At 63.2% G+C, this 55719-nt stretch carries 58 protein-coding genes and 1 tRNA gene (2 of these 59 running past the window's edge); 30 read left to right on the top strand and 29 right to left on the bottom strand.

The window, feature by feature from the left end; genetic code table 11:
- The 7 genes in view from pcaF to ACR0MM_RS07975 are tightly spaced (at most 23 nt apart) and all read left to right on the top strand, a layout consistent with a single transcriptional unit that may run on beyond the window.
- Positions 1 to 352, top strand: partial view of a 3-oxoadipyl-CoA thiolase gene (pcaF, locus tag ACR0MM_RS08005; RefSeq protein WP_170369837.1) — the 3' portion only. 851 nt of this gene lie to the left of the window's left edge; 352 of the gene's 1203 nt are visible here — the last part of the coding sequence; its start codon lies off the left edge, out of view; the stop codon is at positions 350 to 352.
- Between the two features lie 15 nt (positions 353 to 367).
- Positions 368 to 1360, top strand: coding sequence for a 1,2-phenylacetyl-CoA epoxidase subunit PaaA (gene paaA / locus ACR0MM_RS08000; RefSeq protein WP_170340298.1), 993 nt, complete (start codon positions 368 to 370; stop codon positions 1358 to 1360).
- A 23-nt stretch (positions 1361 to 1383) separates the two neighbouring features.
- Positions 1384 to 1668 (top strand): 1,2-phenylacetyl-CoA epoxidase subunit PaaB, encoded by a 285-nt coding sequence (gene paaB, locus ACR0MM_RS07995; RefSeq protein WP_005978248.1) that lies wholly within the window; start codon positions 1384 to 1386, stop codon positions 1666 to 1668.
- Positions 1668 to 2429: a 1,2-phenylacetyl-CoA epoxidase subunit PaaC gene (paaC, locus tag ACR0MM_RS07990; protein ID WP_480695480.1), complete on the top strand. Its 762-nt coding sequence runs from the start codon at positions 1668 to 1670 to the stop codon at positions 2427 to 2429. Before paaB ends, paaC begins: the two co-directional genes overlap by 1 nt.
- A gap of 6 nt (positions 2430 to 2435) precedes the next feature.
- A complete protein-coding gene (gene paaD / locus ACR0MM_RS07985) occupies positions 2436 to 2897 on the top strand; it encodes a 1,2-phenylacetyl-CoA epoxidase subunit PaaD (protein ID WP_170365215.1) in 462 nt (153 codons plus the stop codon).
- A 10-nt stretch (positions 2898 to 2907) separates the two neighbouring features.
- The gene (locus ACR0MM_RS07980) at positions 2908 to 3981 is read left to right on the top strand and encodes a 2Fe-2S iron-sulfur cluster-binding protein (protein WP_480695478.1); all 1074 of its coding nucleotides are present in this window, start codon (positions 2908 to 2910) and stop codon (positions 3979 to 3981) included.
- A gap of 13 nt (positions 3982 to 3994) precedes the next feature.
- The gene (locus tag ACR0MM_RS07975) at positions 3995 to 4753 is read left to right on the top strand and encodes a Phenylacetic acid catabolic protein (protein ID WP_480695476.1); all 759 of its coding nucleotides are present in this window, start codon (positions 3995 to 3997) and stop codon (positions 4751 to 4753) included.
- Here the strand turns inward: ACR0MM_RS07975 and ACR0MM_RS07970 are convergent, their stop codons facing one another.
- The 5 genes from ACR0MM_RS07970 to paaG all read right to left on the bottom strand — a co-directional run bounded on the left by ACR0MM_RS07970 (position 4754) and on the right by paaG (position 8183).
- Positions 4754 to 4969 (bottom strand): hypothetical protein, encoded by a 216-nt coding sequence (locus tag ACR0MM_RS07970; protein WP_480695474.1) that lies wholly within the window; start codon positions 4967 to 4969, stop codon positions 4754 to 4756. It abuts the gene before it with no gap.
- A gap of 71 nt (positions 4970 to 5040) precedes the next feature.
- A complete protein-coding gene (locus ACR0MM_RS07965) occupies positions 5041 to 5637 on the bottom strand; it encodes a TetR/AcrR family transcriptional regulator (RefSeq protein WP_170436209.1) in 597 nt (198 codons plus the stop codon).
- A gap of 3 nt (positions 5638 to 5640) precedes the next feature.
- The gene (paaK, locus tag ACR0MM_RS07960) at positions 5641 to 6951 is read right to left on the bottom strand and encodes a phenylacetate--CoA ligase PaaK (RefSeq protein WP_480695472.1); all 1311 of its coding nucleotides are present in this window, start codon (positions 6949 to 6951) and stop codon (positions 5641 to 5643) included.
- A gap of 15 nt (positions 6952 to 6966) precedes the next feature.
- The gene (gene paaI / locus ACR0MM_RS07955) at positions 6967 to 7395 is read right to left on the bottom strand and encodes a hydroxyphenylacetyl-CoA thioesterase PaaI (RefSeq protein WP_170442829.1); all 429 of its coding nucleotides are present in this window, start codon (positions 7393 to 7395) and stop codon (positions 6967 to 6969) included.
- A gap of 2 nt (positions 7396 to 7397) precedes the next feature.
- Positions 7398 to 8183, bottom strand: a complete 786-nt coding sequence (gene paaG / locus ACR0MM_RS07950; RefSeq protein ID WP_480695470.1) for a 2-(1,2-epoxy-1,2-dihydrophenyl)acetyl-CoA isomerase PaaG — start codon at positions 8181 to 8183, stop codon at positions 7398 to 7400.
- Between the two features lie 166 nt (positions 8184 to 8349).
- On the opposite strand from paaG, the gene ACR0MM_RS07945 reads away from it, so the two are divergent.
- The 12 genes from ACR0MM_RS07945 (at position 8350) to ACR0MM_RS07890 (ending at position 21773) form a co-directional block, all read left to right on the top strand.
- Positions 8350 to 9369 (top strand): TRAP transporter substrate-binding protein, encoded by a 1020-nt coding sequence (locus ACR0MM_RS07945; RefSeq protein WP_170357008.1) that lies wholly within the window; start codon positions 8350 to 8352, stop codon positions 9367 to 9369.
- A gap of 56 nt (positions 9370 to 9425) precedes the next feature.
- Positions 9426 to 9932 (top strand): TRAP transporter small permease, encoded by a 507-nt coding sequence (locus ACR0MM_RS07940; protein WP_480695468.1) that lies wholly within the window; start codon positions 9426 to 9428, stop codon positions 9930 to 9932.
- The gene (locus tag ACR0MM_RS07935; protein ID WP_170365198.1) at positions 9929 to 11281 is read left to right on the top strand and encodes a TRAP transporter large permease; all 1353 of its coding nucleotides are present in this window, start codon (positions 9929 to 9931) and stop codon (positions 11279 to 11281) included. Before ACR0MM_RS07940 ends, ACR0MM_RS07935 begins: the two co-directional genes overlap by 4 nt.
- A gap of 43 nt (positions 11282 to 11324) precedes the next feature.
- Positions 11325 to 13355 carry a phenylacetic acid degradation bifunctional protein PaaZ gene (gene paaZ, locus ACR0MM_RS07930; RefSeq protein ID WP_480695466.1) on the top strand — a complete coding sequence of 677 codons (2031 nt, stop codon included), beginning with the start codon at positions 11325 to 11327 and terminating at the stop codon, positions 13353 to 13355.
- A gap of 51 nt (positions 13356 to 13406) precedes the next feature.
- Positions 13407 to 14207: a PaaX family transcriptional regulator C-terminal domain-containing protein gene (locus tag ACR0MM_RS07925; protein WP_480695464.1), complete on the top strand. Its 801-nt coding sequence runs from the start codon at positions 13407 to 13409 to the stop codon at positions 14205 to 14207.
- 72 nt (positions 14208 to 14279) lie between these two features.
- On the top strand, positions 14280 to 15761 hold the full coding sequence (locus ACR0MM_RS07920) for a flavin-containing monooxygenase (protein ID WP_480695462.1): 1482 nt from the start codon (positions 14280 to 14282) through the stop codon (positions 15759 to 15761).
- Positions 15758 to 16732: an alpha/beta fold hydrolase gene (locus ACR0MM_RS07915; RefSeq protein WP_170365190.1), complete on the top strand. Its 975-nt coding sequence runs from the start codon at positions 15758 to 15760 to the stop codon at positions 16730 to 16732. The genes ACR0MM_RS07920 and ACR0MM_RS07915 overlap by 4 nt, the downstream gene beginning before the upstream one ends.
- A 71-nt stretch (positions 16733 to 16803) precedes the next feature.
- Positions 16804 to 16880 (top strand) — tRNA-Met (locus ACR0MM_RS07910).
- A 230-nt stretch (positions 16881 to 17110) separates the two neighbouring features.
- A complete protein-coding gene (locus ACR0MM_RS07905) occupies positions 17111 to 18490 on the top strand; it encodes an amidohydrolase family protein (protein WP_170365066.1) in 1380 nt (459 codons plus the stop codon).
- 7 nt (positions 18491 to 18497) lie between these two features.
- The gene (locus tag ACR0MM_RS07900) at positions 18498 to 19301 is read left to right on the top strand and encodes a DUF3299 domain-containing protein (RefSeq protein ID WP_480636742.1); all 804 of its coding nucleotides are present in this window, start codon (positions 18498 to 18500) and stop codon (positions 19299 to 19301) included.
- A complete protein-coding gene (locus ACR0MM_RS07895) occupies positions 19298 to 20479 on the top strand; it encodes a carbohydrate porin (protein ID WP_480695460.1) in 1182 nt (393 codons plus the stop codon). Before ACR0MM_RS07900 ends, ACR0MM_RS07895 begins: the two co-directional genes overlap by 4 nt.
- A 52-nt stretch (positions 20480 to 20531) precedes the next feature.
- Positions 20532 to 21773: a membrane dipeptidase gene (locus tag ACR0MM_RS07890; protein ID WP_480695458.1), complete on the top strand. Its 1242-nt coding sequence runs from the start codon at positions 20532 to 20534 to the stop codon at positions 21771 to 21773.
- Here ACR0MM_RS07890 and ACR0MM_RS07885 read toward each other — a convergent pair.
- From ACR0MM_RS07885 to ACR0MM_RS07835, 11 genes are all read right to left on the bottom strand, one after another.
- On the bottom strand, positions 21770 to 22882 hold the full coding sequence (locus ACR0MM_RS07885; RefSeq protein ID WP_480695456.1) for an alpha-hydroxy acid oxidase: 1113 nt from the start codon (positions 22880 to 22882) through the stop codon (positions 21770 to 21772). The two genes, ACR0MM_RS07890 and ACR0MM_RS07885, sit on opposite strands and share 4 nt — an antisense overlap.
- A complete protein-coding gene (comE, locus tag ACR0MM_RS07880; protein WP_170339641.1) occupies positions 22882 to 23436 on the bottom strand; it encodes a sulfopyruvate decarboxylase subunit beta in 555 nt (184 codons plus the stop codon). The genes ACR0MM_RS07885 and comE overlap by 1 nt, the downstream gene beginning before the upstream one ends.
- Positions 23433 to 23939, bottom strand: coding sequence for a sulfopyruvate decarboxylase subunit alpha (gene comD / locus ACR0MM_RS07875; protein WP_475142825.1), 507 nt, complete (start codon positions 23937 to 23939; stop codon positions 23433 to 23435). Before comD ends, comE begins: the two co-directional genes overlap by 4 nt.
- A gap of 49 nt (positions 23940 to 23988) precedes the next feature.
- On the bottom strand, positions 23989 to 24399 hold the full coding sequence (locus ACR0MM_RS07870; protein WP_170340249.1) for a universal stress protein: 411 nt from the start codon (positions 24397 to 24399) through the stop codon (positions 23989 to 23991).
- Positions 24400 to 24421: 22 nt separating this feature from the next.
- Positions 24422 to 25402 (bottom strand): zinc-dependent alcohol dehydrogenase, encoded by a 981-nt coding sequence (locus ACR0MM_RS07865; RefSeq protein WP_480695454.1) that lies wholly within the window; start codon positions 25400 to 25402, stop codon positions 24422 to 24424.
- Positions 25399 to 26160, bottom strand: coding sequence for an SDR family NAD(P)-dependent oxidoreductase (locus ACR0MM_RS07860; RefSeq protein ID WP_480695452.1), 762 nt, complete (start codon positions 26158 to 26160; stop codon positions 25399 to 25401). Before ACR0MM_RS07860 ends, ACR0MM_RS07865 begins: the two co-directional genes overlap by 4 nt.
- Complete coding sequence (hisD, locus tag ACR0MM_RS07855; protein WP_260064749.1) at positions 26153 to 27460, bottom strand: histidinol dehydrogenase; 1308 nt, start codon at positions 27458 to 27460, stop codon at positions 26153 to 26155. Before hisD ends, ACR0MM_RS07860 begins: the two co-directional genes overlap by 8 nt.
- Before the next feature lie 12 nt (positions 27461 to 27472).
- Complete coding sequence (locus ACR0MM_RS07850; protein ID WP_170340241.1) at positions 27473 to 28801, bottom strand: TRAP transporter large permease; 1329 nt, start codon at positions 28799 to 28801, stop codon at positions 27473 to 27475.
- 11 nt (positions 28802 to 28812) lie between these two features.
- On the bottom strand, positions 28813 to 29325 hold the full coding sequence (locus tag ACR0MM_RS07845) for a TRAP transporter small permease (protein WP_480695449.1): 513 nt from the start codon (positions 29323 to 29325) through the stop codon (positions 28813 to 28815).
- 98 nt (positions 29326 to 29423) lie between these two features.
- Entirely contained in the window at positions 29424 to 30569 is a 1146-nt protein-coding gene (locus tag ACR0MM_RS07840) for a TRAP transporter substrate-binding protein (RefSeq protein WP_480695447.1), read from the bottom strand.
- A gap of 24 nt (positions 30570 to 30593) precedes the next feature.
- Positions 30594 to 30776, bottom strand: coding sequence for a hypothetical protein (locus ACR0MM_RS07835; protein WP_170451146.1), 183 nt, complete (start codon positions 30774 to 30776; stop codon positions 30594 to 30596).
- Positions 30777 to 30911: 135 nt separating this feature from the next.
- On the opposite strand from ACR0MM_RS07835, the gene ACR0MM_RS07830 reads away from it, so the two are divergent.
- A complete protein-coding gene (locus ACR0MM_RS07830) occupies positions 30912 to 31937 on the top strand; it encodes a LacI family DNA-binding transcriptional regulator (protein ID WP_480695445.1) in 1026 nt (341 codons plus the stop codon).
- 14 nt (positions 31938 to 31951) lie between these two features.
- Here ACR0MM_RS07830 and ACR0MM_RS07825 read toward each other — a convergent pair whose 3' ends face one another.
- Together ACR0MM_RS07825 and ACR0MM_RS07820 are read right to left on the bottom strand one after the other, a co-directional pair.
- Positions 31952 to 32923, bottom strand: a complete 972-nt coding sequence (locus tag ACR0MM_RS07825; RefSeq protein ID WP_480695443.1) for a LysR family transcriptional regulator — start codon at positions 32921 to 32923, stop codon at positions 31952 to 31954.
- A 90-nt stretch (positions 32924 to 33013) separates the two neighbouring features.
- Positions 33014 to 35449, bottom strand: a complete 2436-nt coding sequence (locus ACR0MM_RS07820; protein ID WP_480695441.1) for a GcvT family protein — start codon at positions 35447 to 35449, stop codon at positions 33014 to 33016.
- Between the two features lie 185 nt (positions 35450 to 35634).
- Between ACR0MM_RS07820 and ACR0MM_RS07815 the strand changes: the two genes are divergently transcribed.
- Positions 35635 to 37152 (top strand): trimethylamine methyltransferase family protein, encoded by a 1518-nt coding sequence (locus tag ACR0MM_RS07815; RefSeq protein WP_480695439.1) that lies wholly within the window; start codon positions 35635 to 35637, stop codon positions 37150 to 37152.
- A gap of 83 nt (positions 37153 to 37235) precedes the next feature.
- On the top strand, positions 37236 to 38204 hold the full coding sequence (locus ACR0MM_RS07810; RefSeq protein WP_480695438.1) for an agmatinase: 969 nt from the start codon (positions 37236 to 37238) through the stop codon (positions 38202 to 38204).
- Here the strand turns inward: ACR0MM_RS07810 and ACR0MM_RS07805 are convergent.
- From ACR0MM_RS07805 to ACR0MM_RS07770, 8 genes are all read right to left on the bottom strand, one after another.
- A complete protein-coding gene (locus ACR0MM_RS07805) occupies positions 38201 to 39181 on the bottom strand; it encodes an arginase family protein (protein ID WP_170365095.1) in 981 nt (326 codons plus the stop codon). The two genes, ACR0MM_RS07810 and ACR0MM_RS07805, sit on opposite strands and share 4 nt — an antisense overlap.
- Before the next feature lie 62 nt (positions 39182 to 39243).
- Positions 39244 to 40833, bottom strand: a complete 1590-nt coding sequence (locus ACR0MM_RS07800; RefSeq protein WP_480695435.1) for an ABC transporter permease — start codon at positions 40831 to 40833, stop codon at positions 39244 to 39246.
- A complete protein-coding gene (locus ACR0MM_RS07795) occupies positions 40826 to 41863 on the bottom strand; it encodes a quaternary amine ABC transporter ATP-binding protein (protein WP_170339611.1) in 1038 nt (345 codons plus the stop codon). Before ACR0MM_RS07795 ends, ACR0MM_RS07800 begins: the two co-directional genes overlap by 8 nt.
- 84 nt (positions 41864 to 41947) lie before the next feature.
- Positions 41948 to 42898 (bottom strand): ABC transporter substrate-binding protein, encoded by a 951-nt coding sequence (locus ACR0MM_RS07790; RefSeq protein WP_170356986.1) that lies wholly within the window; start codon positions 42896 to 42898, stop codon positions 41948 to 41950.
- A 346-nt stretch (positions 42899 to 43244) separates the two neighbouring features.
- A complete protein-coding gene (locus tag ACR0MM_RS07785; RefSeq protein WP_480695433.1) occupies positions 43245 to 44018 on the bottom strand; it encodes a heme ABC transporter ATP-binding protein in 774 nt (257 codons plus the stop codon).
- 3 nt (positions 44019 to 44021) lie between these two features.
- The gene (locus ACR0MM_RS07780) at positions 44022 to 45095 is read right to left on the bottom strand and encodes a FecCD family ABC transporter permease (RefSeq protein WP_480695431.1); all 1074 of its coding nucleotides are present in this window, start codon (positions 45093 to 45095) and stop codon (positions 44022 to 44024) included.
- Positions 45092 to 45940 carry a heme/hemin ABC transporter substrate-binding protein gene (locus tag ACR0MM_RS07775; protein ID WP_480695429.1) on the bottom strand — a complete coding sequence of 283 codons (849 nt, stop codon included), beginning with the start codon at positions 45938 to 45940 and terminating at the stop codon, positions 45092 to 45094. The genes ACR0MM_RS07780 and ACR0MM_RS07775 overlap by 4 nt, the downstream gene beginning before the upstream one ends.
- Positions 45940 to 46992: a hemin-degrading factor gene (locus ACR0MM_RS07770; protein ID WP_480695427.1), complete on the bottom strand. Its 1053-nt coding sequence runs from the start codon at positions 46990 to 46992 to the stop codon at positions 45940 to 45942. The genes ACR0MM_RS07775 and ACR0MM_RS07770 overlap by 1 nt, the downstream gene beginning before the upstream one ends.
- Positions 46993 to 47299: 307 nt before the next feature.
- Between ACR0MM_RS07770 and ACR0MM_RS07765 the strand changes: the two genes are divergently transcribed.
- Genes ACR0MM_RS07765 through ACR0MM_RS07740 form a run of 6 tightly spaced genes read left to right on the top strand, consistent with a single transcriptional unit; the run spans position 47300 to position 51894 of the window.
- A complete protein-coding gene (locus ACR0MM_RS07765) occupies positions 47300 to 49264 on the top strand; it encodes a TonB-dependent receptor domain-containing protein (protein WP_480695426.1) in 1965 nt (654 codons plus the stop codon).
- Between the two features lie 23 nt (positions 49265 to 49287).
- Positions 49288 to 49734: a hypothetical protein gene (locus tag ACR0MM_RS07760; protein WP_480695424.1), complete on the top strand. Its 447-nt coding sequence runs from the start codon at positions 49288 to 49290 to the stop codon at positions 49732 to 49734.
- 4 nt (positions 49735 to 49738) lie between these two features.
- The gene (locus tag ACR0MM_RS07755) at positions 49739 to 50404 is read left to right on the top strand and encodes a MotA/TolQ/ExbB proton channel family protein (protein WP_480695422.1); all 666 of its coding nucleotides are present in this window, start codon (positions 49739 to 49741) and stop codon (positions 50402 to 50404) included.
- Positions 50394 to 50765, top strand: coding sequence for a biopolymer transporter ExbD (locus ACR0MM_RS07750; RefSeq protein WP_480695420.1), 372 nt, complete (start codon positions 50394 to 50396; stop codon positions 50763 to 50765). Before ACR0MM_RS07755 ends, ACR0MM_RS07750 begins: the two co-directional genes overlap by 11 nt.
- A complete protein-coding gene (locus ACR0MM_RS07745; RefSeq protein WP_170390774.1) occupies positions 50762 to 51157 on the top strand; it encodes an ExbD/TolR family protein in 396 nt (131 codons plus the stop codon). Before ACR0MM_RS07750 ends, ACR0MM_RS07745 begins: the two co-directional genes overlap by 4 nt.
- A complete protein-coding gene (locus tag ACR0MM_RS07740) occupies positions 51154 to 51894 on the top strand; it encodes an energy transducer TonB (protein WP_480695418.1) in 741 nt (246 codons plus the stop codon). Before ACR0MM_RS07745 ends, ACR0MM_RS07740 begins: the two co-directional genes overlap by 4 nt.
- A gap of 23 nt (positions 51895 to 51917) precedes the next feature.
- On the opposite strand, the gene ACR0MM_RS07735 is transcribed toward ACR0MM_RS07740, so the two are convergent.
- Positions 51918 to 52847, bottom strand: coding sequence for a LysR family transcriptional regulator (locus ACR0MM_RS07735; protein WP_480695416.1), 930 nt, complete (start codon positions 52845 to 52847; stop codon positions 51918 to 51920).
- Between the two features lie 111 nt (positions 52848 to 52958).
- Between ACR0MM_RS07735 and ACR0MM_RS07730 the strand changes: the two genes are divergently transcribed.
- Positions 52959 to 53402 carry a cupin domain-containing protein gene (locus ACR0MM_RS07730; RefSeq protein ID WP_480695414.1) on the top strand — a complete coding sequence of 148 codons (444 nt, stop codon included), beginning with the start codon at positions 52959 to 52961 and terminating at the stop codon, positions 53400 to 53402.
- A gap of 5 nt (positions 53403 to 53407) precedes the next feature.
- Positions 53408 to 54217, top strand: a complete 810-nt coding sequence (locus ACR0MM_RS07725) for a glutathione S-transferase family protein (RefSeq protein ID WP_480695412.1) — start codon at positions 53408 to 53410, stop codon at positions 54215 to 54217.
- 170 nt (positions 54218 to 54387) lie between these two features.
- On the opposite strand, the gene xylA is transcribed toward ACR0MM_RS07725, so the two are convergent.
- Positions 54388 to 55695: a xylose isomerase gene (gene xylA, locus ACR0MM_RS07720; RefSeq protein ID WP_480695410.1), complete on the bottom strand. Its 1308-nt coding sequence runs from the start codon at positions 55693 to 55695 to the stop codon at positions 54388 to 54390.
- 9 nt (positions 55696 to 55704) lie between these two features.
- Positions 55705 to 55719 carry the 3' end of an ATP-binding cassette domain-containing protein gene (locus ACR0MM_RS07715; RefSeq protein ID WP_093965003.1) on the bottom strand. Its footprint extends 717 nt past the window's final position, so 15 of the gene's 732 nt are visible here — the last part of the coding sequence; its start codon lies beyond the right edge, outside the window; its stop codon occupies positions 55705 to 55707.

The following is a 55719-nucleotide window of genomic DNA, read 5'->3' as shown; positions in this document are numbered from 1 at the left end:
GGCGGTCGCGGGGGTCGAGCCTCGGGTCATGGGAATCGGTCCGGTCCCGGCCACCCGCAAAGTGCTGGCCCGCACGGGGCTGAGCATCGAGCAGATGGATGTGATAGAATTGAACGAGGCCTTCGCCGCCCAGGGTCTGGCCACCCTGCGTGAACTTGGCGTGGCCGATGACGCCCCCCATGTGAATCCAAATGGCGGCGCTATCGCCATCGGCCATCCGCTGGGCATGTCCGGCGCACGGCTGGTCATGACGGCGGCCTATCAGCTGCGCCGCACCGGCGGGCGCTATGCCTTGTGCACCATGTGCGTGGGCGTGGGCCAGGGCGCCGCACTTATTCTCGAACGCGTGTAAGGGAGGAGACCCGACATGTACGCTCAGATGATCAAGACGGCAGGAACAGGCGTCAAATCCCGCGAGGAAATGACCGAGCAGGAACGCGCCTTTCAGGACAAGATCGACGCCGACATCAAGATCGAGCCCAAGGACTGGATGCCCGACGACTATCGCGCGACGCTGATTCGCCAGATCGGCCAGCACGCCCATTCCGAGATCGTCGGCCAGCTGCCCGAAGGCAACTGGATCACCCGCGCGCCCACGCTGGAACGCAAGGCGATCCTGCTGGCCAAGGTGCAGGACGAGGCCGGGCATGGCCTCTATCTGTACTGCGCCGCCGAAACCCTGGGCGTCAGCCGCGACGAACTGACCGAGATGCTGCTGGACGGGCGGATGAAATACAGCTCGATCTTCAACTATCCAACGCTGAACTGGGCCGATATCGGCGCGGTGGGCTGGCTGGTCGACGGGGCGGCGATCATGAACCAGGTGCCGCTGCAGCGCACCTCGTTCGGGCCGTATTCGCGCGCGATGATCCGCATCTGCAAAGAAGAAAGCTTTCACCAGCGCCAGGGCTATGACGCGATCCGCAAGATGGCCGAGGGCACGCCCGAACAGCGCAAGATGGCGCAGGACGCCCTGAACCGGTTCTGGTACCCGTCGCTGATGATGTTCGGCCCGTCCGACAAGGACTCGGTGCATTCGGCCCAGTCGATGGCGTGGAAGATCAAGATCAACACCAATGACGAGTTGCGCCAGAAATTCGTGGATCAGACCGTGCCGCAGGCCGAGTATCTGGGCCTGACCATCCCCGACCCCGACCTGAAGTGGAACGAAGAGCGCGGGCATTACGATTTCACTCAGCCCGACTGGTCGGAATTCTTTGACGTGATCAAGGGCAACGGCCCCTGCAACACCGACCGCCTGGCCGCCCGCAACAAGGCCTGGGACGACGGCAAATGGGTGCGTGACGGTCTGCTGGAACATGCCCGCAAGAAACGCGCCCGCAAGGTCGCAGCCGAATAACCCACCCGATAGGAGGACACCTGATGAAAAACGAATGGCCCCTGTGGGAAATCTTCATCCGCGGCCAGCACGGCATGAGCCACCGCCATGTCGGCTCGCTGCACGCGCCCGACGCCGAAATGGCGATCAAGAATGCCCGCGACGTCTATACCCGCCGCAACGAGGGTGTCTCGATCTGGGTGGTCGAGGCCAACAACATCACCGCCAGTTCGCCCAGCGACAAGGGCCCGTTGTACGAGCCCAGCGAAAGCAAGGTCTATCGTCATCCGACCTTTTTCGACATCCCCGAAGAAGTGGGGGCGATGTGATGACCCGCGACGAGGCATTCCTGCAATTCCTGCTGCGGATGGGGGACAACACGCTGATCCTGGGCCATCGCGTCAGCGAATGGTGCGGCCATGCGCCGGTGCTGGAGGAGGACATCGCGCTGGCCAACACCGCGCTGGACCTGATCGGCCAGACGCAGATGTGGCTGGGCCTAGCCGGAGAGGTCCAGGGCGAAGGCAAGTCTGCCGATGATCTGGCCTTTCTGCGCGACGCTTGGGATTTCCGCAACGTGCTGCTGGTCGAGGTGCCCAACGGCGATTTTGGCCACACCCTGATGCGCCAGTTTCTGTTTGATGCGTGGCACTCGATCATGCTGGGTCGGCTGATGAAATCGTCTGACGACGGGGTCGCGGCGATTGCCGCGAAGGCCAGCAAAGAGGTCGCCTATCACCTTGAACGGTCCAGCGACACGGTTGTCGGGCTGGGCGACGGCACCGAGGAAAGCCACAGGCGCATGCAGGAGGCGCTGGATTACCTCTGGCCCTATGTGGGCGAGATGTTCGCCAGCGACGACGTCGATGCGGAAACGGCAGCGTCCGGCATCGCCCCCGATCCCGCCGGTCTGCGCGACGAGTACGACGCGTTGGTTCAGCGCGTGCTGACCGAGGCCACCCTGACCATTCCCGACAGCCGCTTTGCCCACAAGGGCGGCCGCGACGGGCGCATGCATACCGAACATCTGGGCCACCTGTTGACCCAGATGCAATGGCTGCAGCGGGCCTATCCGGGCGCAACCTGGTAAAGCTCGATGAACCGCGCCACCGTAGAGCAGGTCTGGGAATGGCTCGACGCCGTGCCCGACCCCGAGATCCCCGTGATCTCGGTCGTCGATCTGGGCATCGTGCGCGATGTGACATGGGAAGGCGACACGCTGAAGGTTGCCGTGACGCCCACCTACTCGGGCTGCCCGGCGACCTCGGTCATCGCGATGGACATCGAAACCGCCCTGCGCGACCACGGCATCGACAAAATCAAGCTGGAGACCCGCATCTCTCCGGCCTGGACGACCGATTGGCTCAGCGACAAGGGCCGTGCGAAGCTGAAGGACTATGGCATCGCGCCGCCCCAGCCCGCGGGCGGACCCGACCGCTGCCCGCATTGCGACAGCACGGCAGTGGAAAAGGTCAGCCAGTTCGGCTCGACCCCGTGCAAGGCGCATTGGCGCTGCACCGACTGCCTGGAACCCTTCGACTATTTCAAGTGCATCTGAGGAGGACCGGATGGCACGTTTTCACGATCTGGAAGTCACCGACATCCACAAGACCATCCGCGACGCGGTCGTGGTCACGCTGAAGCCGGTGAACGGCGCGGCCGAGGAATTCGACTTTGTCCAGGGCCAGTACTTGACCTTCCGCCACGAATTTGACGGGGAAGAGCTGCGCCGCTCCTACTCGATCTGCGCAGGCAAGGATGACGGCGTTCTGCAGGTGGGCATCAAACGGGTCGAGGGCGGCGCCTTTTCGACCTGGGCCAATACCGAGCTGAAAGTGGGCGACAGGCTGCAGGCGATGCCGCCGATGGGGGCCTTCCACACTCCGCTGGACCCGTCCGCGCACCGGCAGTACCTGGGCTTTGCCGGCGGGTCGGGCATCACGCCCGTGCTGTCGATCCTCAAGACCACGATGGCGCGCGAGCCGAATGCGCGCTTCACGTTGGTCTATGCCAACAAGGGCGTGAACACGATCATGTTCCGCGAAGAGCTGGAAGACCTGAAGAACCAGTACATGGGCCGCCTGAACGTGATCCATATCCTGGAAACCGACGCGCAGGAGATCGACCTGTTCACCGGGTTGGTGACCAAGGAAAAATGCGCAGAACTGTTCCAGCATTGGATCGACGTCGAAAACACCGACACCGCCTTTATCTGCGGCCCCGAACCTATGATGCTGGGCATTGCCGAGGCACTGCGCGAACACGGGCTGGATGACAGCCAGATCAAGTTCGAGCTGTTCGCCAGCGCCCAACCCGGCCGCGCCAAACGCAAACAGGGCGATGCCGCCAGCGCCGCGCAGGCCAACCAAACCCAAGCGCGGGTCACGCTGGACGGCGCCACCCAGACCATCACCATGCCCAAGGACCAGACCATTCTGGACGCGGCGCTGGAAAACGCGATGGACGCTCCCTTTGCCTGCAAGGCCGGGGTCTGTTCGACCTGCCGCTGCAAGGTGATTGAAGGCGAGGTCGAGATGGTCGCCAACCACGCACTCGAGGATTACGAGGTCGAAAAAGGCTATGTGCTCAGCTGCCAGGCCTACCCGCTGACCGACAATGTCGTCGTCGATTACGACCAGTAAAGGGAGAAGGACCATGGCCGAAGACATGAGCATCGAAAGCTACCTGGCCGCAGGCGGCGTTCTGACCAACCCGACCAACGTGCCACCCCGATACCGGGCCGAGCTGATGAAGCTGATGGCGACCTTCGTCGACAGCGAACTGGCCGGTGCGGCGGGCTTCGCCGACATGATCAACCAGGGTCCGGGCATCAAGGAACGCATCGCGGCGGCGAAGATCGTTCTGGAAAAGACCGACAATGCCGACCGCGTTCTGAAGATCATGGGCGAGTTCGGCGCGGATACCGACCGCTACGCCACGCATCACCCGTGGACCGCGCGGCTGGACCGTTCCGCCGATATCGGGGCCGCGCGCAGCGAACATGACATGCGGCTTGCGGTCTTCAACTATCCGATCGAAGGCTGGACCGATGCGGTGGTGATGAATCTACTGATGAGCCGGGCCGTGGGCGTGCAACTGGCCGAGTTCGCGCTTGTGTCCTATCAGCCGCTGGCCGAAGCGTTCCGCGCCATCGCCCCGATCGAGGCGCATCACGGTGAATTGGCCCTGGAAGGCGCGGTGAAGCTGTTGGATCAGGGCGAGGCACCGGCGATGCAGGACTCGGTCGATTACTGGTGGCCCCGCGTGGCCGCAAGTTTCGGCGCGGGCAACCCCGAGCGGATGGAAAAGCTGCGCCAGATGGGCCTGCGCCGGGCCTCGGGGGTCGAACTGAAAAACCGCTGGCTGGCCGAGGCAGCCGAGGTCGTCACGCGACTGGGCCTGCGCACTCCATGATCACCGCCCGCCGGGGCGGCTGATCAGGCCGTATTTCAGGGCAAGCGATCGCAGGCCGCGACGCCGTGGCCGGGCCACCTTGCCCGTGCCTGCGTCACGCGCACCCGCTTTGCGGTTGAATTCATAGACGTCGATGATTCGCTCGGCGCAGCCGCAGGCCTCGCCCATCCCGACCTTGGCGAAATAGAATTTGTCGAACCGTTCCGGATTTTGCATGGCGCCCTCCGACCACAAGTAAACGCCGGGGCACTCGCAAAAGCCAAATCACATTGTCGGCAGGACCGGTGCTACAGCGCCTTGACGCCCGACAGGGTCAGGTTGCTGACCAGCGCGGCATAGTCCCGGCGCGCCTGCGCATCGGCACCGGAGTTCCACATGTAATACCAGTTCAGCATGCCGAAGACCGACATCGTGGCCGAACGCAGCTTGGCCCCGTCGCCCTGGAACACGTCGGGCGCGACCTCGGACAGGATACCACTGAGAAAATTCACCATGTCGCGCTGATACCCGCGCAACAGGCGCTGCTGATCCTCGGGCAGAGCCGACATGCCGCTGGTCTGGACCCGGTGTTCGTCATCCACGCCCTGATAGGCCAGCAGGATCTCGGCCACCACGCGGTGCAGCTTTTCGGGCGGGCTGAGGCCTTCAATCTCGAGCCCGCAGATCAGGTCGCGCAGTTCCCGCAGATAGGTCTCGAGAATGTCGAACAGGATCGCGTCCTTGCTGTCATAATAGTGATAGATGTTGGCCTTCGAGATCCCGCATTCGCGCGCCAGTTGGGTCATTGAGGCGCGGTCGAAGCCTTCGCGGGCAAAGACCCGCGCCGCCGATTTCAGGATCTGGGCGCGTTTCTGGTCGTGATCTTTTGCAATCGTACGGGCCAAACCTCACTCCTTGTCTCGGTTGTCGACGACGCGCTTGGCCTTGCCCCGGCTGCGTTCGACATCGCCGGGGTCCCCTACAACGATCTCGGTGGAAACGCCAACGATGTCCTTGATCCGCTTGGTCAGCATCCGCGCGGCGGCGGTCTTGCTGAGTTCGTCGGCCGCGTCGGGCATCGCCTCGACAAAGACGCGCATCGCGTCCATGCGGCCGGATTTGTACAGCTCGATCTGGTAATGCGCGGCGATGCCGCCGGTGGCCATGACCTGTTCCTCGATCTGGCTGGGGAAGACGTTGACCCCGCGCAGGATGATCATGTCGTCGCTGCGGCCGGTGATCTTCTCCATCCGCCGCATCGAGCGCGCGGTGCCCGGCAGCAGCCGCGTCAGGTCACGGGTGCGGTAGCGGATCATTGGCAGGCCTTCCTTGGTCAGCGTGGTAAAGACCAACTCGCCCATTTCGCCGTCGGGCAGAACCTCGCCGGTCTGCGGGTCGATGATTTCGGGGTAGAAATGATCCTCCCAGATGACCGGGCCGTCCTTGGTTTCCACGCATTCGTTGGCGACGCCCGGCCCCATGATCTCGGACAGGCCGTAGATATCGACGGCATGCATGTCAAAGGCCTGCTCGACCTCTTTGCGCATCGCATCCGTCCAGGGCTCGGCCCCGAACACGCCCACCGACAGCGAGCTTTCGCGCGGGTCCATCCCGACCTTGTGATACTGTTCCAGGATGTTGAGCATGTAGGACGGCGTGACCATGATGCCGTCGGGTTTGAAATCGGTGATCAGGGCCACCTGTTTCTCGGTCTGACCGCCGGACATGGGAACGACCGTGGCGCCCAGCCGCTCGATTCCGTAATGCGCGCCCAGGCCGCCGGTGAACAGGCCGTAACCATAGGCGTTGTGGATCATGTCGCCCTTGCGCAGACCGCTGGCGCGCAGGCTGCGGGCCACCAGATCGGCCCAGTTGTCGATGTCGTTCTTGGTGTACCCCACCACGGTCGGCTTGCCCGTGGTGCCGGACGAGGCATGCAGGCGGATGATCTGCTCGCGCGGAACGGCGAACAGGCCGAACGGATATTGGTCACGCAGATCGTTCTTGTAGGTGAAGGGATACTTGGCCAGATCGGCCAGGGTTTTCAGATCGTCGGGATGCACCCCGGCCTCGTCGAACCGCTGCTTGTACATCGGCACGTTGTCATAAGCATGGCGCAGCGACCATTTCAGGCGGTCCAGCTGCAAGCTGCGGATTTCATCGATCGACGCGATCTCGATCGGGTCAAGATCCGCTTTGTTCGGGGTCAGATCTTTCATGATGTCCTCCTCACCTCAAGATTCTGGAAACAGGGTGCCGTTGATCGCGCGGGAAAAACCCCTGAACTCGGCGATCTTGCGGCCGTCCTGGTTGGTCACCGTCACGTCATAGATGCCGCTGCGGCCTGTCAGGCTCTGCTCGGTGGCGCGGGCGGTCAGCCGGTCGCCCAGCCGGCCCGGCGCGACATAGCTGATCACGTTGTGCTGGGCCACGGTCGACTGGTTGCGGCTGTTGCAGGCAAAGGCAAAGGCGCTGTCGGCCAGCATGAAGGTCACGCCGCCATGGCAGATCCCGTGCCCGTTGCAATGGTGCTGCTGCACGGTCAGCGCCAGCGTCGCGGTGCCCTCGTCGACCTCGACCAGTTCCATCCCCGCCCATTTCGAGGCATGGTCCTGCGCCCACATCGCGGCGGCGGCTTTTTCGGCGCGTTCTTTCGGCGTCATGCTCATTTGCCCCGAAACTCCGGGCCGCGCTTTTCCAGAAAAGCTGCGACACCCTCGGCATAATCGGCGGATTCACCGCAGGTCTTCATGGCGTCGGCCTCGATCTCCAGATGATCGGTCAGGCTGTTGGTCGCAGCGGCCTGGATGGTCTGCTTGGTCAGACCCAAACCCAACGTCGGGCCGTTCGACAGGCGTTCGGCCAAGGCGCGCGCCTCGGCCATCAGGTCGGCATCGGGCAGGGCTTTCCAGATCAGGCCCCAGTCTTCAGCCGTTTTCGCCGCCAAGGGCTCGCCGGTCAGCGCCAGCCCCTTGGCCCGCGCCTCGCCCAGCAGATGCGGCAGGTGCCAGCTGCCGCCGGTATCGGGGATCAGCCCGACCTTGGCGAAGGACTGGATAAATTTCGCGGACTCGGCGGCCAGCACGATATCGCAGGCCAGCGCCAGATTGGCGCCCGCGCCCGCGGCCACGCCATTGACCGCGCAGATCACCGGAAAGTTCAGCGACCGGATCAACCGCACCAGCGGCGCATAGAAGGTGCGCACCGTGTGGCCCAGATCCGGTGGGCCGTCCATTTTCGACGGATCGCGATCAGCCAGATCCTGCCCCGCGCAGAACCCGCGGCCGGCTCCGGTCAGCAGGATCGCCCGCGCGCCCTCATCGCGCGCGCCTTCGATGGCGCGGCGCAGGGCGTGGTGCATTTCCTCGGTGAAACTGTTCAGGCGATCAGGGCGGTTGAGAGTGATTTCCACATAATTTCCACGCCGCTGCGCAAGAATCGTATCGCTCATGGGCCGCTCGCTTTGCATTCGTTTCGATATTCTTCTTGCATTAACCGAACGGTTGGTCAATAAATTTCTCCGACGAAGCGCCGAATCCGGGCTTTCGGCCGGTTGATGGTTACAAAAAGGACCATTAACGCATTTATGACTCATGTTTTGGAGGAGGAAACCAGTCATGAAACTCAACGGGATCAAAACGCTGTTGGCGACCGCTGCCCTGGCAGTATCGGGCAGCGTGGCATTTGCGGCGGATTACACCCTGACGATTTCCAGCTGGGCGCCGCCCACCCACGGGATCAACGCCAAGATGTGGCCCAAATTCGTCGAGATGGTCGAAGAGGCCACCGACGGCAAGGTGACTGCCGAGTTGAAGCTGGGTATCGCCCCGCCCCCAGCCCAGATGGACCTGATCATGGATGGCGCGGCGGATGCCTCGATCATCTTCCACGGCTATCAGCCGGGCCGCTTCGTGACGACCAAGCTGATTGAACTGCCAGGCTATGAGGGCTCGGCCGAGGCCGCCTCGGTCGCCTATTGGCGCGCTTACGACAAATACCTGAAGGCCGCCGACGAACACCGCGGCGTCAAGGTCATCGCTCTGCACACCCACGGCCCCGCCCAGCTGCACACCAGCAGCCCGGTGACCTCGATGGACCAGATCTCGGGCCTCAAGGTGCGGATCCCCGGTGGCGTCGGTGGCGATGTGGGCACCGCACTGGGTGCGACCGGCATCCAGGTTCCGGCCCCCAAGGTCTATGAAACACTGGCCTCGAAGGCCGCCGACGGCGTTGTCATGCCGTTCGAATCCCGCAAGGGCTTCAAGCTGACCGAAGTGGCCCCGAACGTCTATGAGATGCCGGGCGGCCTGTATCGCGGGTCGTTTGCCTTCATCATGAACGAGGACACCTTCGCCGACCTGCCCGAGGACATCCAAAAAGCGCTGGAAGAAAACGTGTTCGGCGAACCGTTGAGCCGCGAAATCGGCAAGATCTGGGACGAGATCGACGCCATCGGCCGTGAAGCGACCCAAAGCACCGAGGGCAATGCGATCCACGAAGCCGCTGCCGAGGACATGGAGAAGTTCTCGACGATCGCCGAGGACGTGCGCGCCAAGGTTATTGCCGAAGTCAACGAAGCCGGCGTCGATGCGCAAGCCGCCTATGACATGATCAAGTCGGAAATGTCCTCGAACTGATCCCTGATGCGGGGCGGCACTGGCCGCCCCCACCCAGCCCCTTCCGGAGCCCCCCGATGACCCCTCTCATCCAGCTTGTACGGCGCGCCAGCGTCCTGCCGGTGATCGTCGCCTGCACGGCCCTGTTCATCCTGATGGTGATGACCTTCTGCGACGTGATCCTGCGGTCGGTCTTCAACGCGCCGATCGAGGCCGCCACTGAACTGACGCGCATCCTGATGGCGATTCTGGTGTTCTCGGTGCTGCCCATCATCTCGGTCACCAACGGGCATATCGCCGTGGACCTGACCGACGGTATCTTTCACCGCCTGCGCCTCAGCCGCCTGCGTGACGCGGTGATCTATATCCTCAGCGGCGTCATGTTGTACTGGCCGGTCCAGCGCGTCTGGATACTGGCCGAACGCGCCCGCGACTATGGCGATGTCACCGAATACCTCAGCATCCCGACCTACCTCGTCGGCTGGTTCATCGCTGCGTCGGTGGCGATCACCGCCGTGGTGATGATCATCACCGGACTGCTGCACCTGTTTGCCCCCAAGACCCTGACGGAATCCACTCAATGACCGCTGCACTCATCGGATTTGCCCTTGTCCTGATCCTGGTGCTGATGCGCCTGCCCATCGTCTTTGCCATGGGGCTGGTCGGCACGTTGGGCTTTGCCTATGAACGCGGCGGCTCGATCTTTGACGAGCGCGGGTTGAAGGCCGCGATGTCGATGGTCGGCCGCCAGATCACCGATACCGCGCAGGATTACGGCCTGTCGGTCGTACCGCTGTTCATCCTGATGGGCCTGTTCGTCAACAAGGGCGGCATGGCGCGCGAGCTTTACGCCGTTTCCAACGCCTTTCTGGGCCATATGCGCGGCGGAATCGCCATGGCGACCGTCGCGGCCTGCGGCGGGTTTTCGGCCATCTGCGGATCGTCGCTGGCCACCGCCGCGACAATGTCCAAAGTCGCGATGCCGCAGATGCGCCGTTATGGGTATTCCGACGAACTGTCGACCGCCTCGATCGCGGCCGGCGGCACGCTGGGCATCCTGATCCCGCCCTCTGTCATCCTGGTCATCTACGGGCTGCTGACCGAAACCTCGATCGGCAAGCTTTTCATGGCCGGCATCATCCCCGGCATTCTGGGCATCCTGTTCTACCTGTTCGCCGTGCGCTGGACCGTGTGGCGCAACCCTCAGGCCGGACCAGCCGGTGAACGCGCCAGCTGGGGCGAGCGCATCAGCGCGCTGGGGTCCGTTTGGGCGGTGCTGCTGCTGTTCTTCCTGGTGATCGGCGGGCTGTACGGCGTGCTCGATTTCGAACCGCTGAACCTGACCTTTTCGCCGACCGAGGCCGCAGGCATGGGCGCCGCCGGCGCCTTTCTGATCGCGCTGTTCCGCGGCGGGCTGACCGTGGGATCGACCTTTGAGGTGCTGAAGGAAACCTGCTTTACCGCCGCCGCGCTGTTTGCGGTGTTGATCGGCGCGCAGATCTTTTCGAATTTCATCAACCTGGCCGGCCTGCCCGAGGCGCTGATCGCAATGGTCACCGCCTATGACGTGGCACCCTTCGTGGTGATCCTGATGATTCTGGGCATCTACATCATCCTGGGCTGCGTGTTCGAATCCCTGTCGATGCTGCTGCTGACGGTTCCGATCTTCTTCCCGTTGGTGACCTCGCTGGGCTATGACCCGATCTGGTTCGGCATCGTCGTGGTGGTGGTGACCGAGATTTCGCTGATCACCCCGCCGGTGGGCCTGAACGTGTTCATCCTGAAGGGCGTGGTGGGCGACGTCTCGACTGGCACGATCTTTCGCGGCGTGACCCCGTTCTGGGTGGCCGACATCTTCCGCCTGGCGCTGATCGTTCTGGTTCCGATCGTGGTTCTGTACCTGCCGCAACAGATGGGCGCGCTGGGTCACTGAGCTCATTTCGCCGCGCAAGGCGGCCCCAATACAGGAGCATTTCATGTCTCTGAAACAGATTTCCAGTTTCGCCGCGGGCCAGTGGGTTGCGCCCGGATCCGGGGCCCGTACCATCGCCTCGGCCATCACCGGAGAGCCCTTCGCCACCGCCGGCAACGACGCGCTGGACGTACAGGCGATGCTGACCCATGCCCGCGACGTGGGTGGGCCCGCCCTGCGCCGGCTGACTTTCCATGAACGCGCCAAGATGCTCAAGGCGCTGGCGCAGGCGCTGTCGGAACGCAAACAGGCGCTCTATGATCTCAGCTTTGAAACCGGCGCCACGCAGAAGGATCACCTGATCGACATCGACGGCGGCATCGGCACCATGTTCGTCTTTGCCTCGAAAGGGCGGCGCGAGATGCCCGACGGCCATGTCTTTCTGGATGGCGATGTCGAGCAGCTGTCGCGGAATGGCACCTTCCTGGGCCAGCATGTCTGCACCCCGCTGCAGGGCGTGGCCGTGCATATCAACGCCTTCAACTTCCCGGTCTGGGGCATGCTGGAGAAACTGGCCCCCACCCTGCTGGCCGGGGTTCCGGCGATCGTCAAGCCGGCCACCAACAGCTGCTATGTCACCGAATTGGCCGTGCGGATCATGCTGGACAGCGGCATCCTGCCCGACGGCGCACTGCAGCTGGTCTCGGGCGGGCTGGGCGACATGCTGGATCACCTGACCTGTCAGGATGTGGTCAGCTTTACCGGCTCGGCCGACACCGCGATGAAGCTGCGGCAGAACCCGGTGATCGTGACCAACTCGGTGCGGTTCGTGGCCGAGCAGGATAGCCTGAACGCCTCGATCCTTGGCCCCGACGCGGCACCCGGCACGCTCGAATTCGACCTGTTCGTCAAGGAAGTCGTGCGCGAGATGACGACGAAGGCCGGGCAGAAATGCACCGCCATCCGCCGCATCATCGCCCCTCAGGCGCAGGTCGAGCCGCTGATCGCCGCGATCTCGGCCAAACTGGCGCAGACCACGATCGGCGATCCGCGGCTGGATTCCACGCGCATGGGCGCGCTGGTCTCGAACGGGCAGAAGGCCGACGTTCTGGCCAAGGCCCGCCTCATCGGGCAGGAGGCCGAACGCGTGTTCGGCGACCCGGATGCCTTCGAGGTGGTCGGCGCCGATGCCGAAAAAGGCGCCTTCGTGCCGCCGATGCTGTTTCACTGCGCCGATCCCGACACCGCCCGGCACGTGCATGACACCGAGGCGTTCGGCCCGATCTCGACCATCATGGGCTATCGCGATCTGGACCACGCCATCGCGCTGGCCAATCGCGGCCAGGGGTCGCTGGTCACCTCGCTGATCACCCATGACCCCGAGGTCGCGCGCCAAGTGGTGATGGGTGCTGCCGCCTTCAACGGGCGGATCTACATCAACGAACGCGACTCGATGCAGGAATCCACCGGCCATGGCTCGCCTCTGCCGCACATGGTCCATGGCGGCCCCGGTCGCGCCGGCGGCGGCGAGGAAATGGGCGGCGTGCGCGGCGTGAAACACTACATGCAGCGCACGGCCCTGCAGGGCTCGCCCCGGATGCTGGCGACGATCGGCCGGAAATGGATCCCCGGCGCGCCAGAGATCCAAGGCCCCGCCCATCCCTTCACCCGCAAGTTCGGGGACCTGCAGATCGGCGAGACGCTGCACACGGCGCCCAGGACCATCACGCTGGACGACATCGAACATTTCGCCCATTTCACCGGCGACACCTTCTATGCCCACATGGACGAGGACGCGGCGGCCAGAAACCCGTTCTTTCCGGGCCGGGTGGCGCATGGCTATCTGCTGCTGAGTTTTGCCGCCGGCCTGTTCGTCGAGCCGAACGAAGGGCCGGTGCTGGCCAATACCGGACTGGACGGCCTGCGCTTCATGAAGCCGGTCGTGGCCGGCGACAGCATCAAGGTCCGACTGACGGTCAAGCAAAAGACCCGCCGCACCGACGACTATGGCGAGGTGCGCTGGCACGTGACCCTGACCAATCAGGATGACGAGAAGGTCGCCGAATACGAACTGCTGACCATGAACGCCTACTGAGCGCACGGCAAAGTGTTTTTCTTGCACAGCCGGGCCGGATAGACTGGGCGCATGACCAACGCGCATCCGTGGTTCACCCAGGCCGTGGCCGAATTGGCCGACCCGCAGAATCAGCGGGTCTGGTCGATCATCGTGTCGCTGTTCGGCGACATGGCGCAGGAGCGCGGCGCCAAGATATCGGGCGGGGCGCTGGGCCGCATCATCGAACCGATGGGCATCAAGCCCGAGGCGATCCGCGTGGCCCTGCACCGTCTGCGCAAGGATGGCTGGATCGAAAGCGACCGGGTCGGGCGCGTTTCGATGCATTTCCTGACCGAATATGGCCGCACGCAATCAGCCCGGGTCACGCCGCGCATCTATGCGCGCGACCCTGCGCCGGATACGCCGCTGCACCTGCTGATCGCCGAGGATGGCACCGGCACCCGGCTGCTGGAAGACATCCTGCTCAGCCACGACTACACGCCGATCGGCCGCAACGCTGCGTTGGGACCGGGGGCACCGCCCGTGGACCAGGACGACCTGCTGATCCTTGAAGTCACCGCCCGCTCGGTCCCGCAATGGGTGCATGAAAAGCTGTTTCCGCCCGAATTGCGCACGGCTTGCCGGTCCTTGTACGAGGCCGTGCGCCACGTGTCCCGAGGCCGCCCGGCCAGTTGGGAACCCACAGCCTGTCAGATCGCCACCCTGCGCACGTTGATCGTGCACCGGTGGCGGCGCGTCGTTCTGCGCCTGCCCGACCTGCCCGACGGATTCTGCCCGCCGGACTGGACCGGACCGGCATGCCGTGCGCAGGTGTTCCGTCTGCTGGATCAACTGCCGCGCCCCCTGCCCGACGATCTAAACCCAGACTGACCCAACGGCAGGTTTTCCTGGAACGCCGTTTGACCCTATCCTGACCTTGTACCTTTGGGAGGAGGTGCAGGCATGACCCACGACACTGACATGCTGATCGTAGGGGCCGGGTTCTCGGGGCTGATCATGGCGATCGAGGCCCGCAAACGCGGCATCCACAACATCGCGATCCTTGAAAAGGCCGACGACATCGGCGGCACATGGCGAGAGAACACTTATCCCGGCGTGGCCTGCGATGTGCCCTCGCACCTGTATTCGATGGCAACCCATCCGAACCCGGACTGGACCCGCGCCTATGCAGGCGGGGCCGAAATCTGGGACTACATGCGCCGCGTTGCGCGTGATGAAGGGCTGTACGATCTGTGCCATTTCCACACCGAACTGAAGTCCGCCCACTGGGACGGAACGTATTGGCAGGTCGAGACGACCGGCGGCGCGCAATGGAAGGCACGGTTCCTGGTGTCGGCCATCGGCGCCCTGCACATCCCCAGCACTCCCGAGATCCCGGGAGCAGCGGGCTTTCAGGGTCCGGCATTCCACTCGGCCAAATGGGACCACACGGTGCCGCTGCAGGGTAAACGCATAGCAGTTGTCGGCACCGGCGCTTCCGCCGTTCAGTTCGTGCCGGAAATCGCCAAAACCGCCGCCCATGTCACCATCTTCCAACGCAGCGCGCCTTACGTTCTGCCGCGTCCCGACGGGCCGATTGCGCCCTGGGTCCGGCACCTCTATCGCCGCATTCCGCTGCTGCCGCGCATCCGCAGGCAGTTCATCTACTGGCTGTTCGAATTCCGCCACCGCGTGTTTCGCGGCGAAAAACGCGCGGTCGCCTTTGCCATGAAAATGTGGCGCAAAGGGCTGGAGGAGGCCATATCCGACCCCGAAATGCGCCGCATTCTGACACCGAACTACCGGATCGGATGCAAGCGCGTCCTCAGCTCGAACGACTGGTACCCAGCGCTCGCCCGCGACAATGTCAGCGTGATCCCGCATGGGGTCGAGCGGATCGAAGGGTCCGAGATCGTCGCGACGGACGGCAGTCGGACGGCGACCGACATTCTGATCTGGGGCACCGGATTCCACGTGACGGACGCGGTCCAAAGGCTGGACATCCGCGGCGCGGACGGACTGAGCCTGCAAGACGCCTGGGCCGAAGGCATGCAGGCCAATCTGGGCACCGCCATTGCCGGGTTTCCCAACTTTTTCATCCTGCTGGGGCCGCATACCGGGCTGGGCCACAACTCGGTCGTTCTGATGATCGAAGCGCAAGTTGCCCATATCGGACGGGTGCTGGAGGAGATGCAGCGCGCGGGTCTGCCCGCGATTGCTCCAAACGCTGACCGGCAGGCCGACTTCACCCGCGAAATGCAGGAGCGTCATACCGACAGTGTCTGGCAGGCCGGCGGATGCACTTCGTGGTATCAGGACGCACAGGGGCGCAACACGACGCTGTGGCCCGGCACCGTTTCGGAATTCCGCAAACGTCTGGCGAAGGCCGGGCTCGAGCATTACCATCCCGTTGATCCCGCCCAGACCAAAGGACCGCCGACATGACCACCCTGCTGACCATTGCGCTGATCATCGGCGCCGCGTTGATCCTGATGCATCTTTGGACCCGGCGCCTGACGCGGATGGGAGCCCAATCCGTGCCTCAGCCCGGGCAGATCCTGCCGGTGAACGGCGGTTCGATCCATTATGTCGAACAGGGCGATCCAGAGAAGCCGACGGTGGTTCTGATCCACGGGCTGACCGGCCAGTTGCAGCACTTCACCTATGCCATGACCGACCTTCTGGCCGACGACTTTCACGTCATCGCGGTTGACCGGCCCGGGTGCGGGTATTCGACCCGCGACCACGCGCGGCTGGCCACCCTGCCGGAACAGGCGCGGATGGTCCACGAATTCCTCGAAGCCAAGGGCGTATCGCAGGCCATTCTGGTCGGACACTCGCTCGGGGGCGCGGTGTCGCTCGCCATGGCGCTGGACAATCCTGAGCGGGTTCGGGCGCTGGCCCTGCTGGCCCCGCTCACACATCGGGTACCCAGCACACCCGCCATCTTCAAGGCGTTGGAGATCCGGACCGAATGGCTGCGCAGCCTGATCGCCAACACGATCGCTGTTCCCCTGGCGAAAACCACGGCGCCGCATGTGATCGGCGAGGCGTTCGCCCCTGAACCGGCCCCGAGTGATTTCCTGAACCGCGCCGGTGGCGCCTTGGGGCTGCGCCCGTCAGCCTATATCACCGGATCGCAGGATCTGGCGGGCGTGGACGCCAGCATCGATGCCCAATCCCAACGCTACCACGAACTGAAGGTAGGGGGCGGCATCCTGTACGGGGCCGAAGATCCGATCCTGTCACCCAGCCAGCAAGGCGCACCGATGGTGGAATACGGGCTGAGCTTTGAACAGCTCGAGAACCGCGGCCACATGATCCCTCTGACCGCACCCGAGGCCTGCGCAGAGTTCGTCCGCCGCGTGGCCAACGCTTCGCAATCGCCGTCGAAACCCGCCAACACGGCCGGATGAAGAATCCCGCAATTTCGTGGCATTTCCCTCTTGACCCTCTTCGGCCCCTCCCTTAAATCGCCTCTCACCGTGGCGGAGTAGCTCAGTTGGTTAGAGCAGCGGAATCATAATCCGCGTGTCGGGGGTTCAAGTCCCTCCTCCGCTACCACTTCCCTGAAATCCTCGAGTTTGGCCTTGGGCCGCGCCCGCTGAGCCAGTCGCGGTTATCATCGACGGCGCCAATGCCCTCATGCCACCCGTCTGCATCAAGCGGATCGGACAAACGGCCTGTTCCCCCTCCAATGATCAACCCCGAAGGTTTGACTTTGGATCGCCGGCCCTATCATATTCAAATCTAGGATAATGACAGCCAAACAGGCACAAACGGGAGGAACAGTGATGAAACGTCTATACCTTGGAGTGGTCTGTGCCCTCAGTCTCGCTTGGCCGGCGGCGGCCCAGGATGAAAAACCAGCTCAAACACTGTTCACCAACGTGCATGTCTTTGATGGCGTGAATGAACAGCGCATCGAGAATGCCAGCGTTCTGATCGAAGGCAACCTGATTAAGGCAGTATCAACCGATGCGATTGATGCCCCCAATGCGGAGGTGATCGATGGCGGCGGTAGGACACTGACACCTGGCTTCATCGAGCTTCACGCACACCTCATGCTCATGGGACCGTCTATCGCTTCCATGGAAACGAACTCAACCTGGGAGGATTTTGGCATCCATGGAACCAGGATGGCCGAGATGTACCTGATGCAAGGATTTACGACTGTAAGAGATGCGGGCGGCGCCAACGGCGGTCTGCGGAGGGCCATCGACGCCGGACAGATCGTCGGTCCACGTCACTATGCGTCAGGCGCGTTCCTCGGGACACGCGGCGGCCACGCTGACTTCGCATCCTTCACTTCGCCGCCGGGCGGGCAGACCAACTTCGGTAATCTGAACATGGCGCAACAGGTCAGCGGTGTCGATGATGTCTACTTGTATGGTCGTAATAACATGCGCATGGGGGCGACACAGCTGAAATTCATGCAGTCGGGTGGGGTGATCTCGGCGTTTGACCCATGGCAGTTGCTCGCCGGCTCCAAGGAAGAAATCGAAGCTGCCGTTCAGGTTGCCAACGAATACGGCACCTATGTCATGGCGCATTCTTACCGCAAGGAAGCAATCATGAACGCCCTTGAGGCCGGTGTAATGTCCATTGAACACGGCTTCTCCTTCGATTGCGAGATTGCCGAGATTATGAACGAGAAAGGGGCTTACATAACAACTAACCTCACGGCTTTTGATCCGGGTTTGTTGGATATCCCATCGGTCAAGAACGAGCCCAAGAGCCTCGCGAAAGCGATATCGGCGTCCGCGACTTTCGCGAACTACATTCCGAATATGAAGGAATGCCCGGTAAAACGCGGATTTCAGACCGATTGCGTGGGATCAGTGGAAGCATGCAACATCCAGATTGCTTATGAAAAACATCTCAATAACGAGTTCTTCGGACCGTACCAGTCGATGGTGACGCTTACGTCAATCGGCGGTGAGGTCGTAGCATTGTCAGGCGATTTTTCGAACCCTTACACGGCTGGCAAGCTCGGTGTGATCGAGGAAGGCGCCTATGCGGATATCCTGCTGATCGACGGCAACCCGCTCGAAGATTTCTCGGTCGTGGGTACAGGCGATCAGTGGTTCGGTGCGGACCCGCGGCCTGACAGCCCCGAGACCATCCGCCTGATCATGAAGGATGGCGTGATCTACAAAAATACGCTCAACTAGGGCCATGATGAGGATTCGCGGTCGGGACCGCCATGACAAGCCCGCCTTTCTGAACTCCGTCCGAACTCTGCTGATTGCGGCGACGCTCAGCTTGGGTACGGGCGCGCCCACTTGGGCCGGCCTCTCGGTTGGTTGGGACGATCTGCCTGACCCGACCGTCCAGACCTTTGAGGACCCCTATCGCGACCTCAGCCCCGAACAATTCGACGACGTCCTGTTCGTCGTTCGGCTGCGTGGCCGGCTGCAGCAGGATGTCGGAACGGACGAGGACCGCCAGAAGTGGCAGGAACTTCTGCACGAGACCGAGGATGCGCTAGCCGCGGGCGGTGTCGACGTGGACTGGCTGTTGGGTCAACGCCAGGTCGTGACCGAACGCAGGGAAAAAGCAGCCACGCTTGGCAACCCCTTGTATGACGGGCAAGAGGTCACGCTGTCCGGTTTCGCCATTCCGGCTCCTGCGGACGCGGACGGGCGATCTGTTGTCTATCTGGTGCCCGAACGGGGCATGTGCAGTCATATGCCGCCGCCGCCGCCGAACCAGATGATCCGTGTGATGCTGGATGCCGACTGGGTTCCCAGCTATGTCCACGAACCCGTCCGCCTGACGGGACGTCTGACGATTTCGCCGACCGATCACCAGATGGTCGTGGTCGACGGGCTGATGCCGATGCGCGCCACGTTCCAATTGGAGGCAGACAAGGTCGAAACGCTACAGAACCGCACCGACGGGCTGGAGTGGAGCGAGGACGCGACAGATATTCTTCGAGCCGCGGGGCGGCGCAAAACCGGTGGTCAGGCGGCCTCGGAATGATCCGGCGGATTGCGCCGGTGCTGGCGGCCCTTGTCTGGGCCTCGGGTGCGGTCGCTCAGGGATTGTCAGGTCCCTCATCGGTGAATGCCGAGCTTGAACCCGGAGACGGCTTGACCGACCCGCAATTCCGGTCGGATTTTCCACGCAATATCGCGCCTGGATGGTTTGCCTGGAAGGATCGTCTGGCCGAAGACGGGTTCCGTTTCAACATTGACTATCTGGCCCTTGGGCAAACGACGGATGCCGACCTGGGCGCAGGCGAAGCCGCCAGCGGAATTGCCCGTTTCTATGGCAGCTGGCAGGCAACCGAACAGGGTTCGTTGACCTTCAAGGTCGAACACCGGCACAGCTATACCGATGTCGCTCCGCAGTTTCTGGGCCTGGACGGAGGCGCGCTTTCGATCACAGGAACCGCCTTCAACGACACGGGTTTGCTGCTGACCAACCTGTTCTGGTCGCAGCGGGCCGCGGACGGGTCGTGGACGCTGCAATTCGGTCAGATCGACGTGACCGACTTCGTCGACATCTATGGCCTTGTCAGTCCCTATAGCGGTTTCCAGAACCTGTCGTTCAACACCAATCCGACGATAAACGCCCCCAACCCCGGGCTGGGTCTTGCCGGGGGCATGCGGCTGGGCAGCAATTTCTATGCTGTGGCCAGTGTCGCTGACGCAAACGCCGATCCGTCCGATCCGAACTTCGACGTTTTCAGCGACGGCAACCTCTTCAAATCGCTCGAACTGGGCTACACGTCGGGCTTTGATCGGATCTATTTCGACAACATCCATCTGACACTTTGGCACGCGGATGCAGCCGATGACGGCAGCCGGGCCGAAGACTATGGCGCGGCCTTCTCCGCCGCGTGGTTCGTGGGCAACCAATGGATGCCGTTCCTGCGCGCCGGCGCGGCAAAGGGAACGGCGGCGCTGTATGATCGGTCCCTGTCAGCCGGCATCGGGTACTACGGCCGGAACACCGATCTGGCTGGGCTGGGGCTGAACTGGGCCGAAGCCCGTGGCATCGACGGCGATCAGTTCACCCTCGAAGCTTTCTACCGTTTTTCGATTTCGCCCGGCTTGCAGATCACGCCGTCGGTGCAGTTCATCTCGAACCCACTGCTGAACCCCGGCCAGGACAGCGTGGCCCTGTTCGGCCTGCGGACAAGGCTCGTGTTCTGACGTTGGCCGGGTCTGCCCACTTGAGGCAATGCAACCCATGGAAGGACACTCGATGAAGCCACTGATGGCTGCAGCCGCAACTGTCCTGACAATCGCCGCACCCCTTCACGCCAGCGAAGAGAGCAAGACCTGGGGTGCATCGGACGAAGCCAGGCAGTTCGTGCAGGACACGATCGTACTGGGCATGCTGGCCAGCCCCTATGGAACCGGCTGGACCGAAGACGAACAACTGCACACCTACTTCCAACGCGCCCGGGACAACGGCATCACCGGCCATGAAATGACATTGGCCGCCGCTGACACGTCGTTCGACACGTTGCTTGAACAGCACTATCACTTCCGCGCCGCCATGGCGCAGCAGCCCGAGAGTTATCTGATCGTGAATGAAACACGCGATATCGAGGCCGCGCATGCTCAGGGCAAGACGGCTGTGATCTGGAACAGCCAAACGGCAACGATTCTGGATGGCGACCTCAAGAAGATGGCCCTGCTCAAGGACATGGGCATCAAAAGCATGATCCTGGCCTACAACGACATTTTCCGAACCGGATCAGGGCAGTTGGCAGCTTACAACGGACGGGACATCGGTCTGACCCCATGGGGCAAATCCGTGATCGATGAGATGGTGCGCTTTGGCATCCTGCTGGACCTTAGCCACACCGGGTCGAAAACGGCCAACGACGCGATGGACTACATGGACGAGAACTATCCCGGCGTGCCCTATGTCTACACCCACTCGGTTCCGGCAGGGCTCTATGCGAATGAGCCCAACGCCACGACCAAGGGCTGTTACCGAGCCATCCCGGACGACGAGGCACTGCGAGCAGCCAAGTCCGGAGGATACATATCGCCCACATTCACAGAATGGATGATGGACGGGGTATGGCCCGAAGACATCTCACCCAAGCAAGCCGCCGATATGATCGACTATTATGTCCAACTTGTCGGCGTCGACCATGTCGGGATCGCGACGGACGACATGTTTTCAACCGAACTTGTCGTTCAGTTCGCGACCGCGAATGCCAGCATGTATGACGACGGTGGCTACATGATTGACGCGTTCAACAAAGGCGCAACCGGGAATGGTGAATTGGCCAAGATCCTTGCCGCGATAACCGACGATCTGTGGGCGCGGGGCTATTCAAACGAGGACCTCGCCAAAATCTACGGCGGCAACAAAATGCGCGTCTATGCCCAGGTCTGGGAGGGCAAGCCGCCCGAACGGTTTTTGCAGGAATACCCAGAACGCCTGCGGATGAGGCAGGAGTTCCAGAACCTGTTCCACTCGCGCTAGTCCCCGTTCGGTCGTTGAATCTCCGACAAGGTGCTGACACCGATCTGGGCCATGGCGATGTCCATCTCCTCGGACAGCACCTCCCACAACCGGTGTAAACCGGCCTCGCCGCCCGCCGCGGTGGCGAATTGCAGGATCCGCCCGAAGAACAGGAAATCGGCACCGGCCATCAGCGCCTTGAGCGCATCTTCGCCGGATCGCAGGCCGCTGTCGTAGAACAGCGGATAGTCGTCGCCGACCGCCGCCCGGATCTGCGGCAGGACCGAGATCGGCGCGGGCGCGCTCTCCAACTGGCGGGCGCCGTGGCTCGAGACCTGGATGGCGTCGACTCCGGCCGCCTTCAGCGCAACCGCGTCTTCTACATCCAGCACGCCCTTGACCACCAGCTTGCCCGGCCACCGGTCGCGCAACCTTGCCAGCGTGTCCCAATCGGCCTTTGCACGGCTTTCGGTGCGGTCGAACTCGAACCCCTCCATCAGGAAATTCGCCATCTGCGGTTTGCCCTTCAGCAAGGTCGAGATCGACCAGCGCGGATGCAGCGCGAAGTCCAGAAACTGCCACGGCCCGATCCGGAACGGCATCCGGAAGCTGTGGCGCAGTTCGCGCGGGCGGCGGCCGACTTCGGGCACGTCAACCGTCAGGATCAGAGTCTTGTAGCCCGCGGCCCTTGCCCGATCGACCAGCTTGAACGTGCCGTTGCCATCGCCGCTGAAATACAGCTGAAACCAGGCATGGCCCCGGGCCTCTTCGATCAGCGCCTCCATCGGTGTCGAGGCCACCGTGGAAACGCCCAGCGGCACCCCGTATTGCGCCGCCAGCCGCGCCAGCATCAGGTCGGCGCCCGGAGCTGACAGGTTGCACATGCCCATTGGCGCGATGCCGAAGGGCCTGTCGGCTGGTTGCCCGAATACGCGGGTTGCCAGTGACCGGCTACTGACATCGCGCAGGATCCGGGGCTGAAGGGTCATGGCGTCCAGCGCCGCGCGGGTGCGCCGGGTCCCAGCCTCGGACCCGGCGGCCCCGTCAATATAGTCGAACACCATCCACGGCAGACGCCGCCGGGCCAACCGGCGGGCATCTTCGGCGCTGTGGATGGCGCTTGCGCCCATCAGGCCTGAACGGCCTTCATGAAGCGGTCGCGGATGACGACCGGGTCCATCGTGATCGGCGGCATCTTGGCGTTTCCGCTTTCACATTTGCTGACGATGATGGTCATCTGGCGGGCGTCCAGCGCCTCTTGCAGCACGCGGCCGGTCTCTTCGGCCCGGCATTCGATCACGCGCTCGCATCCCGCCGCCTCGGCCATCTTGGCCAGCGAGGTCTTCTGCCCCGCATAGGTCGGCTGATCGCCGGTCGAGCCATACGAGCCGTTGTCGATGATCAGCAGGATGTAGTTGTCGGCCACGTTGTTGGCGATGGTCGGCAGCGTCCCCAGGTTGGTCAGGATCGAGCCGTCGCCGTCGATGACAATTACCGGTTTCGGCTGGGCCAGCGCCAGACCCAGACCGATGCTCGAGGCCAACCCCATCGTGCCCAGCATGTAGAAATTGGTGGGCTGATCGTCGATGGCATGCAGTTCCTGGCTGGGGATGCCGATGTTGCACACCACCAGTTGGTCTCGCAGGATCGGGGCGATTTCCTTCAGGATTTCAGAACGGATCATTGGTCGCCATAGCCTCCCCAAAAATTGGCGTCGGTCAGGATCGCGACGGGCTTGTTGCACATGAAAGTGTATTTCAGGATAGCATCCAGCTCGGCCACGTCCTCCTGATGGTGGAAATGGTAGGTCGGGATGTGCAGCTGCGCCAGCAGGGCCTTGGTGTGAACGGCCATCTCGACCTGGCAGGCGATGGGCTCGCGCAGTTCGCCCCGGTACGAGATCAGCATCGGCAGCGGCATCCGGTAATACTGGATCAGCGTCGCCAGCGTGTTGATCGTGACCCCGATCGCGGTGTTCTGCATGATGATCGCGGGGCGCTTGCCGCCCATCCAGGCCCCGGCGCACAGGCCCATGCCCTCGTCCTCTTTGTTCGAGGGGATGTGGTAGATGGAGTCGTGGGCGTCGATCTCGGCGATGACGCCGGCCAGTTGCTTGCACGGCACCGTGGTGACGAACGAGATGTCGTTGGCCACCAGATCTTCGGTGATCTTCTTGTCTATGTTCATGTCGAAACTTCTGTTCCTGGGTTGGGGCGCCGAGGGCGCGATGGACGGGTCAGGCCCTGCGGTGGACGTGGACGGCACATTTTGCATGCCGCACCACGCGCGACGCGGTGGAGCCAAGGAAATAATCAGTCAGTCCGGGACGGTGCGAGCCGATGACGACGCAATCGAACCCGTGGTCGTTGGCATAGTCGATGATCGTGCGCGCGGTGTGGCCTTTGACCAGTTCGGGCTTTACGTCCGTAAGGCCTTCCAGCTTGTTCATCAGGACTTCGCGGGCGCGGGCAAAGCCATCGGCCACGGCATCCTTATCCAGATAGACGCTGACCGAGCCCTGCGGCATCTCATAGACATGCAGCGCCACGATCTCGGCGGATCCGCCGCCCAAGGCGCGGGCAATCTCGAGCGTTTGTGGCGAAATGCCGTGGTCAAGCGCCATGGGGACAAGAATTTTCTTATACATGGTTACCTCCAGTTCCGGGCAGTCAGGCCCACGGGGACAGCACGATTTTCGGAACCGCGACCTCGCCCGAGCGTAACTGGGCAAAGGCCCGGGCGCCATCGGCCAGATCGCGTTCTTCGATCCAGTCCAGAGGGCCCAGAGCGCCGTCAAAGATGGCCTGCGCAGTCTGACGGAAATCCTGCGCGGTATAGGTGTAGGTTCCGATGAAGGTGATCTCTTGCAGGGTCATGCGTCGCACGTCCAACCCGCCGGCGTCCTCGCCCAGGCCCACATGCGCGATCACTCCGCCGGGTTGGGCCCGTTCCGAGGCAACCACACGGGTGGCGGCAAAACCCACGGCGTCGACCACGATCGGAAATTCGCCTTGCGCTTCGGGTGCGACCTTGGCGCAATCCAGCCTTTGCAGGAACTTACGCCGCAGGTCGTTGGGTTCGACGATGGTCACATCCACGACATCCATCGCCCGCAGCGCCAGCGCCGCCGCAAGGCCAATCGCCCCACCCCCGATCACCAGCGCACGACGCTCCATCGCCGGGTGCAGCGCCTCGAGCGCAAGGCGCGCGGCATGCCAGCTGACGGCCAGCGGCTCGGCCAAGGCGGCTTTGGCGAAGGGCACGTGATCCGGCACCTCGACCAGATTATCCCAGGGCATCGAATTATATTGAGCAAAGGCGCCTTCACGCGGGGGCATCGAGATGATCTGACGGTCGGGGCACAGGTTTTCCCGCCCCGCTTGGCAGGCCGGGCACTGCCCACAATTTACAAGCGGATTGATCGTGACCCGCGTTCCGTCTTTGGGGCCGCCGATCACTGTGCCCGCCGCCTCGTGACCCAGGATCAAGGGCGCCGGGCGGCGCGCATCATGGCCCAAGTAGGCATGCATGTCGGACCCGCAGATCCCAGCGGCCTCGACCCGGATCAGGTGCTCGCCCGGTTGCGGCGCGGCGTCCGGTACGTCGCGATAGACCAGCTGTTCGACACCTTCATAAACCAGAGCTTTCATTTCGCCGTGAACCCCCCGTCAACCATCAGGATCTGCCCGGTGACATAGTCGGATGCCTGCGAGCACAGAAAAAGGATCGGCCCGTCGATGTCTTCCATACGGCCATTGCGACCGATGCATGTCTGCGCCGCGTTGCGGGCCGCGCGGGCGGGGTCATCGAACACCGCCTGTGTCAGCTCGGTCGGAAAGAAGCCCGGGCCGATGGCGTTGGCGGTGATCCCGTGGGACGACCAGGCCTCAGCCATGGCGCGGGTCAGCTGTGCGATCCCGCCCTTGCTGGCCCCATAGGCGATCCCGCCGGGAAAGGCCCGCGTCGTCTGCAGCGACGCGAAATTCACGATCCGGCCCCAACCACGCGCCTTCATCGCAGGCACCATGGCCTGGCTGAAGAAGAACGGCGCACCGAGGTTCAGGCCCAGCGTCGCATCCCAGCCTTCCGGTGTGACATCATCGGCGGCCTGTCGCGTGTTCACCCCGGCGGCATGAACCACGATATCCGGCGCGCCGAACGGGGCCGCGATTTGTTCGACCAGCCTTGGCAGGCCTTCCCTGTTGGCCACGTCACCTGCGACAACCGCAGCGCTTGAACCGATCTCGGCCTGCAACTCGGCCAGTGCTTCGGCCCGTCGGGCAACGCCTACCACCTTCGCGCCTGCAGCCGCCAGCACCTGCGCAACGCGCCGGCCTAGCCCCGAACTGGCGCCCGTGACGCAGGCCACCCGGCCGGTCAGATCGAACAGGTCGAGGGGGTCATTCATCTGCGGTCAGGTCAAAATTTTCGTCCGGGAAATACTTGGCCAGACGCACATCGGCCGCGCGGGCGTGGCCCTCCATCCCTTCCAGACGCGAAATCCGCGCAGTCGCCTCGGCGATGGGTTTCGAACCCTCGCGCGTCGCCCGCTGCCAGGTGACGATCTTCATGTATTTGTGCACGCTCAGCCCGCCGGTATAGCTGGCCGCGCCCGATGTGGGCAGGACGTGGTTCGTACCGGTGGCCTTGTCGCCATAGGACACGGTCGTTTCTTCGCCCAAGAACAACGATCCATAACAGGTCAGTCGATCCAGCCACCAATCCAGATCCGCGGCCTGCACGGTCAGATGCTCGGGGGCGTAATCGTCGGAACACGCGGCCATCTCTTCGCGGTCCGCGCACAGGATCACCTCGGCATAGTCGCGCCAGGCGGCGGCGGCGTTGTCGCGGTTCAGCTCGGGCAGATCGGCGATCAGGGTCGGAACCAGCTCCATCACCCGCGTCGCCAGATCGCGGTCATCGGTCACCAGCCAGACGGGCGAGTTGTAGCCATGCTCGGCCTGACTGACCAGGTCGGTGGCCACGACGAAGGGGTCGGCCGTGGAATCCGCCAGAATCAGGCTGTCGGTCGGGCCCGCGATCATGTCGATGCCGACCTTGCCGTACAGAATGCGCTTGGCCTCGGCCACGAACTGGTTGCCCGGCCCCACAAGGATGTTGGCGCGCGGCAGCCCGAACAAGCCATAGGTCATGGCGGCCACGCCTTGCACGCCCCCCATGGCCAGGATGCTGTCAGCGCCACTGATATGGGCGGCGTAGACGATCGCCGGGGCCACGCCCTCGCCCGGGCGGGGCGGTGAACAGGCGGTGATGTGACGGCACCCCGCCACTTTGGCGGTGGTCACGGTCATGATGGCGCTGGCGATGTGGCTATACCGCCCGCCGGGCACATAGCAGCCCGCCGCATCGACCGGGATGGCCTTTTGCCCCGCGATGAAGCCCGGCACGATTTCCAGCTGCACATCCGACACGGTGGCCTTCTGCGCCTCGGCAAAGCGGCGCACGTTGTCCTGGGCAAAGCGGATGTCGGCCTTGAGCTTTTCCGGCACCCGGGCGCAGGCGGCGTCGATTTCCGCGGGGGTCATCAGCACGTTGCCCTCGAACTTGTCGAACTTGGCCGCGTATTCCAGCGCCTTGGCGTCTCCGCCGGCCTCGATGTCGGCCAGGATGGTCTTGACCGTGTCATGCACCTCGGACGCGTGGGATTGTGCGGTCAGGGTGGCCTTCTTGAGGTATTCACGCGGCATGTTCAGAAGATCCTATTGGTAGATTTCAGGAAGCAAAGTGGTCGACAGCGCCGGAACGTAGGCGATCAGGATGACGACGATCAGCATGGTCAGCACGAAGGGCACGGCGCGGGCCGCGATCTTGAGGATGGATTCACCCGTGATCCCCGACACCACGAACAGGTTCAACCCCAGTGGCGGCGTGATGAAGCCAACGCCCAAGGCGGTGATCATCATGATGCAGAACTGGATCTCGTTCATGCCGATGTTGTCCGCCAGCGGTTTCAGGATCGGGGCCAGGATGACGATATTCGGTGTCGTCTCCATGACGCAACCAGCCGCGATCAGAATGCCGATCATCAGCAGGATCAGCAGGAACGGATCCTCGGTCAGCGAGGTCACCGAGGCCACGAAGCCCTGCGGCACGCCCATGATCGCCAGCGCCTCGGCCAGCGGGGCCGAGAAGGCGATGATCGGCAGGATAACCCCGTTCACCTTGGCCGAGCTGACCAGCATCGACGGGAAGTCCGCCAACGTCAGCGTGCGCAGGATGAACCCCATGATGATGGTGACTACGACGGCGGTCGCGCCGGCCTCGGTCGGGGTCAGGCGACCCGAAAAGATGCCATAGAAGATGATGCCCGGCACGATGAAGGCGTACCAGCCTGATTTCAGCGCCTTGCCCAGATTGGCCAGCCATTCGCCCATGGTCATCATCCCGCCGCCCTCATAGGCATAGAGGCGGTTCATGATGATATTGGTCACGAGGATCGAGATCAGGATCGCCAGCCCCGGGATCAGAGCAGCCAGAAACAGGGTCGAGGCCGAGATGCCCAGCACGAGCCCGATGATGATATAGGCGATCGAGGGCGGGATCAGGATCCCGGTACAGGCCCCCGCCGCCACCAGCGCACAGGCATAGGGGCGCGGATAGCCGCTTTCGACCAGTCGGTTGATCGTCATCCGACCCACCGCCGCCGCCCCCGCCGCGTCAGAGCCTGAGATGGCCGCGAACATGCCGCAGACCAGAACCGTGGCCGAGCCGAACCCGCCTTTTGCGAAACAAGTCAGCGCCTCGGCCACGTCCAGAAACTTGCGCGACAGCCCGGTTCGCACCAGCACGTCACCGGTCAGGATGAACAGCGGCACCGCGGTCAGGGCAAAGGCGTCGATGCCGGTGAACAGGCTTTCGCCCACAAGGCTCAGCGGCAGGTCGCCCGACATGATCAGCATCACGATCGCGGCCGAGCCGATCGCGGCCCAGACCGGAACCGCCAGCGCGATCAGGCCGACGAACAGGATCACGGGCAGGTAGAAATCCCAGCCCAGTTCGACCGTTTGATTGAGAGAACTCCAAAGCATCCGGTTTCTCCTCAGTCAAACAGCTTGTCGCCTTCGAAAACGGGCGTGCCGTCACGAAGACTTTTGATATCGTTCATCAACGATTGGATCAGGCGCCAGATCATCAGAGCAAAGCCCGTAGGCACCGCCATCAGGAACCACACCTTCGACACCCGCAGCCCGTCAGTGACCGACCCGAACTTGGCCGAGACATGCACCGCCTCGTAGGACCAGTAGAGCGCGATCACCGCCACCGCGAACATCACCAGATCACCGAAGATATACAGCACCGCCTTGGGCCGGGGGCCGAGGTAATGCATGATGACGTCGATCCGGATATGGGCGCGTTCCTTGACGGCCGCGGCCGCGCCGATCCAGGCCAGATAGATGAAGGAATAGCGGACGATCTCCTCGCCCCAGATCGAGGAATAGGCGAAGATCTCGCGCCGCAGCACCTCGATTGCCATCGTGATGACGAGCATCACGTAGAACACCAGAAGCAGCCAGCGTTCGGCGTTGCGGTCTATGGTTATGAGTAAGGACATCGCTTCCCTCGGCAAGGCTGGGGGGATGGGCCTGAAAGCTCAGGCCCTGCAGGTCTGGCGAAAAGGCGGGCACACGTCCGGCGCCCGCCCGGTCCGCATCAGGCGTCGTGGACGTAGTATTTGCCTTGGGTTCCGGCCGCTTCGACCAGCTTTTCGAAGGCGTCCATCGACCCGGCCAACTCGGTCTTGAAGGGGTCCCACTCCGAGCGCTGATAACCGCCGGCCTCCTGCCACTCGGCCAGTTGATCTTCGGTCAGCGAGTGGAACTCGACTCCGGCCTTGTTCAACTCGGCCATGGCGTAGGCGCGGGCCGAGGGGACCTTGGCAAGGTTCTGGTGGCTGGTCATCTCCGAGCCCCACATGATGCCCTCTTGCACATCGGCCGGCATCGAGTTGAACCATTCCAGGTTGCAGGAATAGACTTGGCTGTCCGGCACCGCCTGGGTGAAGGTGACGTGAGACAGAATATCCTTGAAGCCAAACACATAGAGCGCGCCGACCGACGGGTCGAGCGCATCCGCCACGCCCTGCTTGATGGCCGAGGGGGTCTCGCCCCAGGCAACAGGCGTCGGGTTGGCGCCGGCCATGCGGTAGTATTGCTGCAGCATCTTGGACCCGGGCACGCGGAACTTCACACCGCTCATGTCCGATGGGGTAATGATGGCATTTCCGCCCTGGCGCACGGCCACAACGCGCGGGTCGATCACGACATAGAACAGCGCCTTGAAGCCTGCGGCCTCGACCTTGGGGTGCACTTCGTTCTTCCAGGTGTCGGAATGCACCAGGTTGGTGAACCGCTGGTTCGAGCCGCACAGATACGGCATGTTGATCAGGTCCACGGTCGAAGCGAAGGGTGCGAAGTTCGACAGCGAATGCTGGGCCGCCTGGATGGTTCCACCCTGCACCTTCTGCACCAATGCGCCGCCCGCGCCCAGCTGCCCGCCCGGGGCCAGCTTGACATAGACCTTGCCGTTGGTTGCGTTCTGGATGTTCTCCTTCAGGTCCAGCTGCATGATCGGATAGCTGCGCGAGGCGCCCAGCACATAGGCCGTAGCGACCGTCATCACATGCTCGGCGGCTTGTTCGCGTTCCTTTTCCTCCTTCGCGGTCTGCGCCGCGGCCTCGGATGACCACAGCACGCCGCTTGCGCCCGCCACCAGTGCGGCCGTGAACGCGCCGCTGGCACTGAGTTTGAGGAAATTGCGGCGTTCAGCTGACGCCAATTCCATTTGATCTTTGTTCATTGATTGCCCTCCCATTGGAAAAATTCAGCCGCCGTTCTCCTCGCGTGCGGCCTCTTTTTTCAGAATTGCGACAACGAACAGGATCGACGCCGCGAACAGAACCAGCATCTCGCCCACATCCCCAAGAAACGCGCGGCCTGCAAACGCACCCAGCGCCACGTTCGCGAAATAGACGACGAAGACGACGGCGGATGCGGCAAGAAACATGTTCGGGACTCCGGCTAGAATCGGCACTGATGCCATTTGTAAGCGCTTACATGGAAAATGCAAGCGCTTACATTTCAACTTTCCTTGCCAATCCGATCCGGTTAGAATTGGACAGAGCAAAGATTAGGTTTGGAAATGTCGAAGCTGAAGCCCGCCCCGACACTGGATGACGTTGCCAGAAAGGCGGGCGTTTCCACGGCTACGGTTTCGCGTTGCCTCAACACGCCGGATCGGGTTGTCGAAGCGACCCGCAAACGCGTGCAGTCGGCGATCGAGGCGCTGGGCTATACACCGAATTTCGCGGCTCGGGTCATGGCGGCCAAACGCACGTTTACCATCGGCGCGATCATCCCGACGATGGAGAACGCCATCTTTGCGCGCGGCTTGCAGGCCTTTCAGGAAGAGCTGCACCAACATGGATATACGCTGCTGGTATCCAGTTCGGCCTACAAACCGGCCACCGAAGAAGAGCAGATCCGTACTTTGGTTGCCCGCGGCGCCGATGGCCTGCTGCTGATCGGACACGACCGGGCGCCACGCATCTACGAATTTCTTGAGCACCGAGAAATTCCGGCGCTGGTCGCGTGGTCATTTTCCCCGGACGGACGTCTGCCCTCCATCGGTTTCGACAACCGTGCGGCCATGTACGAGCTGGCAAAAAGGGTCCTCGACCTCGGGCACCGGCGGCTTGCAGTGATATCGGGTATCACCCACGGCAACGACCGCGCACGCCTTCGGTTGGACGGGGTGCGCGACGCTGTTCGGCAGCAAGGGCTTGACCCGCAGGTGCTTCAGGTCATCGAGACCCCGTACGAGATCGAAAACGGCGCAGAAGCCTTCGCGCGTATCATGTCGCAGGACACGCCGCCGACGGCCGTCATGTGCGGTAACGATGTCCTGGCCGCTGGCGCCTTGCTCAGGGCTCAGGACATGGGGCTGAAAGTGCCGCAGGATGTCTCGATCACAGGGTTCGATGACATCGAATTGGCCCGGATCCTGCGCCCGGCTTTGACCACTGTGCATGTGCCGCATCGAGAAATGGGTGGAAAAGCCGCCAAGGCATTGATCGAAATGGTTGAAAAAAGGAACCCGGCGGCCGGTGAACACCTGTTCACGCATATCGTTGAACGACAGTCCCTGGGTCCTGCCGACTCGGCGTGATCCGTGTGCCTAGGTCAGGCGGCCTGATCTTCCATCGTCCGGAAATCACCCTTCAGCCACAAATGCCGCTTGCACATCGGCTCGGTGAAATACTGCCGGATCAAGCTGCTGAGGGCCTTGTGGATCAGTTTTGAAGTGGTGTCCGGATAGACCTCGGTCGTGAACAGAGAAACGATCCTGACAAAGTTCCGACCCGGAAAAGGCGTGGCCCGCACCGAGTCATGATAGCGATGCGCCCGATGGAAACACCCGGCCGTGGTGATCGCCCATCCGCTGCCTTCGGCCACCAACCCCATGATCGACTGATTGCATTCCAGCTCGAACCGGTTGGGCAGGTTGTACTTGTTGCGCGTCAGCTGGATCTCGATCTGCTTGCCGATCGTGTAGTCTCGCGAATACCGCAGCAGTGGCAGGTCGGAATGGGGTGAGAACAGGTCCTGCACCTCGCCCTTGAACTTTTCGGGCAAGATCACGATGAACGGATCGCGCATCAAAGGATATTCGATCAGGCCCTGTGTGCCGCCCGGCGGTCGGGTCGCCACGCCCGCGTCCAGCTTGTGCTCCTGCAATTTCTCGATGATCTCGTGGCTGGGCCGCGTGAAATGCCGGAAATTGCAGCGCGGCAGCGCATGGGCCAGGAACCGGATCAGTTCAGGCGCGATCTGGTTGTCGAAATCATCCACCAGGGCCAGCCGCAGATCGGTGGCGTGGCGCCAGTTGCCAGACCGGATCTCGGCCTCGCCCCGCTTCAACACGGTCAGGCCATCGCGTACATAGCGCGAAAATACCTCGCCAGCCGGTGTCAGGCTCATCGGACGACGGCCGTGATCCACCAGTGCGATGCCAAGGGCGTCTTCCAGGCTGCGAAGATGGTTGGAAACGGTGCTGATCGACAAACCCGTTTCCGAGGCCACCTGCTGAATCGAACCGGACTTGGCGATCAGGCGGAACACTTCCAACCAGCGCAGGCTCAGTGTTTTGGACACGGGGCAAAACCCTCCCGCAATTTCGATTTCATCGAAACTAGCGAAACAGAGTTTTTGCTTTCGGGCAATGGTGAATGTTGGTCACACCCATTAGCTGCGCATGCGGGTGAACTCGGGATCGTAGGGGCAGGCAGGGATCACCCGCGCCGGAACCCTGTCACCACACAGGTCCAGCATCATCTCGCTGCCCTCGGCTGACAGGTGCGGCTCGACAAAGGCATGCGCCAGGTTCAGCCCGGTGCGATGCCCCCACTCGCCTGAGGTCACCGTTCCCACCACCCGATCCCCGACCATCAGCGACGCACCGGGTTGCGCGGGCGCGTGCGTGGCCTGCACTTGCAGGGCAACCAGCTTGCGCGACGGCCCATTGGCTTGCCGTTCGATCAGCGCCGCGCGCCCGATGAACTCCGGCTTGTCCAGCCTAACAAAGCGGCCCAACCCAGTTTCGAACGGGTCATATTCGGTGATCAGGTCGGCCTTCCAATGCAGGAAGGTCTTCTCCATCCGCATCGACTCGATCGCCCGCGCGCCGAACAATTGTAGGCCAAAGGCCTGTCCGGCCTGTCGCAGCGCAAGATAGGCCGTATAAAGCGAGGCGTTGGGCACATGGATCTCATAGGCCAGTTCGCCCGAGAAACTGACGCCCATCACGGTGGCGGGCGCAATCCCGACAAAGCACTCGCGTACGCTGAGCCACGGGAAGGCGTCCCGCGACCAATCCCCGCGCGAACAGGCCGACAGCACGTCACGCGCCCGTGGTCCGGCCAGAACCAGGATGGTCTGCTCGTTGGTCAGGCTACGCAACTGCACGTCCTCGTCGGGGGCGATGTGCCGGGACAGCCAATCCATGTCATGCAGTTCGGCCGCTGCGGCCGAGCCGTACCAAACCCGATCCGGCCCCCGGTCACTGGCGGGCAGATTGGCAATGGTCGCCTCGGCCTTGACCATGCCCTTGTGATTCAGAAGATAGGCCAACCCCACCCGACCCGGGCGACGGGGCAGCGCGCCGCAGACCATCCTGTCGAGGAACGCATGCCGGTCGGTACCGGTGATCTCGATCCGGTTGAACCCGTTCACCTCGGCCAGCCCGGCATTCTGCTGCACATTGGCAACCTCGGCGGCGATCACGTCGAATGTTTCGTCAAAATCGAAACTGAGTGTCGGCGTGAAATCGGGCGCGGGCTTGATGTACTCGACCCGCTCCCAGCCATTCACCACGGTAAATTCCGCGCCCTCGGCGGCCAAAACCGGGGTCAGCGGCGTTGTCTTGGCGGGCCGCCCGGCGGGGCGGTGTTCGTGCGGAAAGTGAAAGCGGAACTCATTCTGGTAATCCTCGATCGCCTTCAGCGCGGTCAGCTCGACATTGGCATGCCCGGCGAACCGGCGCGGGTCGAGGCACCAGGTGTCATAGCAGGCCTCGCCATGCACGATCTGCTGGGCCAGAAGCCAGCCGTGGCCGCCCCCCTCACCCAGCCCGGCCCGCAGGCCGATGATGCAGAATGCGTTGCGCTTGCCGGGGATCGGCCCGACCAGGGGTGCACCATCGATCGTGTAGGTGATAGGGCCGTTGACGACCGTGTGGATCCCGGCCTCCATCAGGGCGGGCATGCGGGCAAACGCGCCTTCCAGCACATCGGTCACCCGGTCCAGATCGTCCGGGCACAGCGCGTTGACGAAGTTCGGATCGATCCCGTCCATGCCCCAGGTCTTGCAGTCCTGTTCGTAGAAACCCAACAGCAACCCGTTCTTTTCCTGCCGGCAGTAGTAATCGCTGATCGGGCAGCGCAGCAGCGGCATGCGGTGGCCCGCATCACGGATCGCGGGGATTTCCTCGGTCAGGAAATACTGGTGCTCCATCGAGGCCACGGGATGGTGCACGCCCATCATCGCGCCCACCTCGTTCACGCGGTAGCCACAGGCATTCACCACGATGTCGCAGTCGATGTCGCCGTGCTCGGTATGAACGGTCCAGGTGTCGTCCCTGTGTTGGGTCAGGGCCGTGACCGGCGTGTTGCGATAGACCTCGGCCCCGGCCTTGCGCGCCCGCCGCGCCAGCGCTTGGCACAGCTGCGCCGGGTCGATATCCCCGTCCAGCGGATCCCACAGCCCGCCCAACAGATTGTCGATGGAAATCAGCGGGTGGCGACGGGCGCATTCCTGTGCGTCGATCGCCTCAAAATACACGCCCATACCCCGCGCCATCGAAGCGAAATGGCGATAGCCCTGCATCTGCGCTTCGGTATTGGCCAACCGGATGCCACCGTCGCCATGATGGTAGTTGATCGGATAGTCCGGATCCTCGGCCAGTTCCTTGTACAGGCGGATCGAATGCGACTTGAGCCCCACCATCGTCTGGTTCATTCCGAAATTCGTCACCTGCGCGGCCGAATGCCATGTGGTGCCGGATGTCAGCTCGTTGCGCTCTACCAGAACTACGTCGCTCCAGCCTTCCTGCGTCAGGTGATACAGGGTTGAACAGCCGGCGATTCCGCCGCCGATCACCACGACCTTGGTGCGCGATTTCATGGGTGTGCTCCTTCTGACATTCCCCGAACCCTGCCGAACGGCGCAGCGGGCGAGCAATGGCGCAGTCACCGGTCCCGAAAAATCGAAACGGGGATTGAGATTTTTCAAAACGGCAGTTCCGCTTTGGCCGCACCCCGCGTTGCCGCGTATCTTGCAGGGCAGGATCGGATCAGGAGCCTTCGGAGATGCCAGAACAGGGCAAACGCGGCGGGCGGCGGGCCAGGCTGGCGCAACGGGCGGCCAAACCGGCCTTTGACCCCTGCCCGCCCGGCCAGATCGGCGGCCAGTACAAACCCCTGACCTTGCCCGAGATCGCGGCGATCCACGACACCGCCCTGCGCCTGCTGGAAACGCTGGGCATGGGCGAAGTGCCCGACCGTCTGGCACAAGACCTGATCGCCGCTGGCGCGCGGCCCGGCCCGCCGGGGCGGCTGGTCTTTCCTCGCACGATGGTCGAAGGCGCGGTCCGGCGGGCCGCCAAGCGGTTTACCCTGCACGGGCGCGACCCGGCCCGGTCGATCGATGTGGGCGGCGACCGCGTGCATTTCGGCACTGGCGGCGCAGCGGTCCAGACGCTGGATCTGGACAGCGGGCTCTATCGCCCGTCGACGCTGGCCGATCTGCATGATTTCACCCGCCTTCAGGACACGCTGGCCAATGTCAGCTGGTTCACCCGATGCTGCGTCGCCACCGACGTGCCGGACAATTTCGATCTGGACGTGAATACCGCCTATGCACTGATCCGGAATACCACCAAACCGGTGGCGACCTCTTTCACGCTGGCCGAACATGTCGCGCCCATCGTGCGGATGCTGGATATCGCCGCCGGAGGCCAGGGCGCCTTTGCGGAACGCCCGTTCCTGAAGGCGCATATCAGCCCGGTGATCTCGCCCCTGCGATACGGCGAAGATGCGGTGGACGTGGTCTATGAATGCATCGCGCACAACATTCCGATGTCCTGCATCACCGCCGCCCAGGCCGGGGCGACCGCGCCCGCCACCATGGCCGGGTTTCTGGCCCAGTCGCTGGCCGAAACCCTGGCCAGCCTGGTCATGGTCAACGCGATCCGGCCGGGCTTTCCCATGGTGTTTTCCAACTGGCCCTTCATCATCGATCTGCGCACCGGCGCGTTTTCGGGCGGCAGTGGCGAAACCGCCGTGCTGAACGCGGCCTCGGCCCAGATCACCAACTGGTTGGGGCTGCCCTCAGGCGTGGCCTGTTCGATGACCGATGCCAAAGCCATCGACGCGCAATACGGCGCCGAGAAAGGCATCACCTCGCTGGCCGCCGCCCTGGCTGGGGGAAACCTGATTTACGAAAGCTCGGGCATGACGGCTTCGCTGCTGGGGGTCAGTTTCGAGGGGTTCGTGCTGGATGACGAGATGCATTCGCACACCTATCGCGCCCTGCGCGGGATCGAGGTGACCGAAGAAAACCTGGGTTTTGACGCGATCTGCCAGTCGGTTCTGGGCGAAGGCCATTTCCTGGGCAGCGCCCACACCCATGCAGCGATGGAGCGCGACTATTTCTACCCCGCCCTTGCCGACCGGGCCGAGCCGCGCAACTGGCAGGACAGCGGCGCGCGCGATGCCTGGTCGACCGCCCGCGACCGCGCGCGTGAAATCCTGCGCACGCATCACCCGCAATACCTCAGCCCCGAACAGGAGGCCGAGATCCGCGTCAATTTCCGGATTCTGTCCTGATCCAACGTTACTGTGTCGCGGACCGGGTGTTTTTGACGCGGGCTTGGCGCTAGGCTCGGGCAAACGACGACACAGGGGGCCCCATGGCAAATGCGTTCTTTCAACCCGTCTCGGCGATGGAGCTGGCCCGCTTTGCCGGTGTCCCCACCTTCATGCGTCTGCCGGCCCTGACCTCGGACGACGACCGGATGGATCTGGTCGAGCTTGGGCTGGTCGGCATCCCCTGGGACGGGGGCACCACCAACCGGCCCGGCGCGCGGCACGGGCCGCGGCAGTTGCGCGACCAATCCACCATGATCCGCGCCATGAACCCGGTGACTGGGGTTGCCCCGTTCGAGCTGGTCAACTGTGCCGACCTGGGTGACGTGCCGCCCAACCCGGTGGATATCGAGGATACGCTGGACCGCGTCACCCGCTTCTACACTGACCTGATGCTGCGCGGCATCGTGCCCCTGACGGCGGGCGGCGATCACCTGACCACCCTGCCCGTCCTGCGGGCGCTGGCCAGCGACGCCCCTCTGGGGCTGATCCAGTTCGACAGCCATACCGACCTGTTCGACAGCTATTTCGGCGGGCACAAATATACCCATGGCACCCCGTTCCGCCGCGCGGTCGAGGAAGGATTGGTCGATCCCGAACGGTTCGTGCAGGTGGGCATTCGCGGCACCGCCTACAACACCGAGGATATCGAATGGGGCGAGGCGCAGGGCATCCGCATCATCCGCATAGAAGAGCTGTTCGACCGTGGCATCGACGATGTCATGACCGAGGTCCGCTCCATCGTCGGTGACGCGCCCTGCTATTGCACCTATGACATCGATTTCGTGGACCCCACCCATGCCCCCGGCACCGGCACGCCCGAGATCGGCGGCCCCAACAGCTTTCAGGCCCAGCAGGTCATTCGCAAGCTGGAAGGTCTGAACCTTGTGGGCGCGGATCTGGTCGAGGTCTCGCCGCCCTTCGACCCAGCGGGCGGCACCGCGTGGCTGGGCATTTCGCTGATGTTCGAACTGCTGTGCGTGCTGGCCCAGGCGATCGACGCGCGGCGCTAGGCCCGCGCGACGTTCTCGGCGATCATCGAGATCATCTCGAACATGACCGCCGCCGCCGTCAGCGCGGTGATGTTGTTGGGGCTGTCCTTGGTCGGCATCATGCAGACCACATCGCCGCCGACGATGTTGAGCCCCCGCGCGGCATGCAGGATGCCCACGGCCTCGTCGATGTCAAAACCCTTTTCGCCGGGTTCCAGGTTCGACACGCCCGGCGCGATGGTTGGATCAAGGCAGTCGAGATCGAAGGTGATGTAGACCGGCCGGTCGCCCAGAACCTCGCGCGTTTGGGCCACTACATCGGCCAAGCCACGCTGGCGGAACTCGCGCATGGTGACGATGTTGTAGCCATAGTCATATGAAGGCTGCAGCCAGTCGAGGCTGCGCGGATGCCCCCGCAACCCGATCTGCATCGACCGGGTCGGGTCCACCTGCCCCTGATCGGCCAGGTAAGCCCCCCAATGCGCGGCGGACTTCTTGGCCCCCAGGAAATGATCGACCTTGGTGAACACATCCGTATGCGCATCCAGATGCAGAAAGCTGACCGGTTGCCCGCCCGCCAGTTCGCCTCGGCCCAGCGCCTGCACGATCCCGCCCGTGATCGAGTGATCGCCGCCCACCGAAACGGGCCGCGCACCGGCGGCGTCGATGTCACGGTAGAAGGCGGTTATACGCTCGATGCAATCCTCGTTGTCGTTGGCGCGCGGGAACGGCACGTCGCCAACATCGGCAATGCGCGCGCTCGACCACGGATCGATCTGGAACAGCGAATGCACCCGGCGCTGCACGGCGGAGACATGACGCAGCGCACGCGGGCCCAGATGCTGGTCGCGCTCGGTGGTGCCGTTGCCGGCGGAATGCGGCACGCCCACAAGGGCGATATCCTGGTCCTGCGGCCCCACATGGGGGCACCGGAACAGGGTGGGCACGCCCCACCAGTACAGGTTGTCCATCATGGATTGTTCGTAGCGGTCCGCCATCGTGTCTCCCCGCCCTGAATTGAAACCGCCCCCACTGGTATTCCAGGGGGGCGGCTGTCGCGTCAGATCTTTTCGTCTTCGCGTCGGAAGGCGCCCTGAACGATGCGGTCCATGACCATGGCCAGGAACAGGATCGCAAAGCCACCCAGTAGGCCCGGACCCTTGGCCGCGTATTGCAGCGCCTCAAGGATTTCCTTGCCCAGACCCCCGCCGCCAATCAGCGAGATGATCACGACCATCGACAGGCACATCAGGATGGTCTGGTTCACGCCAGTCATGATCGACGGCAGCGCCAGCGGGATTTCCACGTCCTTGAGCAACTGCCATTTCGAGGCGCCAAAGGCCACGGCGGCCTCTTTTATGCTTTCCGGCACCCCCCGCATGCCCAGCGCTGTCAGGCGGATCACCGGCGGCATACCAAAGATGATCGTAGCGAGGATGCCCGGCGGGTTTCCGGTGCCAAAGAAAGCGATGATCGGGATCAGGTAAACGAAGGCCGGCAGGGTCTGCATCAGGTCCAGCACCGGCTCGGCCGCGCGATAGGCGCGTTTGGACTTGCCGAACCAGATGCCCAGCGGAATGCCGAAGGTGACGCACAGCAGCACGGCCGCGCCCACCAGTGCCACCGTCTCCATTGCCACGTCCCAGTATCCCAGCAACGCGATATAGGCCAGCGACGCGGCGGTGAAGATCGCCACGCGCGGACCCGCCGCGCGCCACGCGGTCACGCAGATCACCAGCATGACCACCGGCCAAGGCGACCCGATCAGGGCCACGGTCAGCCCGTCCAGAACCGAGCGTACACCGGCAACGATCCCGTCGAAAATGTCTCCGCCCGCGGCGGCTGCGGCGTCGATCCGGGCCTCCATCCAGCTGGCCACGACCGAGAACAGTGTTCCCTGATCAGGCCCGAGTATCATCTCGGATACTTGTTTTTCGGGGAAGGCATCCAGCAGTGGAAGCGAGGCATTCACCGTGAATTTGTAAACGATCAGCGGTCCGATCGCAGCGATCAGAACCGCACCCAGAACCGTGTTCCGCGTGGAGCGGCCGCTTTCGGTGTTGTCGGGGTTGATCCGCCAGTTCGAGTACTGTTTTTCGTACACCCGGTCAGCGTAGACCCCCTGAACCAGCTTGAAAACCAACAGCATCAGAAGCCCGGTGACCATGATCCCCAGGGCTTCGGACTGTGCCAGCTGCGCTTTCTCAAGGCTGCTGTCCGCCGCTTTCTGGATATTTGCGGCCAGTTTGTTGAACCGGTCGATATCTGCCTTTTCGGTTGCATCCGCCGCGCGAGCCAGCAGCTCGTTTGCGCGTTCCTGCTGACGGGCCGCGCGTTCGGCCAGATCGGCCCCTGGGTTGCCCCAGGCACCGCGCCCGATCTGCACCCAGGCGATGATCTCAAGGATCAGAAAGGTCCAGAACATCCCCCAGATCGCCCGCGAGGCGGACCAGAACGGCCCCAGCACCGCCGCCCACAGGTTGAACGTGTTCGGGATCGGACTGGTCGCATCGTGGATCTTGTGAAAGGCGTTGACGTAGTAGTCACCATTGGGGCCTGCGAATTCGTGGATCGACCGATCCAGCGCCTCGCGGTCCACCTCGATGTCGGAGGCGGCCGTGACTTTCAATTCCGTGGTTGCATCAGTCATTTTTGCCCCCCTGAATTCCGCGCAACAGGCGTGGTTTGGTCACGACGCCGACATCCTGACCGCCATCGGTGATCACCACCGGAAGCTCGGTGTTCACGGCCAGGTCGATCAGCTGGTCGAGGTCTGCGCCCTCATCGGCACGCGGCGCGCCATCCAGCGGGCCGGAATAACTGTCCAGCGGCTCCATGATCGAATGCGCCTTGACCAGTTTGAGTTTGGATATGCCCTGCACGAACTCGCGCACGTAGTCGTCGGCCGGGTTCATCACGATGTCCTCGGGCGTGCCGATCTGGACGATCACACCGTCCTTCATGATGGCGATGCGGTGGCCGATGCGAATGGCCTCGTCCAGGTCATGTGTGATGAACAGCGTGGTTTTTTTCAGCTGCGCAACCAGCGCCTTGAACTGATCCTGCAATTGCAGCCGGATCAGCGGGTCCAGTGCCGAGAATGGTTCATCCATCAACAGGATTTCCGGGTCCGAGGCCAGCGCGCGCGCGATGCCCACGCGCTGCTGCATCCCGCCGGACAGTTCCTTGGGCAGCCGGTCCTCGTAGCCGGTCAGGTCCACCAGGCCCAGCGCATGATCGGACACCGCCCAGCGCTTGGATTTCGAGACTTTGCGGATCTCGAGCGGATAGGCCACGTTGTCGCGCACCGAACGGTGCGGCATCAGCGCCATGTGCTGGAACACCATCCCGATCTGCTGGGCGCGAATGCGACGCAGTTCGGACTCGGAGATCTTGGACACGTCCTGCCCCATGATCTCGATCTTTCCGGCCGTGGGCTCGATCAGGCGATTGACATGGCGCACAAGGGTCGACTTGCCTGAACCCGACAGGCCCATGATGCAAAAAATCTCGCCACGCGGCACTTCGAACGTGGCGCCTTGAACGCCGACCACGCAATTGAATCTTTCAAGAACTTCAGGTTTTCCAATACCTTCATTCCGGACCGCAGCCATGGCTTCTTCGGCCCGTGCGCCGAAAATTTTCCAAACATTTTCTAGTTTTACGACAGGTTCGTCCATTTGCCCCTCATCTACGGGGTTGCATCCCGGCAAACAGGCAAAGGGCCGCCGCGATCAGTCGCGACGGCCCCATGCGTTTGTGATTTAGTTCGTCAGCCAGCCGATAACGGTGTCTTCGTTTTCCGCCACCCACTGGCGGGCGAAATCGGCTGCTTCCATGTTGTCCACGGCCAGCGCCTTGCCCATCGCGCTCAGATCATCACCCTGCATCTGGTAGTTGCGGAACAGTGCCGCGACCTCGGGGTGGTTTTCCTCAAGCTCTTTGGCGTAGTGCAGGTGCAGAGTTGCCCCGTTCCACGCGGTCGAGGCCTCGGACTTGTCCAGCCAGTCCGGGTCATCGGTGGGCTGAACGATCGTCCAAGTGGCCGGATCATGCGGCGGCTCTTCCAGCACGGTCAGATCCTGGGTCACGAAGATGTAGTGCGGGCTGTAGCAGAACCCGATCCACGGATCGCCGGCCTTGGTCGCGTTTGCCAGGTTGGCATAGGCGATGGTTTCTTCGTACTCGGTCAGCTCGAAGATCTGGTCATAGCCATAGGACTTGGCGCGGATCTTCTCGACCACGGTCGAAGCCCAGCCGGGTGCGCCGATCCAAACCTCGGGGGTACCGTTTCCGTCAGTGTCAAAAATGGCCATCTTGTCCGGATCGCTCAGGTCGTCGATGGATTTGATGTCATATTCCTCGGCAATGTAGGTCGGAACGCACATACCCTGCTCGGCCTGAACCGGGTTCTCGTTCATCACGACTGTGCCGTTCTGCTTGACATAGGTGTCGTGCAGGTTCTGCTGGTTCGGCATCCAGACTTCCGGATGGACGTGCATCGCGCCGGAATCCATCGCTTCAAAGACGATGGGGTTGGTGCCGTTCTGCAATTCGACATCAAGGCCAAGGTTTTCTTCGATAACGACTTCAAGAATGTGCGCGGTGGCGTTCACCGACGCCCAGTTCGGCACGCCGATCACGATATCGGCAGCAAAAACCGGGGCAGCGACCGCCATCGATGCGCCCCCCAGTAACGTAGCAAGTTTGTTCATGTTGAATCTCTCCATGTTGGTCGTCTTCGGCGCTGATTCTCGTTGATCGAAAGCGACCAGGCGGACGGGCCTGATCGTCGAGATCGGGTCAGCGTCTCGGGTGTATTGAGCGCGTTTCGCATGTGAACACGCCCCGCACTGAAAAAGTGAAGCACCTGCCGTTTGACCCATCAAGCGCAACTTCGAACCGGGGTCACGGTTTCGAAATTCTCGCAAAATGGTTTCGCTAAATTCCGAACCACGGTCCCAAGCGTCGTAGTGAAGCTCGTGGGACCGTGCGTTGGATTGGTACGCCCGCAGCATGAAATCTGGCTGCAATGCAGTTTGGCTCAGTGGGGATTGGGCCTCAAACCAGAGCCTGCGGCAAGACAAACGGAACGTCGGTTGCCGGCAGCGTGCTGACCGGCAGATCGATGCCATAGACCTGCCGCATCACCGCGTCGGTCATGACATCCGAAACCGCCCCGGTGCGCCAGACCTCTCCGTTCGACAGCACGCAGACCTTGTCGGCGAACAGCGCGGTCAGGTTCAGGTCATGCATCACGACCACGACGCCGCCGCCCTGATCGGCGAATTCGCGCGCGATGCGCAGAACCGTGAACTGATGCGCGATGTCCAGGCTGGCGACGGGTTCGTCCAGCAACAGCCAGCTCGGCCGGTCGCGCCGCACCGCGCTCCAGACCTGGGTCAGAACGCGCGCAAGCTGTACGCGTTGCTGCTCGCCGCCGGACAGGTTCTGGTACGAGCGCGGCTCGAACCCCGCAAGATCCACATGCGCCAGGGCGCGCGACGGCAGGGTGTCGTCGCCGTCGGCCAGGCCACCGGGCAGGCCCAGCCGCACGACCTCCAGCGCGGTGAAGGGAAAGGCGACCGCCGAGGATTGCGGAAGAACGCCCCGCATCGCCGCCAGCTCCCAGGGCTGCAGGGCCGCGATGTCGAGACCGTTCAGGGTGATCCGGCCGGTGTACGGGATGTCGCCCGACAGCGCCCTTAGCAAGGTGGATTTGCCCGAGCCGTTGGGCCCGATGATCGCGGTGACCTGTCCGGGTTCGGCCAGGAAATCCACATCGCGCAGGATCTGCTTGCGCCCGATGCGGACGCCGAGATTTTCAGCTTTCATCCTTCACATTCCCATCGATCCGTGGCGGCGCAGCAGGATCCAGAAGAACACCGGTGCGCCCAGAATGGCCGTGACGATGCCGATCGGCAGCTCGGCCGGGGCCACGATCACCCGGCTGATCATGTCGGCGGCCAGCAACAGGGCGGCGCCCAGCAAGGCCGCATTCACCAGCAACCGGTGGTGATCGGGGCCGGTGCCCAGCCGCAGCAGATGCGGCACGACGATGCCGATGAACCCGATCCCGCCCGAAACGGCCACGGCCGCGCCGGTGGCGGCGGCCACCGTCAGGATCGCGATGTTCTTGCTGCGTTGCACCGGAATGCCGATGTGATGCGCCACCGCTTCGCCCATGGCCAGGCCGTTCAGGGCGCGGGCCAGACGCTGCGCGCACAGGATCGACGCCAGGATCAAGGGCGCGGCGGTGGCGACCTTGGTCCAGGTCGCGCCGGCCAGCGACCCCATGCCCCAGAAGGTCAGATCGCGCAGCTGCTGATCGTCGGCGATATACACCATGACCCCCGACACCGCGCCCGACAGGGCCGCCAAGGCGATGCCGGCCAGCAGCATCGTGGCCACCGAGGTCTGCCCCCGACGCGTCGAAACGCGATAGAGGATCAGAACCGACGCCCAGCCGCCCAGAAAGGCGGCAACCGCGACCAGGCCACTGCCGACCCAGGCCAGAACGGCGGCGGGCAGAAGGTTGCCGAAGACGATGGCGGTGATCGCGCCCAGCCCCGCCCCGGCGCTGACGCCGACGATGCCCGGATCCGCCAACGGGTTGCGGAACAGCCCCTGCATCACCACGCCCGACACCGCCAGCGCCGCCCCGACCAGGATGCCCATCGCCAGCCGCGGCAGGCGGATGTCCCACAGCACGATCCGGTTCAGATCCGACAGGCCCCGGCCATGCAGCAGATCCGACACGGCCATCTTCAACGAGGCCTCGGACGCGCCGACCGAGATGCTGGCCATGCTGGTCACGCCCAGAAGGCCGACCAGGGCCAGGGTCACCCATGCCGCCCGCGACCTGCGGGCCGCGGCGGACGGGCGCGCGCCGTTGTCCAGTGCCAGCGTCATGAGCCCCGGACGCCCCGCAATGCGGCCGACAGATCCATGACCGCGTCGGCGGTGCGCGGGCCGAAGCCCAGCAGATAGGCGCCGGGCATCCGGATCAGCGCCCGGTTCCGCCCTGCCGGAGTCAGCCGGACCGCGGGCAGCGCGAACAGCTCTTCCTCCGAGAGGATCGGCCCGCCCTGGCGCTCAATCATCAGGATCACGTCCGGCGCGGTGGCGGCCATGGCTTCGGGCGTCATCGTCTTGAAACCCGTCACATCGGCGGCCGCGTTTTTGCCACCGGCCATGCGGATGATGGTGTCGGCCTGGGTCTCGGCCCCGCCGACGACAAACGCGCCGTCCCGTGCCGAAAGTAGGAACAGCACGGTCACCGGCGCGTCCTGCGCGGCAGACGCCTCGGCCAGCGCCCGGTCCAGCCGGCGCGCGGTTTCGGCCGCCAGAGCTTTGGCCTCGGCCTCGAACCCCAGCGCGGCCCCCACGGCGCGGATCTTGTCGATGACGCCATCGCGCGAGAATTCGTCGGCAATGGTGACGTAATCCACGCCGGCCTCTTGCAGCACAGCGATGGTCTCGGGCGGGCCCGACCCTTCGAGCGCAAGGATCATGTCGGGGGCAACCGACAGCACGCCCTCGGGCGACAGGGCCCGGCGATACCCGACATCGGGCAGATCCGCCGCCTCGGGCGGCCAGGTCGAACTGCGGTCACGGCCGACCAGCCGGTGCTGCTGGCCCAGGGCATAGACGATCTCGGTCAGCGAGCTGCCGATGGCGATCACGCGTTTGCTCTCGGCCTGCGCGGCCGCGGCCGAAACCAGCAATGCCGCGCAGAGTGTCACAAGGCCCCGCATCATGCCGCTCCGGTATCGGCCGGGCCGGGCAGCGCGGCCACCAGCGCATCCCAGGCGGGGCGATGATCGGCCTCGCCGGTGCGGCGCCCGAAGATCTGCAGGATCAGGGCGCCGTCCGCGTCGAAGGCTTCGACCGAGATCGCCGGGCCGCGCTGGGTCGGTTTGTCGACGGCCCAGACCTCGGCGATGTGATCGCTGCGCAGATGCAGGTTGAAGCCCGGATCCAGCACGTTGAACCACGGCCCCATCTGCTGAAGATTTTGCACCGGGCCGCCGTGGATCTCGATGCAGCCGCGGTTGCCGACGAAGATCATCACCTCGATGTGCCGGTCCCGCACCTGTTCGAACAGGTCGGTGACCGCCGCGGGATCAACCGCGCGGGCCAGCGGTTCGCCCGCGATGCGATAGGCGCCCAGCCGGTTCATCTTGAGCTTCGAGGTCAGGCGCAGGAACTGGTGCGTGTCCGTCATCTTGGCCCATTCGCGGCGCAGCGCGTCGGCCTTGTCGGCATTGGCCTTGGGCGCTTCGGCCGGTTTGCGCGGCGCGAACGTCATCGTCTGGCCTTGATCCTCGGCGGCCAGTGTCCGAACCAAACTGTCCCAGTGGCCCAGGTCCGAGCCATCGCGCAGGAAGATCTTGTGAACCGCATCCCCGGCCGCATCGAACACCTGGATCGAGCGGCGCAGACCGGCCTCGGTTTCCCGCTCGACGGCAAGGACATGGCGCCATTGCGCGGGGAACATACGCAGGTCGATCTCTTCGGTCAGCACCATCGCGGCATGCTGGCCGCTGTGGTAATTGTCGTATCGCCCGATCTTTTCGATCACGCAGGACGGGTTGCGCGTCAGCGCCATGACCTCGCCCAAGCCGGCCAACTGGCCGAACAGCCCGTCAAGGCCGGGGTTCAGCCGCGTCACGCCCTGCCCTGCAAAGGCCGCGACCAGCTGGCCCTCGCTCAACCCCAGCGATTCCGCGAAATCGCGGTCTCGCTGGCCTGTCTTCTGCGCATAGGCAGCACGAATATCCTGAGGAGCCATAAGCACCTGTTCCATAGCGGGTTTCCCGTCTTCTTCGTGGTTCCAAGGGGGTGCTGGCCCGGGTGCTGATCGCAAACAGCGCCCTGCTGGCAGTGCCAAAATTACAGGCACGAAATTATGTTGACTGTTTTAGTCACCTTTATTAACGAGCACAAGTCGCCGCGAACAGGCGATTCCAAAAAACAGAAAAAAAACTGACCAGCGCCAGCGAACTGCAAGCATCTCCGGTCCTCACACTTGTTTCGAAGGGACAGAAATGCGTGCGCGTACTCATATTGCAGGCCTGCTTGGGACGGCCTCTTGCCTTGGTTTGACGGCGTCCATGGTTTGGGCGCAGGAACAGGATGACGGGTTCCTCGGGACCCTGGAACTGGGCGAAAGCAAACGCGAGATCCAGACCGCCACCGCGGTTCCGGTCACGAATATCGACCAGGAAGAGATCGATGACCGTCAGGCCAACACGGTGGCCGAACTGATCGATTCGGTTCCCGGCGTCACCCTGGTGAACGGCTCGACCCCGCAAGGATCGGGCATCAATATCCGCGGATACGGGGCCAACGGCACCTTCGGCACCGACCAGAAGGTTCTGATCCTTGTCGACGGCGCGACCACCGGCGCGGAAGAGCTGTACCGGATCGGCAACCAGATGTTCACCGATCCGCAGCTGTACAAAAGCGTCTCGGTCATCCGCGGCACGGTGGGGTCCTTCGAATACGGCTCGGGCGTCGTCGGCGGCGTGGTTCAGCTGGAAACCAAGGACGCGTCCGACTTTACCGGTGGCGAACCGGGGTTCCGCTTCCGCCAGACGCTCGAGGGGTATTCCAACGGCAGCGGCTTTGCCTCGTCGTCGATCCTTGCGTGGCAACCCAACCGGCAGACCGAATTCCTGTTCAACTACACCTATCGCGACCAAAGCGATCAGAAGGACGGGAACGGCGACACGATCGGCAACAGCGCCTTTACCCTGCCGTCGCTGCTGGCCAAGGGGAAATACAGCTTTGGCGACAACCTTGAACATTCGATCACCGCGTCCTGGAACCAGTCCACCTCGGAAGAGCGCGACGTGCCCTATGATTCCTTCGGTACGACGGCGGACGCCTTCGGCAACGTGGACCGCGACATCGAAACCCGGATCGCCGTTCTGCGTTACCAGTACCGGCCGGCGGGCAACGATCTGGTCGATCTGGACGTCAATCTCAGCTATTCCGAACAATCCATCGACAGCAGCTATGTGCCCGGTTCGTCCAGTCTGGAGGGAACGCCCTTCTTCCCCGGCATCCGGGCGCTGGCCGATGCTACGCACAATTACGAAACCACCAAGCTGACGATCAAGAACAACGCGTATTTCCAGACCGGGGCCGCGTCGCATGATCTGCGGTTCGGGGTGGAATTCATCGACCGCGAGCGGCTGGATGCCCCATCGGCGCCGGGTGGCACCGACCGCCGTATCGCGCTGTTTGCCGTTGACGACATCCAGTTCGGCGACCAGCTGACCGTCACGCCCGCGCTGCGGTACGAAACGCAGGACATCAAGGGCAACGGCGACGCGGCGGCGCCCTTCAACGCCAGCTATGACAACGACGCGCTGATGGGCGGCCTGTCGGCCCGTTATGAATTTGCCAGCGGCTTCGCGGTGTTCGCGGGCGGGGCCTATACCGAAAGCCTGCCGATCATCGACGATCTGGGCACACCGCTCTACATGACCCAGCCGGAGAAATCCCGCACCTGGGAGGCCGGCTTTTCCTATGACCGCGGCGACATCTTCGCCGCCGGCGACGCCCTGCGCGCCAAGGTCAATCTCTACAGCACCGATCTGAGGGACATCACCTCGTACGTGTCGGGCACGCCGTCCCTGCCCCTGTCCAAGGTCGAAACCGAGGGCGTCGAGATCGAGGCGTCCTATGCCCATGCCACGGGCTTCTACGTCGATTTCAACGCCAACATCGTCAGCGCCACCGAATTCAGCGCGGCGGGCATCGGATCGCCGTGGCGCAACGAACCCACGGACTCGGCGCGGATCACCCTGGGCAAGCGGTTCGGCGAAACCCTGGATGTCAGCTGGGAGATCTTCGGCGCCAGGTCGGGGCTCGATTCCTCGGGCGGTCCGGTGGGCGGCTACGGGGTGAACACCCTGCGCGCGACCTATCTGCCGCAAGAGGGCGCGCTGGCAGGCTTCGAACTGCGCGCCGGGATCGAGAACATCTTTGACAAGGCCTATCAGCCGAACCTGTCGACCCGCAATTCGCCAGGCCGGAATTTCAAGCTGACCGTGGCCAAGACCTTCTAAACCCCACACGGAAAGGACCCGTCATGACAAAAGCCATGCATCACCTTGTTCGGGCGGTCCTGCTGGCCCTGCCCCCCATCGCGGGGGCGGGGTTGGCCAGTGCCGAAGACACGCAGGGCGCGGACGGCGTCACGATCGAGCTCAGCTCGGCCGTGGACCAGGATCAGGGCTGCCTGCTGAGCTTCGTGGTCGAAAACGCCCATCCCGCCGATATCGGCGGCGCCGTCTATGAAACGGTGCTGTTCGGCGCGCAAGGCGAAGTGGCCCTACTGACGCTGCTGGATTTCCAGGACCTGCCCGCCGGGCGGCCCCGCGTACGCCAGTTCAAATTCGCCGGCCTGGCCTGCAATCAGATCAGCCGGATCCTGATCAACGGGGTGCAGGACTGCGCCTATCCCGGCGATCTGACCGATGCCTGCCTATCCGGCCTGACGCTGCGCAGCCGCCTTGAAACCGAATTGATTGGATGACCCGATGGATGCGTTTCTGCAAAGACTGACCGCAATTCTGGACCTGGGCGGCCCGGTCGTGGCCGTGCTGATCGCAACCTCGGTCGCGACCATGGCGCTGATCCTCTACAAGCTGTGGCAGTACAAGGCCGCCGGGGTCGGGCGGCATATCGAGCTGTCGCAGGCCATCGAAGCCTGGGACCGCAACGACCGGGCAACCGCGCGCGCGCATCTGGACCGAAGCCGCAGCTATCTGGCGCCGGTGGTCGCCATGGCGCTGGACGGGCATGGCCCGGAACTGATGGACCGCGCCGATGCCGAGGCCGAGGCGCGTTTTGCCGGGCTGGAACGCGGGCTGAACGTGCTGGACATGGTCTCGCAGCTTGCGCCGCTGCTGGGGCTGTTCGGCACCGTGCTGGGCATGATCGAGGCCTTCCGCACTCTTCAGGCGGCCGGCAACGCGGTGGATCCGGCGCTGCTGGCCGGCGGCATCTGGGTTGCGTTGATGACGACCGCCGCGGGGCTGGCCGTGGCCATGCCCACCGCGCTGGTCCTGACCTGGTTCGAGGCGCGCATGACCCGCGAACGGGTCTTTGCCAACCGCGCCCTGCGCACGGTGTTTGCCCCCGGCCACGCCGCCGCGCCATGCCCGGCCATCCCGCCGTCCGAGGCGCTGGCCCATGGCACTTGAAACCCGCAAAAGGCGGCGCCGGCGCCTGTCGATAACATCGCTGATCGACGTGATCTTTCTGCTGCTGCTGTTCTTCATGCTCACCTCGACCTTTTCGAAATACGCCGAGATCGAGCTGACCACCGCCGCGGCGGGCGGGGCGCAGGCCCAGCGGCCCATCCGGTTCATCAAGCTGGAGCGCGACCGCATCCTGATCGACGGCACCGAAGTCGCGCCCGACGCGGTCGCCGCCCGGTTCGACGGCCGAACCGACCAGCTGGCCTTGATCAGCCTGGGCGGCGGGGCGACCGCGCAGCAGTTGATCGACTTGCTGACTGCCCTTGAACCCGTGTCCCGGCTCAGCACGCAGGTCATCGGATGATCCGGCTGACCCCCAAAACGAAACCCGGCCGCGAGCCGACGATCGCCCTGATCAACGTGGTCTTTCTGATGCTGGTCTTCTTCATGATCGCGGGCACGCTGGCGCCGCCCCTGGGCCAGTCGGTGCAACTGGTGCGGACGGCGGATCTTGAAGGGCGCGAGCCGCCGGATGCGCTGGTCATCCGCGCCGACGGCGTGCTGGAATATCGCGGGGCCGAGCTGACCGACGTGGCGGCCTATGTCGAGCGCGCCTCGATCGACCTGCCATTGGACGCCGTGCGGCTGGTGCCCGACCGGGCCTTGCCGGCGGTGCGGCTGAAACAGATCAGCGACGCCCTGCGGGCCTTGGGCGCCAACCGGGTCTTCGTCGTGACCGAGCGGGGCCTGCCATGATCCCGCAATCCCGCATCATGGCCGCCGTGCTGGTCGTGCTGGCCGCCGCCACCCACGCCGCCGCCCTGTTCGAATTCGACACGGACGAGGCGGTTTTCGTCGAGGGCGGTGGCGCGGTTGCCCCAGCGGCGCTGGGGTCCTCGTTCCGGGATTACGCGGCCGGAACCATGGCCCCGCCCCCGGTGGCCGCGCAGCACTCACCCGTTGCCCCGGCCCGGACCGCGCCCGAGGCCCCGGCGGACCGTGCGCGCGCGCAGCCGGCCACCAGGGTGCAGGCGCAGGCCCCGGCCCGGCGGCAGAACGCCCATACGCCGACCCTGCAAAAACCCGAGCCGCAGCAGGCCCGGCCTCAAAAACCGCCCACCCCGACCGGCAATGCCGCGGACAGCCGAAAAAAGGGCAGCGCCACCGGCAAGGCGGTGACCGGGGCGGCCTCGGCGAAACGGACGAACCGCGCTGCGCAGGAACAGGGAAATGCCGAGGCCAGCACCTATGCCGGTCTGGTCAAGCGCAAGATTTTGCGCGCCCGTCGAAAAAGCGTGAATATCCAAGGCTCGGTTCTGGTGGCCCTTCGCATCGCCGACAACGGCGCGCTGGCGTCGGTCAGCGTCGCCCGCAGCTCGGGCTCCGCCCGGCTGGATCAGGTCGCACTGGCGCAGGTCCGGGCCGCCGCGCCCTTCCCGCCGCCGCCGGCCTCGGCCCGGCGCACCTATTCGATGGAAATCGTCAGCAAATAGAGACTCAACCCGCGCTTGTCCGACTACCTGGTGTCCAGCGGCTTCAGCAGATCGAACACTTGTTGCCGCATCCATTTTGCCATCGGATTTGCATCAGATCGTCTGTGCCAGATAGCTATGATGTTGACGGGTTCGATTTCGAACGGCGGGGCAAGGACCTTCAGGCCGAACTCCGGCGCAAACTTCCTGGCCAACTGAGAAGGCACCAAGGCCACAAGATCGCTTGCACTGACCACTCGGCACACCCCTGAAAACACCGGAAGCGTCATCGCGACGTGCCTTTTTCGACCAACTTTCGCCAGAGCCGCATCACCCATCGCCGCCAGTTTTCCCTCGGGTGAAAACAGCACATGCGACAAGGCGCAGAAGGTTTCCATAGGAAGTTCGGTGCCGTCTTCGATCTGTGCAAGGAATGGGTTGTCAACGCGGCCGACAACCATGAAGGACGACCGGAACAGCACCTCTCGGCTGATCCAATCCGGTGCATCTGTATCCGGGATCAACGCGAGATCGGCATTGTAGCGCTCAAGACTCTCAACATAGTTCTCGGGAACAAGATCCACCAATTGCGCGACCATCTTCGGAGCCTTGCGGTTCAGAACGCCCCCGAGGCCGGGCATCAGCAGCTCGGCAAAAAAGTCGCTGGCCGCGATCTTGAAAGTTTCGGATGCCTGCCTGGGATCGAAATCGTCATTGTGGCTCAGCAGACTTTCCAGTCGATTGAGTTCCTCACGCAGCCCGTCCTTGATCGAAACCGCAAAATCCGTTGGGACAAGCTGATTTCCCCGCCGCACAAACAGATCGTCACCCAAGGCGTGCCGCAGGCGGTTCAACGCATTCGACACTGCGGATTGCGAGACCCCAAGTCTTTCCCCTGCCTTGGTGGTGGACCCCGCCGTCAGGATCGCATCAAGAACACGGAGCAGGTTCAGATCTAGCGTTGCGAAATTCATGTCGATAATACCGCGTATTATGAACTTTCGTTAGATTGATACCGTTTTTTGCGCCTACAAGTAAGGTACCGAAAGCGCTTTCGTTTCATGTCGGATCAAAGGACAGAAGCGATGCATGATCATCTGGTTGATGACGCCACGCTCGAATGTCAGGGCGTTCGTTACAAAACAATTCTGGACCCCGCCGAAACCGGGGGCGCCATGTCGATTGTAGACAGCCTTTCGCCGGTTGGAAGCGGTCCGCCACGGCACATCCATCACGCAGAAGACGAAGTCTTCGTGATTTTGACCGGTGTCTGCAAAGTCTGGGTCGAAGGTGTCGAAACGCGTGTCGGCCCGGGCGAAAGCATCTTCATACCCCGCGGAAAGGAACACACGTTCAAGGTCATCGGTGATGAGCCCAGCCGTCACCTTGTCATTCTCACACCGGGAGGTTTCGAGGGCTTTTTCCACGCCATGGCAACGGCCCGGTATAAAATCCCTGAAGACATGCCTGACATCGAGGCCGTAGCCGCCAAGTATAACCTGTCATTTACTGGCCCTCCATTGGATTGAACGTCATGACCCAGCACATCGTCTACCATATTCCCGTGTGTCCCTTTTCACAGCGGCTTGAAATTCTGCTGGCGTTGCGGGGGATGGGGGACCGGGTGGAGTTCCGCGTCGTGGACATCACCAAACCTCGCGATCCAGAACTACTGAAGAAAACGCGCGGAACGACCGCTCTGCCGGTTCTCGAGACTCCGGACGGGCAGATCATCAAGGAAAGCCTCGTGATCCTGCGCTATCTGGATGAAATGCTCAAAGGGCCAAAGCTGCGGCGCACCGACCCGGCCGAACATGCGGTCGAGTCGATGCTGATTGCCAAAGAGGGTGCCTTCACGATGACCGGCTACGTCTATGTGATGAACCAGGACCCCGCGCAGAAAGACGCCTACAACGAAAAACTGCTCGCGCTTTATCGTGACCTCAATGACTTTCTTCTGACCCATAACCCGAACGGTGTTTTTCTGTTCGATCAGTTCGGGTTGGCCGAGGCGGTGTTCACACCGATGTTTCAGCGCTTCTGGTTTCTGGAATACTACGAAGACTTTGAACTCCCGCAAAACGGCGAGTACGACAGAGTCCGAAACTGGAAAGCCGCCTGCATGACCCATGAGGCCACGGGGCAGGTGACACAAGAAGAAATCGTGAAACTCTACTACGACTATGCCTTAGGTGCCGGAAACGGAGCGTTGGTGGGCGGCCGCAAAGTGTCGAGCTTTGCGTTCGAGCCACATTGGAAGTCGAGGCCAATGCCGCCGCGGGACAAATACGCCGGGACGGCATCGGACAAAGAACTTGGGCTGGTAGTCCCGGCATCCGATTGAAGCCAGAAGGCATGCGGGTCAATTGTCCCCCCTCCGCGGGGGTCCGACGCCCACAACACGCATTCGGATATGGCCCGGTGGCGCAAAGCTGGTCCTACGTCACGAGTACCGGCTGATTAAACCGAACCAGGCTTAGGCTTCCGGGCGCGGAACCGTTGAACCTTTAGCCGTCAGACGAACCTGTTGACGTAGTTCTCCAACCGCTCCTGCCCGCCGGATCGAGGCTCGGGATTGATACCTTCGGCCAACACTCGGGCCGCGATTTCATCCAGCGATGAGGCAAGCATGGATTGCGCCTCCGGGCTGTCCCATCCGGAATATCTGTCGGTCAACGCGGCATCAAGCCCGCCATCCTCGATCATCTTGGCCGCGGCCTTCAACCCGCGGGCACAGACGTCCATGCCGCCCACATGCGCAGCGACAAGATCCTCGGGATCGATCGACTGGCGGCGGATCTTGGCGTCGAAATTCGTGCCCCCGGTCGAAAACCCTCCGGCCTTGAGGATGTAGTAGTAGGCCAACGCGACTTCGGGCACGTTGTTGGGAAACTGGTCAGTGTCCCATCCAGATTGATAATCGTTCCGGTTCATGTCGATCGAACCCAGCATACCCTCGGCCGCCGCCACGGCGATTTCATGTTCAAAGCTGTGGCCAGCCAGGATCGCGTGGCCCTGTTCCAGGTTCAGCTTCACTTCGTCTTCCAGCCCGTATTTCCTGAGAAACCCGATGCAGGTTGCGGCGTCATAGTCGTATTGGTGCTTGGAGGGTTCCTGTGGCTTCGGCTCGACCAGGATGGTGCCCTTGAACCCGATCTTGTGCTTGTAGTCGACCACCATGTTCAGGAACCGTCCCATATGGTCCAGTTCCAGCCCCAGATCGGTGTTCAGCAACGTCTCGTAGCCTTCGCGCCCGCCCCACAACACATAGTTCTCGCCGCCTAGCTTGTGGGTCGCGTCCATACAGGATTTCACGGTTGCTGCGGCAAAGGCAAAGACGTCCGGATCAGGGTTCGTGCTGGCACCCCCCATCCAGCGGCGATGGCTGAACATGTTGGCGGTGCCCCAAAGCAGTTTGGTTCTCGACGCCTGCATCTTTTCACCGATATAGTCGGTGATTTCCTCGAGCGTGCGCAGGTTTTCGGCAAAGCTGCCCTGTTCGGGGCGAATATCCGCGTCGTGCCAACAGAAATAGGGCTGTCCCAGTATTTCAAACATCTCAAAGGCGACATCGGCCTTCATCCTGGCGCGTCCCATGTCGTCTTGCGGGTGCCACGGGCGAACAAGAGTCGGACCGCCGAACGGGTCTCCGCCCTCCCATGCGAAAGAGTGCCACCAGGCGACGGCAAAGCGCAGATGGTCCTCCATGCGCTTGCCCAACACCACTTCGTCCGGGTCATAGTGACGGAACGCCAGCGGGTTCCGACTGTCTACGCCTTCGTACCGGACCTTTTCGATACCCTCGAAGAAACCGCTTGTCATACCTGCCCCCTATTCCGAGTTTTG

It is taken from the genome of Ruegeria sp. BC6 (assembly GCF_056539185.1).
This window is presented reverse-complemented; position numbering and strand designations above follow the sequence as displayed.

Coding starts and splice junctions, on each gene's coding strand:
- paaA (WP_170340298.1), top strand. CDS start 368: ATGTACGCTCAGATGATCAAGACGGCAGGAACAGGCGTCAAATCCCGC.
- paaB (WP_005978248.1), top strand. CDS start 1,384: ATGAAAAACGAATGGCCCCTGTGGGAAATCTTCATCCGCGGCCAGCAC.
- paaC (WP_480695480.1), top strand. CDS start 1,668: ATGACCCGCGACGAGGCATTCCTGCAATTCCTGCTGCGGATGGGGGAC.
- paaD (WP_170365215.1), top strand. CDS start 2,436: ATGAACCGCGCCACCGTAGAGCAGGTCTGGGAATGGCTCGACGCCGTG.
- ACR0MM_RS07980 (WP_480695478.1), top strand. CDS start 2,908: ATGGCACGTTTTCACGATCTGGAAGTCACCGACATCCACAAGACCATC.
- ACR0MM_RS07975 (WP_480695476.1), top strand. CDS start 3,995: ATGGCCGAAGACATGAGCATCGAAAGCTACCTGGCCGCAGGCGGCGTT.
- ACR0MM_RS07970 (WP_480695474.1), bottom strand. CDS start 4,969: ATGCAAAATCCGGAACGGTTCGACAAATTCTATTTCGCCAAGGTCGGG.
- paaK (WP_480695472.1), bottom strand. CDS start 6,951: ATGAAAGATCTGACCCCGAACAAAGCGGATCTTGACCCGATCGAGATC.
- paaI (WP_170442829.1), bottom strand. CDS start 7,395: ATGACGCCGAAAGAACGCGCCGAAAAAGCCGCCGCCGCGATGTGGGCG.
- paaG (WP_480695470.1), bottom strand. CDS start 8,183: ATGAGCGATACGATTCTTGCGCAGCGGCGTGGAAATTATGTGGAAATC.
- ACR0MM_RS07945 (WP_170357008.1), top strand. CDS start 8,350: ATGAAACTCAACGGGATCAAAACGCTGTTGGCGACCGCTGCCCTGGCA.
- ACR0MM_RS07940 (WP_480695468.1), top strand. CDS start 9,426: ATGACCCCTCTCATCCAGCTTGTACGGCGCGCCAGCGTCCTGCCGGTG.
- ACR0MM_RS07935 (WP_170365198.1), top strand. CDS start 9,929: ATGACCGCTGCACTCATCGGATTTGCCCTTGTCCTGATCCTGGTGCTG.
- paaZ (WP_480695466.1), top strand. CDS start 11,325: ATGTCTCTGAAACAGATTTCCAGTTTCGCCGCGGGCCAGTGGGTTGCG.
- ACR0MM_RS07925 (WP_480695464.1), top strand. CDS start 13,407: ATGACCAACGCGCATCCGTGGTTCACCCAGGCCGTGGCCGAATTGGCC.
- ACR0MM_RS07920 (WP_480695462.1), top strand. CDS start 14,280: ATGACCCACGACACTGACATGCTGATCGTAGGGGCCGGGTTCTCGGGG.
- ACR0MM_RS07915 (WP_170365190.1), top strand. CDS start 15,758: ATGACCACCCTGCTGACCATTGCGCTGATCATCGGCGCCGCGTTGATC.
- ACR0MM_RS07905 (WP_170365066.1), top strand. CDS start 17,111: ATGAAACGTCTATACCTTGGAGTGGTCTGTGCCCTCAGTCTCGCTTGG.
- ACR0MM_RS07900 (WP_480636742.1), top strand. CDS start 18,498: ATGAGGATTCGCGGTCGGGACCGCCATGACAAGCCCGCCTTTCTGAAC.
- ACR0MM_RS07895 (WP_480695460.1), top strand. CDS start 19,298: ATGATCCGGCGGATTGCGCCGGTGCTGGCGGCCCTTGTCTGGGCCTCG.
- ACR0MM_RS07890 (WP_480695458.1), top strand. CDS start 20,532: ATGAAGCCACTGATGGCTGCAGCCGCAACTGTCCTGACAATCGCCGCA.
- ACR0MM_RS07885 (WP_480695456.1), bottom strand. CDS start 22,882: ATGGGCGCAAGCGCCATCCACAGCGCCGAAGATGCCCGCCGGTTGGCC.
- comE (WP_170339641.1), bottom strand. CDS start 23,436: ATGATCCGTTCTGAAATCCTGAAGGAAATCGCCCCGATCCTGCGAGAC.
- comD (WP_475142825.1), bottom strand. CDS start 23,939: ATGAACATAGACAAGAAGATCACCGAAGATCTGGTGGCCAACGACATC.
- ACR0MM_RS07870 (WP_170340249.1), bottom strand. CDS start 24,399: ATGTATAAGAAAATTCTTGTCCCCATGGCGCTTGACCACGGCATTTCG.
- ACR0MM_RS07865 (WP_480695454.1), bottom strand. CDS start 25,402: ATGAAAGCTCTGGTTTATGAAGGTGTCGAACAGCTGGTCTATCGCGAC.
- ACR0MM_RS07860 (WP_480695452.1), bottom strand. CDS start 26,160: ATGAATGACCCCCTCGACCTGTTCGATCTGACCGGCCGGGTGGCCTGC.
- hisD (WP_260064749.1), bottom strand. CDS start 27,460: ATGCCGCGTGAATACCTCAAGAAGGCCACCCTGACCGCACAATCCCAC.
- ACR0MM_RS07850 (WP_170340241.1), bottom strand. CDS start 28,801: ATGCTTTGGAGTTCTCTCAATCAAACGGTCGAACTGGGCTGGGATTTC.
- ACR0MM_RS07845 (WP_480695449.1), bottom strand. CDS start 29,325: ATGTCCTTACTCATAACCATAGACCGCAACGCCGAACGCTGGCTGCTT.
- ACR0MM_RS07840 (WP_480695447.1), bottom strand. CDS start 30,569: ATGAACAAAGATCAAATGGAATTGGCGTCAGCTGAACGCCGCAATTTC.
- ACR0MM_RS07835 (WP_170451146.1), bottom strand. CDS start 30,776: ATGTTTCTTGCCGCATCCGCCGTCGTCTTCGTCGTCTATTTCGCGAAC.
- ACR0MM_RS07830 (WP_480695445.1), top strand. CDS start 30,912: ATGTCGAAGCTGAAGCCCGCCCCGACACTGGATGACGTTGCCAGAAAG.
- ACR0MM_RS07820 (WP_480695441.1), bottom strand. CDS start 35,449: ATGAAATCGCGCACCAAGGTCGTGGTGATCGGCGGCGGAATCGCCGGC.
- ACR0MM_RS07815 (WP_480695439.1), top strand. CDS start 35,635: ATGCCAGAACAGGGCAAACGCGGCGGGCGGCGGGCCAGGCTGGCGCAA.
- ACR0MM_RS07810 (WP_480695438.1), top strand. CDS start 37,236: ATGGCAAATGCGTTCTTTCAACCCGTCTCGGCGATGGAGCTGGCCCGC.
- ACR0MM_RS07805 (WP_170365095.1), bottom strand. CDS start 39,181: ATGGCGGACCGCTACGAACAATCCATGATGGACAACCTGTACTGGTGG.
- ACR0MM_RS07800 (WP_480695435.1), bottom strand. CDS start 40,833: ATGACTGATGCAACCACGGAATTGAAAGTCACGGCCGCCTCCGACATC.
- ACR0MM_RS07795 (WP_170339611.1), bottom strand. CDS start 41,863: ATGGACGAACCTGTCGTAAAACTAGAAAATGTTTGGAAAATTTTCGGC.
- ACR0MM_RS07790 (WP_170356986.1), bottom strand. CDS start 42,898: ATGAACAAACTTGCTACGTTACTGGGGGGCGCATCGATGGCGGTCGCT.
- ACR0MM_RS07785 (WP_480695433.1), bottom strand. CDS start 44,018: ATGAAAGCTGAAAATCTCGGCGTCCGCATCGGGCGCAAGCAGATCCTG.
- ACR0MM_RS07780 (WP_480695431.1), bottom strand. CDS start 45,095: ATGACGCTGGCACTGGACAACGGCGCGCGCCCGTCCGCCGCGGCCCGC.
- ACR0MM_RS07775 (WP_480695429.1), bottom strand. CDS start 45,940: ATGCGGGGCCTTGTGACACTCTGCGCGGCATTGCTGGTTTCGGCCGCG.
- ACR0MM_RS07770 (WP_480695427.1), bottom strand. CDS start 46,992: ATGGAACAGGTGCTTATGGCTCCTCAGGATATTCGTGCTGCCTATGCG.
- ACR0MM_RS07765 (WP_480695426.1), top strand. CDS start 47,300: ATGGTTTGGGCGCAGGAACAGGATGACGGGTTCCTCGGGACCCTGGAA.
- ACR0MM_RS07760 (WP_480695424.1), top strand. CDS start 49,288: ATGACAAAAGCCATGCATCACCTTGTTCGGGCGGTCCTGCTGGCCCTG.
- ACR0MM_RS07755 (WP_480695422.1), top strand. CDS start 49,739: ATGGATGCGTTTCTGCAAAGACTGACCGCAATTCTGGACCTGGGCGGC.
- ACR0MM_RS07750 (WP_480695420.1), top strand. CDS start 50,394: ATGGCACTTGAAACCCGCAAAAGGCGGCGCCGGCGCCTGTCGATAACA.
- ACR0MM_RS07745 (WP_170390774.1), top strand. CDS start 50,762: ATGATCCGGCTGACCCCCAAAACGAAACCCGGCCGCGAGCCGACGATC.
- ACR0MM_RS07740 (WP_480695418.1), top strand. CDS start 51,154: ATGATCCCGCAATCCCGCATCATGGCCGCCGTGCTGGTCGTGCTGGCC.
- ACR0MM_RS07735 (WP_480695416.1), bottom strand. CDS start 52,847: ATGAATTTCGCAACGCTAGATCTGAACCTGCTCCGTGTTCTTGATGCG.
- ACR0MM_RS07730 (WP_480695414.1), top strand. CDS start 52,959: ATGCATGATCATCTGGTTGATGACGCCACGCTCGAATGTCAGGGCGTT.
- ACR0MM_RS07725 (WP_480695412.1), top strand. CDS start 53,408: ATGACCCAGCACATCGTCTACCATATTCCCGTGTGTCCCTTTTCACAG.
- xylA (WP_480695410.1), bottom strand. CDS start 55,695: ATGACAAGCGGTTTCTTCGAGGGTATCGAAAAGGTCCGGTACGAAGGC.